The 57185-nt window shown below is 35.4% G+C and carries 64 protein-coding genes and 12 pseudogenes; 38 read left to right on the top strand and 38 right to left on the bottom strand.

The features are described 5' to 3' along the window. The first annotated feature begins 93 nt into the window (after nt 1-93). From M44_RS08935 to M44_RS08910, 6 genes and pseudogenes are all read left to right on the top strand, one after another. Nucleotides 94-471, top strand: a complete 378-nt coding sequence (locus tag M44_RS08935) for a CidA/LrgA family protein (RefSeq protein ID WP_237705246.1) — start codon at nt 94-96, stop codon at nt 469-471. Further along, nucleotides 464-1141, top strand: a complete 678-nt coding sequence (locus tag M44_RS08930) for an LrgB family protein (protein WP_010172799.1) — start codon at nt 464-466, stop codon at nt 1139-1141. The genes M44_RS08935 and M44_RS08930 overlap by 8 nt, the downstream gene beginning before the upstream one ends. Before the next feature lie 28 nt (nt 1142-1169). Beyond that, a complete protein-coding gene (gene map, locus M44_RS08925) occupies nt 1170-1910 on the top strand; it encodes a type I methionyl aminopeptidase (RefSeq protein ID WP_010172797.1) in 741 nt (246 codons plus the stop codon). A gap of 765 nt (nt 1911-2675) precedes the next feature. Further along, nucleotides 2676-4264, top strand: a pseudogene (locus tag M44_RS21790) (glycine betaine uptake BCCT transporter). Nucleotides 4265-4335: 71 nt separating this feature from the next. Further along, nucleotides 4336-4473 carry a YjcZ family sporulation protein gene (locus M44_RS26150; RefSeq protein WP_010172794.1) on the top strand — a complete coding sequence of 46 codons (138 nt, stop codon included), beginning with the start codon at nt 4336-4338 and terminating at the stop codon, nt 4471-4473. 120 nt (nt 4474-4593) lie between these two features. Continuing rightward, nucleotides 4594-5193: a lytic transglycosylase domain-containing protein gene (locus tag M44_RS08910; protein WP_010172793.1), complete on the top strand. Its 600-nt coding sequence runs from the start codon at nt 4594-4596 to the stop codon at nt 5191-5193. Between the two features lie 30 nt (nt 5194-5223). Here the strand turns inward: M44_RS08910 and M44_RS08905 are convergent, their stop codons facing one another. Continuing rightward, a complete protein-coding gene (locus tag M44_RS08905; RefSeq protein ID WP_010172792.1) occupies nt 5224-5481 on the bottom strand; it encodes a GlsB/YeaQ/YmgE family stress response membrane protein in 258 nt (85 codons plus the stop codon). 169 nt (nt 5482-5650) lie between these two features. Here M44_RS08905 and M44_RS26925 point away from each other — a divergent pair, with 169 nt between their 5' ends. The 5 genes from M44_RS26925 to M44_RS28105 all read left to right on the top strand — a co-directional run bounded on the left by M44_RS26925 (nt 5651) and on the right by M44_RS28105 (nt 8234). Next, nucleotides 5651-5797, top strand: a complete 147-nt coding sequence (locus M44_RS26925) for a hypothetical protein (RefSeq protein ID WP_010172791.1) — start codon at nt 5651-5653, stop codon at nt 5795-5797. A gap of 205 nt (nt 5798-6002) precedes the next feature. Next, nucleotides 6003-6641 carry an AAA domain-containing protein gene (locus tag M44_RS28115; protein ID WP_029326811.1) on the top strand — a complete coding sequence of 213 codons (639 nt, stop codon included), beginning with the start codon at nt 6003-6005 and terminating at the stop codon, nt 6639-6641. A gap of 27 nt (nt 6642-6668) precedes the next feature. Beyond that, nucleotides 6669-7397: an AAA domain-containing protein gene (locus M44_RS28900; RefSeq protein ID WP_029326810.1), complete on the top strand. Its 729-nt coding sequence runs from the start codon at nt 6669-6671 to the stop codon at nt 7395-7397. Then, nucleotides 7378-7989: an AAA domain-containing protein gene (locus M44_RS28895; RefSeq protein ID WP_029326809.1), complete on the top strand. Its 612-nt coding sequence runs from the start codon at nt 7378-7380 to the stop codon at nt 7987-7989. Before M44_RS28900 ends, M44_RS28895 begins: the two co-directional genes overlap by 20 nt. After that, complete coding sequence (locus tag M44_RS28105; RefSeq protein ID WP_010172790.1) at nt 7989-8234, top strand: phospholipase D-like domain-containing protein; 246 nt, start codon at nt 7989-7991, stop codon at nt 8232-8234. The genes M44_RS28895 and M44_RS28105 overlap by 1 nt, the downstream gene beginning before the upstream one ends. A 60-nt stretch (nt 8235-8294) precedes the next feature. On the opposite strand, the gene M44_RS21780 is transcribed toward M44_RS28105, so the two are convergent. Continuing rightward, the gene (locus M44_RS21780) at nt 8295-8681 is read right to left on the bottom strand and encodes a hypothetical protein (protein ID WP_010172789.1); all 387 of its coding nucleotides are present in this window, start codon (nt 8679-8681) and stop codon (nt 8295-8297) included. A 142-nt stretch (nt 8682-8823) separates the two neighbouring features. Between M44_RS21780 and M44_RS08870 the strand changes: the two genes are divergently transcribed. Next, nucleotides 8824-9444, top strand: a complete 621-nt coding sequence (locus M44_RS08870; protein ID WP_010172788.1) for a hypothetical protein — start codon at nt 8824-8826, stop codon at nt 9442-9444. Between the two features lie 345 nt (nt 9445-9789). Here M44_RS08870 and M44_RS08865 read toward each other — a convergent pair whose 3' ends face one another. Beyond that, nucleotides 9790-9930 carry a small acid-soluble spore protein P gene (locus M44_RS08865; RefSeq protein WP_272941187.1) on the bottom strand — a complete coding sequence of 47 codons (141 nt, stop codon included), beginning with the start codon at nt 9928-9930 and terminating at the stop codon, nt 9790-9792. 111 nt (nt 9931-10041) lie between these two features. Here M44_RS08865 and M44_RS08860 point away from each other — a divergent pair, with 111 nt between their 5' ends. Beyond that, nucleotides 10042-10296 (top strand): hypothetical protein, encoded by a 255-nt coding sequence (locus tag M44_RS08860; protein ID WP_010172786.1) that lies wholly within the window; start codon nt 10042-10044, stop codon nt 10294-10296. Between the two features lie 32 nt (nt 10297-10328). On the opposite strand, the gene sspO is transcribed toward M44_RS08860, so the two are convergent. Beyond that, on the bottom strand, nt 10329-10496 hold the full coding sequence (sspO, locus tag M44_RS08855; protein WP_010172785.1) for a small acid-soluble spore protein O: 168 nt from the start codon (nt 10494-10496) through the stop codon (nt 10329-10331). Nucleotides 10497-10793: 297 nt separating this feature from the next. On the opposite strand from sspO, the pseudogene acnA reads away from it, so the two are divergent. From acnA to tlp, 5 genes and pseudogenes are all read left to right on the top strand, one after another. After that, nucleotides 10794-13509 (top strand): annotated as a pseudogene (gene acnA, locus M44_RS21775) (aconitate hydratase AcnA). Between the two features lie 126 nt (nt 13510-13635). Next, complete coding sequence (locus tag M44_RS08845) at nt 13636-14187, top strand: TlpA family protein disulfide reductase (RefSeq protein ID WP_010172784.1); 552 nt, start codon at nt 13636-13638, stop codon at nt 14185-14187. A gap of 96 nt (nt 14188-14283) precedes the next feature. Beyond that, on the top strand, nt 14284-14415 hold the full coding sequence (locus M44_RS26145; protein ID WP_010172782.1) for an FbpB family small basic protein: 132 nt from the start codon (nt 14284-14286) through the stop codon (nt 14413-14415). Between the two features lie 80 nt (nt 14416-14495). Then, entirely contained in the window at nt 14496-14639 is a 144-nt protein-coding gene (locus M44_RS08835; RefSeq protein WP_010172780.1) for an acid-soluble spore protein N, read from the top strand. A 26-nt stretch (nt 14640-14665) separates the two neighbouring features. Beyond that, nucleotides 14666-14899: a small acid-soluble spore protein Tlp gene (gene tlp / locus M44_RS08830; RefSeq protein ID WP_010172778.1), complete on the top strand. Its 234-nt coding sequence runs from the start codon at nt 14666-14668 to the stop codon at nt 14897-14899. 44 nt (nt 14900-14943) lie between these two features. Here tlp and M44_RS28890 read toward each other — a convergent pair. From M44_RS28890 to M44_RS26920, 3 genes and pseudogenes are all read right to left on the bottom strand, one after another. Next, a pseudogene (locus tag M44_RS28890) lies at nt 14944-15384 on the bottom strand (CapA family protein); the annotation flags it as partial. A gap of 38 nt (nt 15385-15422) precedes the next feature. Further along, nucleotides 15423-15803 carry a CapA family protein gene (locus M44_RS28885; RefSeq protein ID WP_081447474.1) on the bottom strand — a complete coding sequence of 127 codons (381 nt, stop codon included), beginning with the start codon at nt 15801-15803 and terminating at the stop codon, nt 15423-15425. A gap of 17 nt (nt 15804-15820) precedes the next feature. After that, complete coding sequence (locus M44_RS26920; RefSeq protein ID WP_155814933.1) at nt 15821-15964, bottom strand: hypothetical protein; 144 nt, start codon at nt 15962-15964, stop codon at nt 15821-15823. Between the two features lie 173 nt (nt 15965-16137). Here M44_RS26920 and M44_RS08815 point away from each other — a divergent pair, with 173 nt between their 5' ends. Continuing rightward, the gene (locus tag M44_RS08815) at nt 16138-16554 is read left to right on the top strand and encodes an acyl-CoA thioesterase (RefSeq protein WP_010172776.1); all 417 of its coding nucleotides are present in this window, start codon (nt 16138-16140) and stop codon (nt 16552-16554) included. 71 nt (nt 16555-16625) lie between these two features. Here the strand turns inward: M44_RS08815 and M44_RS08810 are convergent, their stop codons facing one another. The 5 genes from M44_RS08810 to plsY form a co-directional block, all read right to left on the bottom strand. Beyond that, nucleotides 16626-16916, bottom strand: a complete 291-nt coding sequence (locus M44_RS08810) for a HesB/YadR/YfhF family protein (protein WP_010172774.1) — start codon at nt 16914-16916, stop codon at nt 16626-16628. Nucleotides 16917-17317: 401 nt separating this feature from the next. Further along, nucleotides 17318-18058 (bottom strand): CapA family protein, encoded by a 741-nt coding sequence (locus M44_RS21765; protein WP_010172772.1) that lies wholly within the window; start codon nt 18056-18058, stop codon nt 17318-17320. Beyond that, complete coding sequence (locus M44_RS25145; RefSeq protein WP_010172771.1) at nt 18027-18260, bottom strand: CapA family protein; 234 nt, start codon at nt 18258-18260, stop codon at nt 18027-18029. Before M44_RS25145 ends, M44_RS21765 begins: the two co-directional genes overlap by 32 nt. 254 nt (nt 18261-18514) lie before the next feature. Then, nucleotides 18515-19099 (bottom strand): methyl-accepting chemotaxis protein, encoded by a 585-nt coding sequence (locus tag M44_RS29910; protein ID WP_420167104.1) that lies wholly within the window; start codon nt 19097-19099, stop codon nt 18515-18517. Nucleotides 19100-20298: 1199 nt separating this feature from the next. Further along, entirely contained in the window at nt 20299-20865 is a 567-nt protein-coding gene (plsY, locus tag M44_RS08790) for a glycerol-3-phosphate 1-O-acyltransferase PlsY (RefSeq protein ID WP_010172769.1), read from the bottom strand. Nucleotides 20866-21112: 247 nt separating this feature from the next. Between plsY and M44_RS28095 the strand changes: the two genes are divergently transcribed. The 10 genes and pseudogenes from M44_RS28095 (at nt 21113) to M44_RS25135 (ending at nt 31353) form a co-directional block, all read left to right on the top strand. Beyond that, complete coding sequence (locus M44_RS28095; RefSeq protein ID WP_237705249.1) at nt 21113-21532, top strand: purine/pyrimidine permease; 420 nt, start codon at nt 21113-21115, stop codon at nt 21530-21532. A 20-nt stretch (nt 21533-21552) separates the two neighbouring features. Next, complete coding sequence (locus M44_RS21760; RefSeq protein ID WP_010172766.1) at nt 21553-22392, top strand: purine/pyrimidine permease; 840 nt, start codon at nt 21553-21555, stop codon at nt 22390-22392. A 71-nt stretch (nt 22393-22463) separates the two neighbouring features. Next, nucleotides 22464-23441 carry an ABC transporter ATP-binding protein gene (locus M44_RS21755; protein WP_010172764.1) on the top strand — a complete coding sequence of 326 codons (978 nt, stop codon included), beginning with the start codon at nt 22464-22466 and terminating at the stop codon, nt 23439-23441. Between the two features lie 84 nt (nt 23442-23525). Beyond that, nucleotides 23526-24089, top strand: a complete 564-nt coding sequence (locus tag M44_RS21750; protein ID WP_337444067.1) for an ABC transporter permease — start codon at nt 23526-23528, stop codon at nt 24087-24089. Between the two features lie 19 nt (nt 24090-24108). After that, nucleotides 24109-24999 (top strand): glycine betaine ABC transporter substrate-binding protein, encoded by an 891-nt coding sequence (locus tag M44_RS08770; protein ID WP_010172760.1) that lies wholly within the window; start codon nt 24109-24111, stop codon nt 24997-24999. A gap of 20 nt (nt 25000-25019) precedes the next feature. Beyond that, the gene (locus M44_RS08765) at nt 25020-25436 is read left to right on the top strand and encodes a CoA-binding protein (protein ID WP_010172758.1); all 417 of its coding nucleotides are present in this window, start codon (nt 25020-25022) and stop codon (nt 25434-25436) included. Nucleotides 25437-26034: 598 nt separating this feature from the next. Next, nucleotides 26035-28008, top strand: coding sequence for a DNA topoisomerase IV subunit B (gene parE, locus M44_RS08760; protein ID WP_010172757.1), 1974 nt, complete (start codon nt 26035-26037; stop codon nt 28006-28008). After that, a pseudogene (gene parC / locus M44_RS21745) lies at nt 28008-30421 on the top strand (DNA topoisomerase IV subunit A). Before parE ends, parC begins: the two are co-directional and overlap by 1 nt. Before the next feature lie 190 nt (nt 30422-30611). Beyond that, nucleotides 30612-31034 (top strand): hypothetical protein, encoded by a 423-nt coding sequence (locus M44_RS25140; protein ID WP_010172756.1) that lies wholly within the window; start codon nt 30612-30614, stop codon nt 31032-31034. Next, nucleotides 31018-31353 carry a hypothetical protein gene (locus tag M44_RS25135; RefSeq protein WP_010172755.1) on the top strand — a complete coding sequence of 112 codons (336 nt, stop codon included), beginning with the start codon at nt 31018-31020 and terminating at the stop codon, nt 31351-31353. Before M44_RS25140 ends, M44_RS25135 begins: the two co-directional genes overlap by 17 nt. 457 nt (nt 31354-31810) lie before the next feature. Here the strand turns inward: M44_RS25135 and M44_RS21735 are convergent. Continuing rightward, nucleotides 31811-32478: pseudogene (locus tag M44_RS21735) on the bottom strand (Type 1 glutamine amidotransferase-like domain-containing protein). A 668-nt stretch (nt 32479-33146) separates the two neighbouring features. On the opposite strand from M44_RS21735, the gene M44_RS29905 reads away from it, so the two are divergent. Beyond that, nucleotides 33147-33233 (top strand): putative holin-like toxin, encoded by an 87-nt coding sequence (locus tag M44_RS29905; RefSeq protein WP_420167103.1) that lies wholly within the window; start codon nt 33147-33149, stop codon nt 33231-33233. A gap of 195 nt (nt 33234-33428) precedes the next feature. On the opposite strand, the gene M44_RS08735 is transcribed toward M44_RS29905, so the two are convergent. From M44_RS08735 to M44_RS08665, 16 genes and pseudogenes are all read right to left on the bottom strand, one after another. Beyond that, complete coding sequence (locus tag M44_RS08735) at nt 33429-33740, bottom strand: hypothetical protein (protein WP_237705245.1); 312 nt, start codon at nt 33738-33740, stop codon at nt 33429-33431. A gap of 280 nt (nt 33741-34020) precedes the next feature. Next, nucleotides 34021-35510: pseudogene (glpK, locus tag M44_RS21730) on the bottom strand (glycerol kinase GlpK). A 287-nt stretch (nt 35511-35797) separates the two neighbouring features. Then, nucleotides 35798-36097, bottom strand: a complete 300-nt coding sequence (locus M44_RS26135) for a DUF454 family protein (protein WP_237705244.1) — start codon at nt 36095-36097, stop codon at nt 35798-35800. Continuing rightward, the gene (locus M44_RS28090; protein WP_010172747.1) at nt 36004-36207 is read right to left on the bottom strand and encodes a YbaN family protein; all 204 of its coding nucleotides are present in this window, start codon (nt 36205-36207) and stop codon (nt 36004-36006) included. The genes M44_RS26135 and M44_RS28090 overlap by 94 nt, the downstream gene beginning before the upstream one ends. Before the next feature lie 361 nt (nt 36208-36568). Continuing rightward, nucleotides 36569-37639: pseudogene (locus M44_RS28880) on the bottom strand (glycoside hydrolase family 66 protein). Continuing rightward, nucleotides 37636-38328 (bottom strand): glycoside hydrolase family 66 protein, encoded by a 693-nt coding sequence (locus M44_RS28875; RefSeq protein ID WP_050770947.1) that lies wholly within the window; start codon nt 38326-38328, stop codon nt 37636-37638. Before M44_RS28875 ends, M44_RS28880 begins: the two are co-directional and overlap by 4 nt. Nucleotides 38329-38394: 66 nt before the next feature. Continuing rightward, nucleotides 38395-39003, bottom strand: coding sequence for a DUF5110 domain-containing protein (locus M44_RS28080; protein ID WP_010172745.1), 609 nt, complete (start codon nt 39001-39003; stop codon nt 38395-38397). Further along, nucleotides 38985-40613, bottom strand: a pseudogene (locus M44_RS21715) (TIM-barrel domain-containing protein). Before M44_RS21715 ends, M44_RS28080 begins: the two are co-directional and overlap by 19 nt. After that, nucleotides 40610-40942 (bottom strand): hypothetical protein, encoded by a 333-nt coding sequence (locus tag M44_RS28075; RefSeq protein ID WP_010172741.1) that lies wholly within the window; start codon nt 40940-40942, stop codon nt 40610-40612. The pseudogene M44_RS21715 and the gene M44_RS28075 overlap by 4 nt, the downstream one beginning before the upstream one ends. A gap of 358 nt (nt 40943-41300) precedes the next feature. Then, on the bottom strand, nt 41301-41879 hold the full coding sequence (locus tag M44_RS08690; RefSeq protein ID WP_010172740.1) for a TerD family protein: 579 nt from the start codon (nt 41877-41879) through the stop codon (nt 41301-41303). Between the two features lie 234 nt (nt 41880-42113). Beyond that, nucleotides 42114-42425 carry an FAD-dependent oxidoreductase gene (locus M44_RS28070; protein WP_237705243.1) on the bottom strand — a complete coding sequence of 104 codons (312 nt, stop codon included), beginning with the start codon at nt 42423-42425 and terminating at the stop codon, nt 42114-42116. 10 nt (nt 42426-42435) lie between these two features. After that, complete coding sequence (locus M44_RS28065) at nt 42436-43152, bottom strand: NAD(P)/FAD-dependent oxidoreductase (RefSeq protein WP_237705242.1); 717 nt, start codon at nt 43150-43152, stop codon at nt 42436-42438. A 114-nt stretch (nt 43153-43266) separates the two neighbouring features. Then, complete coding sequence (locus M44_RS08680) at nt 43267-44718, bottom strand: alanine/glycine:cation symporter family protein (protein ID WP_029326806.1); 1452 nt, start codon at nt 44716-44718, stop codon at nt 43267-43269. A 262-nt stretch (nt 44719-44980) separates the two neighbouring features. Next, the gene (locus M44_RS08675; protein ID WP_010172737.1) at nt 44981-45262 is read right to left on the bottom strand and encodes a DUF1292 domain-containing protein; all 282 of its coding nucleotides are present in this window, start codon (nt 45260-45262) and stop codon (nt 44981-44983) included. A gap of 73 nt (nt 45263-45335) precedes the next feature. Next, nucleotides 45336-45917, bottom strand: a complete 582-nt coding sequence (locus M44_RS08670; protein WP_010172736.1) for an LOG family protein — start codon at nt 45915-45917, stop codon at nt 45336-45338. A gap of 9 nt (nt 45918-45926) precedes the next feature. After that, nucleotides 45927-46214 (bottom strand): DUF6509 family protein, encoded by a 288-nt coding sequence (locus M44_RS08665; protein ID WP_010172735.1) that lies wholly within the window; start codon nt 46212-46214, stop codon nt 45927-45929. A 93-nt stretch (nt 46215-46307) separates the two neighbouring features. Here M44_RS08665 and M44_RS21705 point away from each other — a divergent pair. Next, a pseudogene (locus M44_RS21705) lies at nt 46308-46597 on the top strand (hypothetical protein). Between the two features lie 18 nt (nt 46598-46615). Here M44_RS21705 and M44_RS08655 read toward each other — a convergent pair. Beyond that, entirely contained in the window at nt 46616-46927 is a 312-nt protein-coding gene (locus tag M44_RS08655) for a hypothetical protein (protein WP_010172733.1), read from the bottom strand. 117 nt (nt 46928-47044) lie between these two features. Next, nucleotides 47045-47798: pseudogene (locus M44_RS21700) on the bottom strand (exodeoxyribonuclease III). A 172-nt stretch (nt 47799-47970) separates the two neighbouring features. Here M44_RS21700 and M44_RS28870 point away from each other — a divergent pair. Next, on the top strand, nt 47971-48102 hold the full coding sequence (locus M44_RS28870) for a hypothetical protein (RefSeq protein ID WP_010172729.1): 132 nt from the start codon (nt 47971-47973) through the stop codon (nt 48100-48102). A 42-nt stretch (nt 48103-48144) separates the two neighbouring features. Here M44_RS28870 and M44_RS21695 read toward each other — a convergent pair. After that, a pseudogene (locus M44_RS21695) lies at nt 48145-48980 on the bottom strand (CAP domain-containing protein). A gap of 190 nt (nt 48981-49170) precedes the next feature. On the opposite strand from M44_RS21695, the gene M44_RS21690 reads away from it, so the two are divergent. From M44_RS21690 to M44_RS08620, 3 genes are read left to right on the top strand one after another with little or no spacing between them, the layout of a single operon-like run. Then, entirely contained in the window at nt 49171-50229 is a 1059-nt protein-coding gene (locus M44_RS21690; RefSeq protein WP_010172726.1) for a DUF3900 domain-containing protein, read from the top strand. Nucleotides 50230-50241: 12 nt separating this feature from the next. Further along, nucleotides 50242-50889 (top strand): MtnX-like HAD-IB family phosphatase, encoded by a 648-nt coding sequence (locus M44_RS08625; RefSeq protein ID WP_010172725.1) that lies wholly within the window; start codon nt 50242-50244, stop codon nt 50887-50889. After that, nucleotides 50889-51929 carry an iron-containing alcohol dehydrogenase family protein gene (locus M44_RS08620; protein ID WP_010172724.1) on the top strand — a complete coding sequence of 347 codons (1041 nt, stop codon included), beginning with the start codon at nt 50889-50891 and terminating at the stop codon, nt 51927-51929. The genes M44_RS08625 and M44_RS08620 overlap by 1 nt, the downstream gene beginning before the upstream one ends. A gap of 221 nt (nt 51930-52150) precedes the next feature. Here the strand turns inward: M44_RS08620 and M44_RS27630 are convergent, their stop codons facing one another. The 6 genes and pseudogenes from M44_RS27630 to M44_RS08595 all read right to left on the bottom strand — a co-directional run bounded on the left by M44_RS27630 (nt 52151) and on the right by M44_RS08595 (nt 55070). Then, the gene (locus M44_RS27630; protein WP_010172723.1) at nt 52151-52438 is read right to left on the bottom strand and encodes a glycosyltransferase; all 288 of its coding nucleotides are present in this window, start codon (nt 52436-52438) and stop codon (nt 52151-52153) included. Then, complete coding sequence (locus tag M44_RS29900) at nt 52338-52625, bottom strand: glycosyltransferase (RefSeq protein WP_420167102.1); 288 nt, start codon at nt 52623-52625, stop codon at nt 52338-52340. The genes M44_RS27630 and M44_RS29900 overlap by 101 nt, the downstream gene beginning before the upstream one ends. Then, nucleotides 52607-52996 carry a glycosyltransferase gene (locus tag M44_RS27620; protein WP_010172722.1) on the bottom strand — a complete coding sequence of 130 codons (390 nt, stop codon included), beginning with the start codon at nt 52994-52996 and terminating at the stop codon, nt 52607-52609. Before M44_RS27620 ends, M44_RS29900 begins: the two co-directional genes overlap by 19 nt. Before the next feature lie 20 nt (nt 52997-53016). Further along, entirely contained in the window at nt 53017-53232 is a 216-nt protein-coding gene (locus M44_RS27615; protein WP_010172720.1) for a hypothetical protein, read from the bottom strand. Between the two features lie 3 nt (nt 53233-53235). Next, nucleotides 53236-54383, bottom strand: a pseudogene (locus tag M44_RS21680) (NAD-dependent epimerase/dehydratase family protein). 249 nt (nt 54384-54632) lie between these two features. Beyond that, a complete protein-coding gene (locus M44_RS08595; protein WP_010172716.1) occupies nt 54633-55070 on the bottom strand; it encodes a peptidylprolyl isomerase in 438 nt (145 codons plus the stop codon). 408 nt (nt 55071-55478) lie between these two features. Between M44_RS08595 and M44_RS08590 the strand changes: the two genes are divergently transcribed. The 3 genes from M44_RS08590 (at nt 55479) to M44_RS08580 (ending at nt 57131) form a co-directional block, all read left to right on the top strand. Then, entirely contained in the window at nt 55479-56222 is a 744-nt protein-coding gene (locus M44_RS08590) for an HD-GYP domain-containing protein (protein ID WP_010172714.1), read from the top strand. Between the two features lie 154 nt (nt 56223-56376). Next, nucleotides 56377-56511, top strand: coding sequence for a hypothetical protein (locus tag M44_RS28865; protein ID WP_010172713.1), 135 nt, complete (start codon nt 56377-56379; stop codon nt 56509-56511). A 77-nt stretch (nt 56512-56588) separates the two neighbouring features. Next, nucleotides 56589-57131: a thioredoxin family protein gene (locus tag M44_RS08580; protein WP_010172711.1), complete on the top strand. Its 543-nt coding sequence runs from the start codon at nt 56589-56591 to the stop codon at nt 57129-57131. The last annotated feature ends 54 nt before the right edge of the window (nt 57132-57185 follow it).

The raw sequence follows: 57185 nt of genomic DNA, 5'->3' as shown, positions 1-57185 counted from the left end.
CAGCGTTAAAAGAAATATACTCATTCTACTTCTCAATTAATATACATTCTGATAAACTGTTTTTTATGTATTTTACAAACGATGGAGATAAGAATGATGAAGAAAATCTTATTAGTTCTTATTCAGCTTCTCATTTTATGTTTTATTTTTGAAATGGGGACTTGGATTACGTATAGCTATCATTTACCTATTCCTGGTAATGTTGTAGGTCTTGTTATTTTATTCATGTTATTATGGTCAGGGATCGTAAAATTACATTGGATTGAAGAGGCAAGCCGATTATTGTTAAAGCATATGGCTTTCTTTTTTGTACCCATATCTGTTGGATTGATAACGCTCGGACATATCATTCAATCTAAAGGAGTTATCTTATTCTTGATCATTACAATCAGTACAATCATGGGGTTAGTCGTAACAGGAATCACCTCACAAAAAATGATTGTTAAGAAGGATTTGAAAACCAATGAATAGTTATGTCATGACGATTGTCCTTATGATTGTAACGATAATGTCTTATGCCCTAAGTCTCGAAATAGCGAAGAAATTTCGTTATTCATTTACTACTCCGCTATTTGTTGCTACTTTGATTATTATAGGTATATTTCTATTATTTAATATATCGTATCAAGATTACATGATAGCAAGTGACATTATTACCTATTTATTAGGTCCAGCTACAGTTGCAATCGCTGTTCCTATTTATAAAAATCGCCAGCTTTTTTCAAAGTACTTTATTTCTGCATTTGTTGGAATTGGAATTGGTAGCATAGTGACGATTGGAAGTGCTGTTATTTTTGCAAAAGTAATTGGTTTAGATCAGTCTATTGAATTATCATTAACATTAAAATCTATGACAACTCCTGTTGCAGTTGAAGTAGCTAAAATTATTGGTGCCAATATACCATTATCAGCTGCCTTTGTAGTGGTGACAGGAATTATTGGAGCAATGTTTGGTCCTTGGATCATGACAATAGCCAAAATTAGTCATCCTATTTCAAGGGGACTTGCATTAGGGGTTATTTCCCATGGGATAGGTACGTCAGAAGCAATTAAAGAAGGTGAGGTAGAAGGAGCTGTAGCCGGAAGTGCAATGGGAGTTACAGCTTTAATCCTTGCCATAGCAATCCCTTTAATTTTATAAAAAATATGTTAAGAAACTAGGTGAAATAATGATTATTAAAACAGACGAAGAATTGGTCGCTTTAAAAGAAATTGGTAAAATCGTCGCTAGCATTCGTGATGAAATGAGAAGAGCAACAAAACCCGGTATAACAACTAGGGAGTTAGATGAAATAGGAAGAGATTTATTTGAAAAATTTGAAGCTATATCTGGACCTAAATCAGAATATGATTTTCCTGGGTATACTTGTATATCCGTTAATGAAGAGGTCGCACATGGTATCCCAGGTAATCGAGTGATTAAAGATGGAGATTTGGTGAATATAGATGTTTCTGGTTCAAAGAATGGATACTTTGCAGATACTGGTATTTCTTTTGTTGTAGGTGACTCTCCTGAACTGACGGGATTATGTGATGCCGCAGAAGTTGTTTTTAAAGAAGCGATTAAAAAGGCTAAAGCAGGCTCCAAGCAAAATAGAATTGGAAAAACAGTGGAATCGACAGCGAATCGATTAGGGTATCGAGTTATATTAAATTTAACGGGTCATGGAATAGGGAGAGCCCTTCATGAGTCACCTGATCATATCTTAAACTATTTTGACCCACGTGATACGAACCTTTTAAGAGAAGGGATGGTTTTGGCTGTAGAACCATTTGTATCAACGAAAGCAGAAGAGATTGTGAAAGGAAACGATGAGTGGACCTTAATAACTGAAGACAATAGCTTTGTTGCTCAAGTTGAGCATACTATTGTCGTTACGAAGGGTGAACCAATCATTCTAACTAAATAATAATGGTTTTGAGGGGATATCCTAATTACATCTTAGGAATATCCTCTCTTTTTATATTAGATTGAGGAAAAACTTAAGAATAATACATTACTATCTGGTGTTGGGCATAAAAAAATTAGTTCTTCTCTTGACTTTAATGTTGTGGGAGCCTATCCATTAGGTCAGGATTGGGATTTAAGAAGGCCCAATAATTATTGTGTTGAAATAATACAACAGATTGATAGGGTTTGCTTACCGGAGCAGGATCCAGTTTTTGGTGATGAAGGTCTAATTCACGAAAAATGGTGGGGGCTTATGGGTGTGAAAAAAGTTCAATAACTTGAGGATAATAGTAATGAATTGTGGCCGCAATTAGCGGTCACTTTTGAATTGTATAGGAGATACTCATTTGACATTCAAATGATATGAATAACTAGTATGGATTTAGGGTTAAATATAGAGTAGCCTTTGTTTATTTGTATCAATTAATAGAGAGCAAACTTCGATTCAATCAAAAAAATAAATTTTTTTGGCAACATTTTTATTAATTTTTGGAGAATATATAAAGCAGAGGAAAACACAACTACAACAAGGAAGAAAACGGTTACCAATCCTAGAAGTTTACATAATAAATTGTCTTTCATCCTCTCATATAATTGATGTTCATTCCTTCTTTTTCCTTGATTAGGTTGTTTTAAATTGTTATGGTTAACAAGGTAGTTTTCTGAACGGAGAAATATATAACATGAGTTAAGGGTATGTACATAGAAGAAAGGGTGTTATTTTTTGAAGAAAATTTCAAGTGTATTTTGGATTACGCTAGCTTTAGTAGCTATAGCGGTTATATTTGGTGTTGCAGCACCAGAAAACTTTAAAATCATTACGGAAGAAGTACAATCTTGGATTACAAACACGTTTGGATGGTACTATTTAATTGTCGTTTCTGTCTTTGTTATCTTTTGTATTTTCTTAATTGCAAGTCCAATAGGAAGTATTCGATTAGGAAAGCCTGAGGATCGACCAGAGTTTTCTACTTCTACCTGGTTTGCCATGTTGTTTAGTGCGGGCATGGGGATTGGTTTAGTATTCTGGGGAGCAGCAGAACCTATGTATCACTTTATGTCTCCCCAATTGTTGAGCCTGGAACGAATCAAGCCTTTAAGGATGCAATGAGGTACACTTACTTCCACTGGGGTATTCATGCATGGTCAATTTATGCCGTTGTTGCTCTGGCACTTGCCTACTTTAAATTTAGAAAAGGAACACCAGGGTTAATTTCAGCTACATTAGAGCCCATCCTAGGGGATAAAGTAAAGGGACCACTCGGTACTATCATTGATGTTTTAGCCGTTTTTGCTACAGTCGTCGGTGTAGCAACAACTCTAGGATTCGGTGCTACACAAATTAACGGTGGACTTTCTTATTTATTCGGAATTGAAGTGAACTTTACTGTTCAATTAATTATTATTGCCATTGTAACTGTGCTCTTTATGATTTCAGCTTGGAGTGGGTTAGGAAAAGGAATTAAGATTTTAAGTAATACCAATATGGTTTTAGCCATTGCATTATTCATTTTAATGTTTATTCTAGGACCTACTTTATTAATTCTCAACATATTTACAGATACTTTAGGAATGTACATTCAACGTATCATTCAAATGAGTTTTACTATCGCACCACTTAACCCAGAGCATCGCTCTTGGATCAATGGCTGGACGATTTTCTACTGGGCATGGTGGATCTCATGGTCACCATTTGTAGGAATTTTTATTGCTCGTGTTTCGAAAGGAAGAACGATTAGAGAATTTTTGATAGGTGTTCTTTTAATGCCTGCTATTGTGAGTTTCCTTTGGTTTAGTGTTTTTGGTACGTCGGCCATTAATGTACAGACATCAGGAGCTATTGATTTAATGTCTTTAGGTACAGAACAAATGTTGTTTGCTGTTTTTAGTGAATATAACTTCTCCATTATTTTAACTGTTGTAGCGATTATATTAATTAGTACGTTCTTTATTACATCAGCTGATTCAGCGACATTTGTATTAGGAATGCAAACAACTTATGGATCGTTAACACCGCCATCTAGAGTAAAATTAACTTGGGGTGTTGCTCAATCTACGGTTGCAGTCATTCTTCTTTACAGTGGTGGATTGCAAGGATTACAGAATGCTTTGATTATCGCAGCATTTCCTTTCTCCATTATCATGCTATTGATGGTATTGTCGCTTTATAAATCATTAACGAAAGAACAAAAAGAGCTAGGACTAATGATTTTACCTAAACCTAGAAAGAAACCAAGAAAAAAAGCTAGAGAAAAAATAATCTTAAAAACGTCCGTGGTAACGGACGTTTTTTCTTATTTCTATAGAGAATAGGCATTTGTTGTGTCGGAATGTTCATATCTGCATATTGTAACTAGTGAACAACCTAATGGAGGTGAATGTTCATGGCATACGGATTCGGAGGATGCGGATACGGTTATGGCGGCGGCTATAACTACGGCGGAGGATACGGAAGCACTTTCGTATTAATCGTTGTATTATTCATTCTATTAATCATCGTAGGTGCAGCTTACGTATATTAATGAGAAGAAGAGGAGTAGATTTTTCTGCTCCTCTTTTAAATGAAATGTAATACAATTGTAATTGTTATCGGGATCATACGAGCTTACAATAAAGAAAAACAACAGTAGGGGAATACACAATTGAGTACTAGTAAGAATAAGAAGAGTAAAAGTAAATCCTTTTCCATTACAACGATCTTAGCACTACCTTTTATACTGCTAGGAGTATATTTTGTTCTAGACGAAAATGTAACAGACACTATGCGGCTAGCCCAATCAGAATATGTTCCAGATGAATATATCCCAATTTACCAACAAGCAGAGGAAATGTACGGAGTGCCTTGGGAGTTACTCGCTGCACATCATCGTGTAGAAACCAGATTTTCAACAATGTCATCAATGGTCTCTCCAGTAGGAGCGGTTGGGCACTTACAATTTATGCCTTGTACATTTGTTGGTTGGACACACCCGACCTGCGGTGGACTGGGAGAGGGCAGTATCTCTTCTGAAGAGCTAACGGATTTGAAAACGATTGAGAAATATGGTGGATACGGAGTAGATGGAAATGGTGATGGCTATGCTGATCCGTGGAACTTAGAAGATGCAGTGTTCAGTGCTGCCAATTATTTAGCAAACAACGGAGCCGATAGTGGAAAAATAGAGGAAGCGATTTTTGCTTATAACCATAGTCATGAATATGTAGATGAAGTAATGTATTATATGAATTTATACACAAATTAATATAGACCCTATAAAGGGCCTATATCTGTATTATGCAGTTCGTTTATTCATACTCTTCATGATTAGACTTAATAAGAATACGAAAATGATCGCTCCAATTAATGCAGGAACTATTGCCATATCTGCGATCGATGGGCCAAAGTCTCCAAATATCATTCCGCCTAACCAGGCACCAACAATACCCGCTATAATGTTTCCGATAATTCCACCTGGTACATTTTTACCTAGAATTAGGCCTGCAAACCATCCAATTAATCCACCTACGATTAGATACAAAATAAATTCCATGTTATTTCCTCCTTTTAATGTCAATTATTAATGTGCTTCTAGTATATACATTATCCCTTTTACTAGATTCATAAACCATTGAAGGAATTATTTTGTACTGGTAATTGAAGTTAAATTTATAAAGGGTTATAATAAAAAATAACAATCCGAATTGAGGGAGAATGTGTCTATGGTTCAAACCAAAACAAATAGTATTCCAAAGATTGTTGAAAAGCTTAAGAATATAGGTGTTAAAGTTGAATTAAGCATACCTCGTAGTAAGCTTAGTGAATATTTACATACTAAACCATATCAAAATCAATCTCATTTGTATTAAGATAATTTAATCTTATAGGTATAACTCGATCATAACTGATTGAGTTATTTTATTTTAGGGGTCTGTTGAACAGCACCGTTTAATTCTGTATAATGTCTTCGCTTTTCGTGGGGTGAGGATTGAAGGAAATATATTTAAATTCATCTGCAAGCGTGCGGGGTCATCACCATCTCTTTAACAAAGCTTATTCCAAAAGGCGGTTACTATGTTATCATCAAAGAAATATATCAGCATATGGCAAAAATCAATAGCTATTGAAATATCTCAATTAAAAAAATTCGGCAGTAACCAATATGTCTTACTTAATGGGAGATTGTATGCTTCCAACGAAGATGGTTACACTTATTATTTTGATACATTGTACTCACTATTTATTCCTATAGGGTCTTCTGTTAAAGTGCATTGGGGTCATAATGAAATGGATGGAAGGGTACTTTCTTCTGAAGGAACCAGTTTGATCCTTATTGTGGATGATTTTATTGGAGATTCCGTAAGTGAGGCGAAATTACAGCATGCTCCTTGGGAGCTATTAGAACAATTATCAGAAAGACTTGAAGATATTAAAGAAGTAAAGAAAAAACGGTTAAGAATTAAACATCTAATGAATCCAGATTTCCCCCAAACGCACCCTACTAACTTTACTTCCACTATTCATGAATTAGTTTTGAGATCCAAATATAACCCTATCACATTTGTGTGGGGGCCTCCAGGTACCGGGAAAACTTATACATTAGCAAGAACAGCAGCAAATCATTATTTTAAAGGCAAATCTGTATTGGTTCTTTCACATAGTAATCAGGCAGTAGATGTGCTAATGGCAGAGATAAGTGGATTTGTTCGGTGAAAGAAAAGATGGAAGTCTGGAGATATATTGCGATACGGAAATAAAGTAAGCGAAGATGTAAGTAAGCAAGAGGAGTTAAGTACTCATCAGTATTTAAGAAATAAATTTCCTTCTGACTTGATGAAAAAAGAGCAATTACTTTCTGAGAGAATAGGGTTAAAAAAAGATTTGCAAAACTCCTTTTCCCACAAGGATATGAGTCAATTGCTTGAGATTGAAAAACAAATTACCACTTTGTTAGAGAAAATTAAAAGAAAAGAATTAGAGGCGATCTCTGAAGCCAAAATAGTTGGTGTTACGATTGCGAAGGCAACTACAGATTCCAGTATTTATGATAGAGAGTACGACATTGTGATTGTAGATGAATCTAGTATGGCTTATATTCCACAAATCGCTTTTGGAGTTACATTAGGAAGACGATCCATCATTAGCGGCGACTTTAAGCAACTTCCTCCAATTGCGGCTTCTAGACACGAATTAGTTAATGAATGGTTAAAAGATGATATTTATCATAAAACTGGAGTCACTTTTGTTGAAAATGGTCAGCTTCATCCTCATCTCTTGTTACTAAACGAACAAAGAAGGATGCACCCTGATATTTCTAGCTTCACTAATCAATTTATTTATGGAAATAGAGTGAAAGATCATAAAAGCGTGGTAAGCAATCGAAATGAATTAGTGACGATTGCTCCTTTTCCAAATAGAGCTTCTATCATGATTAATACGACCAATGCTTATGACTTTACTTTTTATTGATAAAGCTAGTAAATCAAAAATCAATCTTTGGAATTTACTTCACAGTCTACAATTATTAATTGAAGCGAATGAGGCCGGACATCGCTCAATTGGATATATTTCACCATACCGTGCCCAAGCTTATTATATGGACCTTTTATTAAATGAATTTTTCAGAAATGAAAAACAAAATGGTGAAATGATGTCTGCAACGGTTCACAGGTTTCAAGGCAGTGAGCGGGATGTCATTATTTTTGATTCTGTGGATAGTTATCCAAATAAACGACCTGGAATCTTACTAACAGGAAACGAAAGTGAACGATTATTGAATGTTGCAATGACTAGAGCGCGAGCCAAGTTTATTCATGTAACAGATTACAATTTCTTTAAGAAGGTGAATGTTAGGGGGATTTATCAAAATTTATTAGATCATCAACTCTTTCATCATCAACAAGTAGATCCTTCTGAAATTGGTAGATGGATCCATTCTCAAAAACCAAATTTACAATGGATGCATGCAAAAAAGATGACTTTAGTACAACAGGATATCCAGCAAGCTAAACACAACATTACGGTTGCATTACCTTCAAAACGATTTATAGTACAGATTTAATGGCTAACTTAACATTACGAAATGTTCCTTTAGAATTATTCTCTAAAACGAATATAGAATGGTTACGTTCTAATCATTTTTTGGAAAAAGACGTCTCTTTTCCTTTTATACTAATTGATCAAACTATTTTATGGCTGGGAATCCCCATTGAAGCAAAAACTAGAAATTCTCCTCCATTTGTCGCCATTCGATTAGTATCTCCTGGCATTTCAAACATGTTATATAAGCAGTTTAAAGATGCATAAAAAATTTACACAAAAAGAGAATGTTGTTGAAAGTCTCTACTTAAAGAGAGTTTTTCTGCATCATTCTCCTTGAATTCTAATGATCGACTGGTTCACGTTTGATTTAATTGCTTCTTTATTAATAGAAATTTCAAACCAGTGCCTATACTTAATTGCTTCCACCTGATGAAACTTTAAGTCAAACGGGAAAGGAACTTTTCTGAGTCTATGCGTTCCTTCCCCTTGAATCATAAGTTGTATAGCTAGTAATTTACCTTCTTTTGTGATTTCTATTTCATCAATATCTAGATTTTCAGTTAGGACTTCAATAATATATTTATCTGTAGTATCATATAAATCGATTCGAAATAACTGTTCATCTAGATAATTAGTGAATGGATCTAGTAATAAACCTTTTAACACACTCTCCCATCGACCTAAATGATTTTGATCTTCAGGAACATTCATATTAGGTGACCCCCTTGAAATTCTAATGTTAGTGTATGACGAACGTAAAGATTCGTGAGGGTGTTAATGTACTTTATGATTTAAGTCTAAATGATAGAATATGTCCATATCGGATTAAACTAAATGTAATGTGGTGAAAACAATGTATTATTCAATATGGGGATGGATTGTTCCTCTCTTGCAAATACTGTTTGTGGTGGGGGTTGTCATTATTTTTAGCCCACTACTCATTCGGCTTAGAGTGAAAACGAATCGAGTCATAAATATGGTGGTTATTGGCTTTTTGTTGATTTTCTTATTAACCTTAACCAATCAATTTATATCTCGATTTATCGGTACCATTTCAGAGGATCAAATAATTGTTACGGATAGAGGAAACGTTATTGAAGGGAGCGGGACATACATAATTCAAGACCCGTTTATTAAAACATCTTTAGATTACCTTACGGACTTCTCAATAGAAGAGAAGTATGTACAGCCGATAATCGAAAATGGAATATCTGATTTATTAGAGACAGATTATACCATTAGAGGTCAACTTACTCCAAGTCAGATCTTTCTACTATCCAATGAATATGGGGATTCTATGATTGAAAATTATTTTTACCTTGAACAAACAATTGAATTGGAACTCGAAAAAAAATTGTCAGAGGTTTCTAAAGAAGATATAACAGAGGAATTTGTCGAGGAAACATTCACAAGACAAATTAATGAATTAAACCACATTCTAGGGAGAAATATAATATCTCTAACTATAGAATGACAAAGAGGCTCACTTAAGAATTTGGTTTTCTCCAATTTTTAAGGGGCTTCTTTTTGTGAAGCTGACAGAAAAGGTCGTTAAATGACGATTCTTTTATGTCGCCTATTTTCTTTTTAATATAGTAGAATTTTCACATCTGTTCATTATAATTAGGTTGATTCTCGCCGCAGGTGCGAGAATCCAAAGGGAAATAGAGGAAAAGGTGAGACCCCACAGGGCTTGCCCAAGGGCTCTGAATAGTGAGGAGGCTCACCTCCGCCCCTTAGAAAGCCAGTACCTTTAGCGGAAATCAGCCGAGCTAAATTAATTTTGATCATTTGTTGAGAAAAGAAGAGTTATTTTCTTTTACATATCATGATGGGAATTATGCTTTTGTCTTGAATGTCGTGCATTTTTTGCTTTATGTGACCCACTTAACGGGGCAGGTTGTCCAGGGTTATCACCCTTTGGTGCATTTTTTCGCATATCTTTGCTGTCATTTTTTATTCATCATCATCCCTCCTAAGTGTAGTATGGTCGTTTGAACCCTAGTTCATTCTGTATAAAAAACTGCAGGATGGAAACACTAGAGGTACGAACTTTTAAGGGGTGACATCAATGCCATATCATAAAGATAAACAACAAGCTTTTCAAAGCGCTCAACAAGGGTATACAGAAGCGGTTAACGCTCATAATGAATTAGTGATAGATGCGAGTAATTACGGCCACCAACTTTCTCACTTACAAAATGAAGTGTTGGAGGCATACCAGCAAATCGAAAATGCTCTTGAGGTGGCATCTGAACATCAACGAGCTCAACTAGAAAGGTTTCAACACGATCTTGGGCAAATCATGTCTCAAATGAATGAGTAATTAGTAAAGATAAACGGTAAGTTGGCCAACGCCTAACTTACCGTTTTTATTATTGTATTTTTTTTCTTTTTCTTGTTATTTTGCCTCTGTGCTGCTGAAAGGGGTTCATTTGAAAACTCCTCATTGTATCCTGCACCTGTTCCTTGTGCGGAAGCCGCATTCATTCCTTCAATAAGGTGGTTTGCTTTATTCTTTGCCATATATTATCACCTCCCATAAGTATCATCTGTCATAATGACAAATTTTATATGGTTAAATAATTTATTCCTATAATATTTCTACAAATTATGATATCCGATATAGGGTATATCCAACGGACAAAAGCCTATGTATACATTATTTAGATGCAATCTAAGAAATAACATAAGAAAAACTTATACTAAACGATAACATTATTGTTATTTACTTATAAATATAGTTGTATTAAGATGGAAGAGTGAGAAAAGTAGAAGATTCTAACTTTTCAGGGAAATTTGTAAGAATAAGGGGGAACTATTATGGCAAATGTAAAAGATATTTACAATGCTAAAGCTTCATTTGAACAGAATGGGAAACGCTATCATTACTATCGTCTAAAAGCATTAAAAGATGCAGGCGTAGCAGATGTGACTCGTTTACCTTATTCCATTAAAGTACTATTAGAATCAGTACTGAGACAATACGATGGGCATACGATTACAAAAGAACATGTTGAAAATCTAGCAAATTGGGGTTCTGAATCAGTAAAAGACGGAGAAGTACCGTTTAAACCTTCTCGTGTAATTTTACAAGACTTCACAGGTGTTCCAGCAGTGGTAGATTTAGCTTCATTACGAGATGCAATGAGCGCAGTAGGTGGAGACCCTCAAAAAAATTAATCCAGAAATTCCTGTCGACTTAGTTATCGACCATTCTGTACAAGTAGATAAATACGGTACGAATCAAGCATTAAACGCAAATATGGAGCTAGAATTTGAGCGAAATGCGGAGCGTTATCAATTTTTAAGCTGGGCACAAAAAGCATTCGATAATTATCGTGCTGTTCCACCAGCAACAGGAATTGTTCACCAAGTTAACTTAGAGTATTTAGCCAATGTAGTACATGCTATTGAGAATGCTGAAGGTGAGTACGAGACGTATCCAGATACATTAGTTGGGACAGATTCTCATACTACAATGATTAACGGTATCGGTGTACTTGGTTGGGGTGTTGGCGGAATTGAAGCTGAAGCAGGTATGTTAGGTCAACCTTCCTATTTCCCAATTCCAGAAGTAATTGGAGTTAAATTAATGGGTGCACTACCGAATGGTGCCACTGCAACAGATTTAGCTCTTAAAGTGACTCAAGTATTACGTCAAAAAGGAGTAGTTGGAAAGTTTGTCGAGTTCTTCGGTGCAGGCGTTACAACTCTACCTCTTGCAGATCGCGCTACTATTGCCAACATGGCACCTGAATATGGTGCAACATGCGGGTTCTTCCCAGTTGATACTGAGTCTTTAGACTATTTGCGATTAACTGGTAGAGAAGAAGAGCATATTGAAATTGTAAGTAAATACCTAAAAGAAAATGATATGTTCTTTACTGCGGATAATGAAGACCCTATTTATACGGACATAGTAGAAATTGATCTTTCAATAATTGAAGCAAACCTATCTGGCCCTAAACGCCCACAAGATTTAATACCACTATCTGATATGCAAAAGAACTTCTTAGATGCAATTGAAGCACCGGCTGGAAACCAAGGGTTTGGGTTAAAGAAAGAAGAGTTGGATAAAGAAGTAGTAGTTAAGTTTAATGATGGTCGTGAAGTGACAATGACAACCGGGTCTATTGCCATCGCCGCTATTACAAGTTGTACGAACACTTCTAATCCTTATGTAATGCTAGGAGCAGGATTAGTAGCCAAGAAAGCTGTTGAATTAGGTTTAAATGTACCTGACTTCGTTAAAACTTCTCTTGCACCTGGATCTAAGGTAGTTACCGGTTATTTAAGAGATTCAGGGTTACAAACTTATTTAGACCAACTAGGATTTAATATAGTTGGATACGGTTGTACTACATGTATAGGTAACTCTGGGCCACTAACAGATGAAATAGAAAAAGCCATTTTTGAAAACGACTTACTTGTAACATCTGTTCTTTCAGGTAACCGTAACTTTGAAGGACGTATCCATCCATTAGTACGCGGTAACTACTTAGCATCACCTCCTTTAGTAGTAGCCTACGCACTCGCTGGAACAGTCAATATTGACCTTCAGAATGATCCAATTGGAATTGGGAAAGATGGAAAAGAAGTGTATTTCAAAGATATATGGCCATCTTCAGAAGAAGTGAAACAGGCAGTTCAAAGCTCTGTAACACCAGAGCTATTCAGAAAAGAATATGAAAATGTATTCTCTGACAATGAAAAATGGAATGCAATTCAGACATCTAATGATGCATTGTACAAATTTAATGATGATTCAACCTATATTCAAAATCCAACATTCTTCCAAGGGTTATCAACGACGCCAGAAGATATTCAACCATTATCTGGGCTTCGTGTAGTAGGTAAATTTGGAGATTCGGTTACAACAGATCATATTTCTCCAGCGGGCGCGATAGGTAAAGATACTCCAGCTGGTAAATACCTGCGTTCTAAAGGAGTAGAACCACGTGATTTTAACTCTTATGGCTCTCGTCGTGGTAACCATGAGGTTATGATGCGCGGTACATTTGCAAATATACGTATTCGTAACCAAATTGCTCCTGGAACTGAAGGTGGATTTACGACTCATTGGCCAACAGAAGAAGTAATGGCTATATATGATGCTTGTATGAAATATAAAGAGGATCAAACTGGATTAGTTGTTTTAGCGGGGAAAGATTATGGAATGGGATCTTCTCGTGACTGGGCAGCAAAAGGTACAAACTTACTAGGAATTCAAACGGTAATTGCTGAAAGCTATGAGCGTATTCACCGTTCAAACCTAGTGATGATGGGTGTGTTACCTCTTCAATTTATAGAAGGAGAAAGCGCAGACACACTTGGATTATCTGGTCGTGAAACGATCTCTGTAGATATTCAAGAAGGCATTAAACCTAGAGATATTGTAACCGTTAAAGCAGTAGCAGAAGATGGTACTGTTACGGAATTTGAAGCATTAGCTCGGTTTGATAGTGATGTAGAAGTGGATTATTACCGACACGGTGGTATTCTACAGCTTGTTTTACGTAAAAAGCTACATGGATAATACTTAAATTATAGAAAGTAAGGAGTACACATGTACTTCTTGTCTTTTTTTTTGCAAGAAGAATGTGTGATATCTACTCTACATACAGATATACAGTAGAGGACAACATTCCTGAGGAGGTATTTAATGAAGAATATCATTATATCTGTCATGATTATTTTGAGTTTTAGTTACATCGTGTATCAACATCTGTTTGCGAATAAGGATATGTTAAACGTGTCAAATGCTACTGTTCATCAAGTAGAGATAGAAGAACCACATGATATTACTTCTTTAAAAGAACCCAAAATAGATACACCTAATTTCATCCTTGAGAATCTACAGGGAGACATTGTAGAATGGAACGACTATAGAGGAGAAAAAGTGTTACTTCATTTTTGGGCAACATGGTGCGAGCCTTGTGTAGACGAGCTACCTCTAATTCAACAGTACCATGAGAATCAAGATCATATAAGAGTAGTATCAATAAATGTTGATCCATACAATGATGTAAAATCATTTGCTGTTAATTACAAGCTAACGTTCCCAATATTGTTCGATTTAGGTCAGAATATAAGCAATATGTATGGAGTGTTTACAATTCCAACTTCCATTTTAGTTGATGAAGAAGGATTTATGCTTTCTCAACAACTTGGTCCTTACTCAAAAGAAGGATTAGAAGACTTAAAACAATACTAACGTTTTGTTACTTTGAAAAATGTGAAAATTCCATTATAACTGCTAGTTGTTTTGTCCATACTAATGGTGTAAACACTAGTAGAAAGAGGGATTTTTATGAGAAAGCCAAGAAAGAAATCGTTTGCTGATTTGGTTAATGAAAATAGACAAGCATTACTAAAAGACACAGACGCGTTGCTCCGAATAGAGGAAGAATTGATGAGCGCTACGAAATTAAACGTAACGTAAAGCAGGCAGAATAAACCACTCTAATATTGCTCATATTCCTCTCTCTCTTGGTGATACTGTATGTAGAGGGGGGATAAGTTATGAGTAATCCAAAAGGTAGCAGAAAACACTTTGTTCCTAACCATATGGGCACTCAATCACGAGGTTTTGGTGGGAATAAAGGGAAACAAATGCAAGATCAATCGGGACAGCATGCTCAAGTAATTCAAACAAAAGGTGAATAATTTATACATCTAAGGAGGAATAAAAGATGGCATGGGAAAAACCAAATCCAGATGATCGCAGTGATAATGTAGAAAAGTTACAAGGAATGGTATTCAACACGATACAAAACATGGAAAAAGCAGAAGAATCCATGGCTTATACGGATAGTGCTGAACAAAAAGCAGCAATTGAAGAAAAAAATGAACATAGAAGAGAGAGCATAGATGCATTCCGAAATGAAATAAAAGATGAATATGCACAATCTCACAAAGAAAAATAACCATAACAAAACAGGAAGAAGCCCAATGGCTATTTCCTGTTTTGTTATGGTGATCTATTCGCTAACCAATTTTCAAAATGAGGATGGTTTGCTTTTATTATTTTATTATCCTTAATTTCTAATGGAATAAATTGATGTGTAAGACCAATTCTTGGAGATATTTTAAGTTGTAAAATGGTACTTAAAGCCGATTCACCAGTCACGTAATCAGGAAATAAAAAATTTCCTAGTGAATAGGCAATAAACGTATCTTGATGATGTTCAAATCCTTGTAGAACGTGGGGGTGTGAACCAATGATGATATCTGCGCCTGCTGCTGATAACGCTTGTGCCGTTTGAATTTGCCATGGATTAGGCAAGGTCTGTTTTTCTGTGCCCCAATGCATATAAACTAGTATAAAGTCCACTTCTTTTCGGTAGCTCTTAACAATTGACTCCATTCGTTCAACATGATATCCACTTGCAATTCCTGGTTGATTCTCACTCGCATACCAAGAGACTGATGGTAAGACTTGCGAGAAGCCTAGAAATGCGAATTTTTTTCCTTTTTATTTGTTTTTTTAACAGCCATATACGCTTCCTTCTCACTTCTCCCCGCACCAATATAACGAAGCCCTGATTCTTCTAAATGGCTCATTGTGTCAAGTAAACCTTCTGTTCCAAAATCCATAGTGTGATTATTCGCTAGTGAAACCATGTCTACACCACTATTTTTAAGACCGGATAGTGAAATAGGATCAGATTTAAAGGTGTACTGCTTTTCTTCTTTCTCTAAAGAATTTGTAACAGCCGTTTCCAAGTTAATAAGTGTATAGTCGTCCTCCCTAAAGAAGGTAGCGACTTCTTCAAATGGATAACTAACTCCATGTTGATTAATGGCTTCCTTCACGGACCAATCCATCATCGTGTCACCTGCAAAACTTAACGTAATAACAGGAAACCTCGTTCGAAAGTTTGTGCTAGATCCCTTTGACTATGAGCATGTACAGTATGATGATCTTTTCCACAACCAGCTACCAAAACAACCGTAAAAAGTAAGCTAAATCCTAAAGATTTACATGGCATTTACACACCTCATTCTCATTCTTTATTCTCTTATTTGTATGAGAGGGCAGAAAATTTAGAACTATTAGTCATGTTATATTATACCAATTCATAAAATTTATGTCAAAATATACCAATTGATGAAATGTGATAAGATAGCAATAGTTAAACGTATAAAATGAAGGAGAGTCTACATGTATATTGCTGAAAGAACGATAGAAGTTAGATATGCTGAAACGGATCAAATGGGTGTGGTCTACCATGCAAATTATATAGTGTGGTTAGAACTAGGAAGAACAAAATTAATTGAGACCATTGGATTTCGATATGCGGATATGGAAAAAGTGGGGTTTGTTTCTCCGGTAGTGGATTTATCTATTTCATATAAACGGCCAATAACATATGGTCAAGTAGCCTTAATAAAAACGTGGGTAGAAGAATATAACGGTGTTCGAGTCGTGTATGGGTATGATATTTATAATGATGTAGGTGAACTTAGCGTGAAGGCATACAGTACCCATATTTGTGCGAAAAAAGAAGGATTCAAACCAGTCAAAATGGCAAAATATTTTCCAGAATGGGATGAAGCTTATAAAAGATTTCTAAAATAATAAGTAAGCTATTCGATAAAAATCATAAACAAATGGTTAGATAAATTATCTAACCATTTGTCATGTCGTGTTTATTTTTTATATTCATAATAGAGTTCATTTCGATCTTGATCAAATTCTACATATAAATCATGACCATCAAAATACCAAATATCTTTCTCCTCAATAAAATACGTTACATCGTTTTCTAGATGAGTAACCCCTGGGTCTTCAGGTGTATCTTTGGTCACTCCTAATGAAAAGCCTTCGTGAAGAGCGCTTGAACCACCATAGCGCGCAAAAAAACGAACAGTATCTCCGTTTTCGGCTTCCATTTCATGTTGAAACCAATGTGATGCTTCCTGACTAATATAAATATTCATCTATCCTCACTCCTATAATAGGCTAATTTTAGTATACTCTTTACTATGCTAAGATAAAAATCATTTGTTTTTGTCTTTTTTTATTAGTATTAAGTATCTTAGAAGTGAAGGAGTTGAGAATGAATGAATCTTGAAAAATTATTGTATCACATAGGATTTTTTATTTTTGGGAGTTTGTTGGTTTTAACGTTTCTTCAATTGCACTCACATCAAGGAGAAGCACTTCTATTTATATTTGTCGGAGCGTTACTATATGGTGGGTTAGTGTTTACTTTTTATAGAAAGAAGGCTTTTTGGTTTGATAGGGATGATTATAGTAAGTCTTTTCACATTTGCAAGCTTTCTATATATCATCTTATTTCAAAGTGGACAACATTAAGAGACCAGTTTTTTATGGTCTCTTATTCTGTATAAGAAGGTAACACATGCTCCATCGTAGCTTCAAAAGAATAAGGAATATCGTGTTGGTCCTCTGTAAAAGGAAGTACTGTAAAAGAACCTTTAACCTTTCTTACATATGTAGGATAAAAGTGTACAGAGTGTATGGAGTTTGATTTTCTACCAGCTAATTGCGTTTTATGACATTCTAGGGAGATCAATCCTCCTAAGTCCTTTTGACCTCCTCTTTGACCAGAAATAAAATTACCTAATGAATAAGCAATCACAGCTTTTCTATCATCCTGTGTGTTTCTTATATAGATAGGTTGAAGTACATGAGGGTGATGACCAAATATAATGTCTGCTCCTGCTTCAGTTAAAGAGATAGCCATATCCACTTGATTATTCGAAGGATGTATCTCATATTCATTTCCCCAATGTAAGTTGACTATCACAAAATCAACGTTCAATTCTTCTTTTGCTCTTGTAATTTCCAATATCATTTTATCTACATCTAACAAGTTAACTAAATATTCTTTTCCTACTGGTGTCAAAAGTCCATTTGTTCCGTACGTATAAGAAAGGGTGGCGAAGGTGATAGAATTCATGGAAAACGTTCTTATCCTTTTCTGATCCTCTTCATGTAAGTAGGTTCCCGTATAAGTCATATCATATGAATTAAACGCTTCAATCGATGCGTAAACACCTTCTTCTCCTTTATCTAACGAATGATTATTCGGTTGATAAAAAATCAACGCCAGCATATTGTAGATCTCTAATAATTTCAACTGGACTATTGAACCTAGGATAAGAGGACAACCCAAGATCTCCGCCAGCAGGGAGGGATTCTTGGTTTGCTACCAAGAAATCAGGTTTTAGTAAAATAGGACGAACTTCATTAAATATAGGCTTGAAATCAAACTCGTTTAAAGAAATTCTTGCTGATTCATATACATCTTTGTGCAACAATATATCGCCAATTGCTGCAACAGAAATGGTGTTAGTGATAGTAAATTTTTTAACAACATAGTAGTCTCTCTGTACTTGATAAGTGACTTTTTTTTCTATTCATCTCAAACCTATATATCAATAACAAAAAATAAAAGTGAATAGCATTATTAAAAACATCATGAAAATCAATTGAACCAACAATTTAGAGTGACTCATAGGTATCAATCCTTTCATTTGTCCTTTTTTACTTATTTTACATATTATTTTTCTTAATATTTCAAAAATATTTTTTTATTAAAACAAAAAAGCAAATGCGCTAGGCATTTGCTTTTTATTTTTATTAGGTTTTTTTTCACTTCATGAACCATATTTGTTAACTGCTCAGATAAATCACTTAACGATTCAGTAATTTCATTTAACGTCTGAACTGTGTCAAGTTGTTGTGTTGCTGCAGAGCTAATGGACTGACTTCTTGATAAGGCTGTATTAGATATAATTGATACATCTTCCATGGCACATGCCATTTCATACCCTGTTCCTGATAGTAAATCAGTTGATTCATTAACCATTTGTACCTTCTGTTGGATTTGAGTAGAGTATTGTTTAATTGAGTTAAATGTTTCATTCGTTAGGTTCATTAAGTGAGTTCCTGATGTAATCTCCTTATGATTTTGGTTTACTCTTTCAACTACTTCTTCAGACTTACCATTAATTAAAGACATGAGTGATGTAATGTTTTTCGTTGCCTCTTCCGATTGAGATGCTAATTTTCGAACTTCTTCTGCTACAACGGCAAATCCTTTACCTGCTTCACCAGCTCTAGCTGCTTCAATGGATGCATTTAATGCAAGCATATTCGTTTGATCAGCAATATCCCCAATAATAGTGGTGAATTGTTCAATTTGCTTTGTATTTAATTTAAATTCTGCAAATACTTGAGCTATTTTTTCAGCGGTTTCTTGTATTTTTTCGAATTGTAGAAGACTTGATTCAACGGACTTCCCGCCATTATTAATTTCTTCTAAGCTATTTTGAATAAAATGAAGGACAGAATCCGAGTTCGTCTTTAACTCATCGACCATTTTTGTAAACGAAGATAGCAGTCTTGCATTTTCTTCAAGCTTTATAACTTGTGAATGAGCACCAGTATTCATAAGTTGAATAGATGAAGCGATCTCTTGTGCACCATTATTTGTTTCTTTTGCACCAAATGCAATCGATGTGCTAACTTTTGTCACTTGATCAGAAGTTCTTTGTAATTGCAAAAGTAATTTATGTATATTTTCAATATGCTCATCTTCACTTTGCTTCATAGCATCTTCATTTTTTATTTTCGATAAAATTAATAAAATGGTCGCACCACTAGTTAAAAGTAAAAATATCGCATGAATCAAAAGGAGTGAAAAAGAGTATTCATCTGTGCCGCAAATTAATTCTGGAAATGCAAAATACCCAATGAAATGTTGAAGAGCAAAAATAATGGTACTCAACAGGATTAACTGAACAGAATTGAAAGAAGCGATAATCGCAATAACCATGAATATGGAGAAATGATATTCCACTAATCCGCTACCATTTGCGATGATCGAAATAGATGAAAAGGTTAAAGTAAGGGTTAAAAGTATAGGTAAGAAGGATTTTGTTCTTCCTATTAATGCAAGAATATACAGTGCGATAGGTATGATAAATAGAATGTTTTTTAAAAGCTCTAGATTAGGTGTTAAAGGTGAAAGATTTAACAACGTTACATATTGTTGCAAAAAACCAAATTCATGAAGGATGCGTACAATAATAGAAATAATGACCGTTAATGCAGAGAGAAATAAAATAGCATGACTCGATTGATTTATTCTCCAATTATTCATTTAACATGTTCCTTTCCCTAAGTGTTACAAGCGGATTTTTACCCTCTTCGACAAAATTTGATAAATTCAGAAATAAAAAAAAGACCTGATTATTCATCAGACATTTAGTATACAGTACAAACTTACTAGTGAATAGAATAAACACTCTGCCATTACTAGTAATATACATAATTACTAGTGATACACTCTCATATCCAATTCACTTTAGGCTCCGTACCTTTTTGAATACGTTTAATATTGGCTCTGTGACGATACAATACAAAAACCATTAAAACCCCTATAAAGGATATAAATACCCAGTCTCCACTAAATAAAGTATAAATAAAAGCAACGACTGCACCTATCATAGAAGATAAAGATACATATTTTGTTGTATAAAGAGACAGAAAGAATACGGCTAAAAGCATTAAAAATAGTATGGGTGAAAACGCGAGTAAGACACCTGCTGATGTAGCGACCGCCTTTCCACCTCTAAAACTAGCAAATAGAGGGAACATATGTCCTATAACAGCTACAACACCGAAAAGTAGAGGGTGGTAAGAAGTATCCACAAAGTATAATGGAATCCAAGTGGCAACAGACCCTTTTAGAATATCCATCGCGGTAACAATTAACCCAGCTTTTACGCCTAGTGTTCTAAATGTATTGGTTCCTCCTAAATTTCCACTGCCATGTTCTCTAATATCTGTATTATAAAATCCTTTACCGATCCAAAGCCCAGAAGGAATAGATCCCACTAAATAAGACGAAAACAATAAGTGCGAAAGTTATCATTATAAAACTCCTTTTAAATACATGATTAAATAATAAGGACTCTCTATCATTTTACACACGTTTGTCTATTTTAGCATGAAAATTTTTAATTTTGTTGTAGCATTCTTTTAAAACGCTTATAGATATAGTTAAAATAACCCTAGTTAATGATGTAATCAAATTAATAGGGTACGTAAGTTTTTCCAGTATACTAAAGAGAAGATTAGAGGAATAGGGTGAGTGAGTGGTATGAAATATTTAATTTTGGGGATTCAATGGTTAGTCTTTATGCTAGCGAGTGCCTTAGTGGCACCCATAGCTATTGCTGATCTTTTTGGATTAGATACCTTAGAGAGAGCGGCCTTTGTACAACGAACGATGTTTGTATTAGGGGGAGCAGGACTTTTACAAGTGCTGTTTGGTCACAAGTTTCCAATTAATGAAGGTCCAGCAGGTTTGTGGTGGGGCGTGTTTGTTATTTATGGAGGATTTATTGGAAGCATCTATTCTTCCTCTTCTGAAGTACTTCAATTACTTCAAGGTGGGATGATTATTAGTGGGTTTATCTTTTTACTATTATCCTTTCTTGGACTAATAAATAAGTTAAAAAACCTTTTCACTCCAACTGTTACATTTGTTTTATTTTATTTTTGCTTATTCTACAGTTAAGTGGTCCATTTCTAAATGGAATGTTAGGAATTAAAGGAGAAAATGGAACGGTTGATCTCGTCATTGTTAGTTGTAGCATCATAATTGTCGGCTTCACTTTCTATTTGGTTCATCATAAAGTTGGCTTAATAAAGCGTTACTCTGTTTTGATTGGAATGAGTGTAGGATGGTTGCTTTTCTACTTTGTAGATAAAACAGAAAAGGTAGCTACATCTAAATCTCTTATTGAATTTCCTGACATATTCGTTTGGGGTTTACCGAAATATGACAGTGGAATAATTGTAACCTCCTTGTTCATTACCTTATTATTGATAACGAATATGGTAGCTTCTATTAGAATTATGGAAGATACAATCAAGGGTAAAAATGACTCTAAAAGATATACAAGAGGAGGATTTGTATCTGGAATTAATCAACTACTAGGTGGGCTATTTTCAGCTGTTGGATCTGTTCCTATATCAGGTGCTGCTGGATTTGTATCAGCTACAAGAATAGTTAGTAAGATCCCTTTTCTTATTGGAGCGATTCTTATTATTATATTTAGTTGCATTCCTTTCATTATGAATTTCTTAGCGAGCTTACCACCTGCTGTAGGGTATAGTGTTACATTTGTAATATTTACTCAAATGTTGACGATGGCTTTCACGGAATGGTCGAAAGAAGAGAATAGAACCCTAGCATACCGGGTAGCTGGTCCTGCGCTTTTAGCAGGAATGGGTGTTATGTTTGTTTCTCCACAAGCAACCTCTGGGCTTCCAATCGTTGTATCTGCTATGATAAATAACGGGTTGATTATTGGGACGTTTATTGCCATTGGGGTCGAACAATTTAGTTTAAAGAAAAAAAGTATAAGTTCTTAAGAAAGTTACATGGTTTAAACTAAACACATTTAGGGAATAAGAATTTTATCGTTTTAGTTAGGGTGATGATATTGATACTATTTGAAAACGTTTCAAAGCAGTTCGAAGATGGAACCAAAGCAGTAGATAAGTTGAATTTATCTATAAATGAAGGAGAGCTTATTGCGTTAATAGGACCTTCCGGGTGCGGAAAGACCACTACAATGAAAATGATCAATAAGCTTTTACTACCAACTGAAGGCTCTATTTACATAAATGGAGAAGATATTTCTAAAGTTGATGAAGTTAAGTTAAGAAGAAACATCGGCTATGTTATACAAAGAATTGGTTTATTACCGCATATGACGATTGAGGAGAACATCGCACTTATTCCTAAATTAAACGGTTGGACAAGTGAAAAATGGAAACCTAGGGTAGATGAATTGTTGAACCTTGTAGGTTTAGACCCTAACACTTTCCGTCACAGGTATCCGTTAGAGCTTAGTGGCGGCCAACAACAGCGGGTTGGGGTCATACGAGCACTTGCTGCAGAGCCACCCATTATACTGATGGATGAACCATTTAGTGCGTTGGATCCGATTAGTAGAGAACAATTACAAGATGAATTAAAAAGAATTCAAGAACAAATACATAAGACTATTATTTTTGTTACTCATGATATGGACGAAGCCCTAAAAATTGCAGATCGTATCGTTTTAATGAGAGAGGGTAGAATCGAACAAATTGCAACACCTGATGAATTGTTGCAATCTCCAGCCAATACTTTTGTAGAAGATTTTATCGGTGTTCATAGACGAGGGGTTTCAGAGAACAAAGAGATGAAAACCATTGAATCCCTTGATCTACTACCAATAAGTGACACTAACCACAAGACTCTATTGATCGACAGTAAAAGCACCATCAAAGAAGCCATTGAGCTATTACTTACGCATCGAGCTGAGACTGCTGTTATTCATAAGAACGATCAACCAATAGGAACTATTTCAAAAGATTTATTACTAACAGAGTTAGCAAACCTTTCAATGAAAGGTGGAACAATAAATGATTAATGTTATTACTACTTTTATAGACACAGTTTCATCTAGATCGGATATTTTACTTGAAATTTATCAGAGCATTTATTTCTTTCGCTAATATCTGTCCTCTTTGCTATCGTAATATCTTTACCGTTAGGTGTATACATATCTAGGAAGCAAAAGACGGCAGAGTGGTTTATCGGCGTTACAGCGGTTTTTCAAACTATCCCAAGTCTTGCCCTGTTTGGATTTCTTGTACCTTTACTAGGAACAGGAAGCTTAACAGCTATTATCGCTCTAATTATTTATGCACTATTACCCATTTTAAGAAATACATATACAGGGATCATTAGTGTTGATCAAGCGGTCATTGAGGCAGGTAAAGGAATGGGCATGACAGACCGGCAATTACTAACAAAAATCGAACTTCCACTTGCCTTACCATTTATTATGGCAGGTATACGAACTGCAACTGTATTAACAGTAGGGATTGCAACGCTTGCAACATTTGTTGGTGCCGGTGGATTAGGTGATTTAATTTATCGAGGATTAACATCATGGAACAATTATTTAGTTCTTGCAGGTGCAATTCCAGCTGCTTTACTTGCAATTCTGTTTGATTTAATCCTTCGTTGGGTTGAAAAAGAGCTACGCCAAAAGGTGTTTCTCATAAATAAATAATTTCCAGGGGGAAAATACAGTGAAAAAGAGCTTATTGGTAGTCGCGCTTATCCTTTCTTTTATTATTAGTGCATGTTCAAACAATGAAGGAAAAGATCCCATTGTTGTGTCAGGTAAAAACTGGACAGAACAATACATTCTTACTTACGTGATTGCAGAATACTTAGAAGAGAATACAGATTATGAAATTGAATTAAAAGAAGGGTTAGGAGAAGTAGCTGTTTTAACTCCGGCTCTTGAGAAAGGTGAAATTGACGTTTACGTTGAGTACACGGGTACAGGCTTAGAAGCTGTATTAAAAGATCCTGCTAAAGAAGGAGAATCGGCTGAGGAAGTATTTGACAGAGTCAATAAAGGGTATCAGGAACAGTATAACGCTAAATGGTTAGAGCCACTTGGCTTTCAAAATACGTATACACTAGCGCTAAGAGCTGACGAAGGAATTGAAGCTAAAACATATAGTGATCTAGTTCCAGTTGCAAATGAATTAGTATTTGGCGCACCTCATCCTTTTTATGAACGTACAGACGGATTTGATGCCTTAAAAGATAAATATGGGTTTGAATTTAAAGGTACTGAAAGCTTTGATCCTAATATTATGTATGAAGCCGTAAAAAATGGAGAAGTGGATGTTATTACTGGTTTTACTACTGATGCACGAATTGATCAATATAATCTAATAGCGACAGAAGATGATCTTGGATTATTTCCTCCATACTACGCAGCTCCTATCGTAAGAATGGAAGTTTTAGAAGAATATCCAGATTTGGAAGATACACTAAATAAGCTTGCTGGACAAATTACCGAAGAAGATATGAGAGCCATGAATGGAAGAGTAGATATTGATAAAGAGGATTATCGTACGGTTGCTAGAGATTTCTTACTTTCAAAAGGCTTAATTGAAGAATAATCTTAAGAAAGGCTGGTGTAATGATGATTGAAAATCCATCACGCGATGAAATCGGAAAGATCTTAGAAGATTCGAAAAGGATTGCTGTTGTTGGACTAAGTGATAACAAGGAACGCACCTCCTATATGATAGCTGAAGCATTGCAATCAGCTGGTTACGAAATTATCCCTGTTAATCCAACAGTAGATGAAGTACTTGGAGTGAAAGCGGTTCGTTCCATTCGTGATATAGAAGGACATATCGATATTGTTAATATTTTTAGAAGATCAGAATATTTACCACAATTGGCTGAAGAATTTAATGAAGTAGATGCAGATGTCTTTTGGGCTCAATTAGGTGTTGAAAATCAAGAAGCGTATGACTTTCTAAAAGAAAAAGGTCATACAGTTATTATGGACCGTTGTATTAAAGTAGAACATAGTTTAACAAGAAAATGATAATCCTATTTACACAAGGCTATCTGGTTGGAAACCAACTAGCCTTGTTTTTTTTTGGTTGACTCTGCTAAAGAGAATGATTGATTATTGCAAATCTCCAGCTGTTGATTGGAGAAGATTGGCGAAGACTCCTCAATAGTGCTAAAGCACTTTCTTCGTGCAGGGCCTATCTGTAAAGCGTATTCAATGTCTTTGGGGGAATAGCTGAGCGAAAAAGCGAAATCATTTTACAAAAATGAGCAGCGTTGTTGAACAATCCATGGGATAAAAATAAGACGAGTAGTATAACACCACCCAACAATGTGGTAGTTAATCCACCATAATATTTTATTAATAAAGGTACTAAATTGTATCGTAATTAGATATTTTGGTAAAATATGAGCTCGAAAATTCAAAATGGATTTGCCAAATCTCAAGAAACAAGTAAAATAAGCAATAGACGATTGCAGAAATAATGCTAAAATTAACCTAGCGAACATCCGTTCTCGGCATGAAAATATCTAAATAATTCACGTGATTATTGATATGATAGAGAGTAACAGATCATTCGAAAGTGTTTATTGTTCTGCTGACTAGTAGTTTTGAAAGGGGAATATTCGTGGCAAAAGAGAAAAAGACCATCGAGTATAATGATGATGCGATACAGGTACTAGAAGGCCTGGAAGCTGTCAGAAAAAGACCGGGAATGTATATTGGTTCAACCGATTCTAGAGGTCTTCATCATTTAGTGTATGAAATTGTAGATAATTCTGTCGACGAAGCCTTAGCTGGTTACGGAGACCACATAAAAGTAACAATCCACAAAGATAACAGCATTAGTGTAGAAGATAAGGGGAGAGGTATGCCGACTGGTATGCATAAGCTCGGGAAACCAACTCCAGAAGTAATTTTAACTGTATTACATGCTGGTGGTAAATTTGGACAAGGTGGGTACAAAACAAGCGGAGGATTACACGGTGTAGGTGCTTCTGTTGTAAATGCTTTGTCTGAATGGTTAGTTGTCACGATTAAACGTGATGGTATTGTATATGAACAACGATTTGAAAATGGAGGAAAACCTGCATCTTCTCTAGAGAGAATGGGTTCTACTAAAAGTACAGGTACAACCATTCACTTTAAACCAGACACAACCATGTTTAGTACCACTACGTTTAATTATGACACATTATCTGAACGACTAAGGGAATCGGCATTTTTGTTAAAAGGAATGAAAATTGAAATAATAGATGAACGCTTTGATCAACGTGACGTATTTCATTTCGAAACAGGTATTGAAGCTTTTGTTGAATATTTAAATGAAGATAAAGATTCTTTACATAAAGTAGTTTCTTTAGAGGGAGAACAAAACAGCATTGAAGTTGAGTTTGCATTTCAATTTAATGATGGGTTCTCAGAAAATATATTGAGTTTTGTCAATAACGTCCGAACGAAAGACGGGGGAACCCATGAGGCTGGGGCGAAGACGGCAATGACACGTGTGTTCAATGAATACGCCAGAAAGGTTTCTATTTTAAAAGAGCGTGATAAAAATTTAGAAGGAACCGATATACGCGAAGGATTAACTGCTATTATCTCTGTTCGAATTCCTGAAGAATTACTTCAATTTGAAGGACAAACAAAAGGAAAGTTAGGGACCAGCGAAGCCCGTTCAGGAGTAGATCAAGTAGTTAGCGAACATTTACAGTACTTTTTAGAAGAGAATCCAGATACGAGTGCATTACTAATAAAGAAAGCGATAAAAGCAGCACAGGCAAGAGAAGCAGCCAGAAAAGCTAGAGAAGACGCTAGAAGCGGTAAGAAAAGAAAAAAATCAGAGACTGTCTTATCTGGAAAGTTAACACCTGCACAATCTAGAAATCCAGAACGGAATGAATTATATCTTGTCGAGGGTGACTCTGCTGGTGGATCTGCTAAGCAAGGAAGAGACCGCAAATTCCAAGCGATATTGCCTTTACGTGGTAAAGTTATCAATACAGAGAAAGCAAAGTTACAAGACATATTTAAGAACGAAGAAATTAATACGATCATACATGCTATTGGAGCGGGAGTAGGGCCAGAATTTAATGTGGAAGATGTTAATTATGATAAGATCGTGATTATGACGGATGCCGATACAGATGGTGCTCACATTCAAGTGCTACTTTTAACCTTCTTTTATCGCTATATGAAGCCGTTAATAGAGGCAGGTAAAGTGTTCATTGCATTACCTCCACTATATAAAGTAAGCAAAGGCACTGGTAAAAAAGAAGTGATCGAATATGCTTGGACTGATGAAGAATTAAAGGATGCAATCAAGAAAATAGGTCGCGGGTATATTATTCAGCGATACAAAGGTCTTGGTGAAATGAATGCAGATCAGCTATGGGAAACGACCATGGATCCTTCAACAAGAACACTAATCCGTGTACGAATTGATGATGCAGCACGAGCAGAAAGACGTGTTACAACATTAATGGGAGACAAAGTAGAGCCTCGTCGAAAATGGATTGAAAATAACGTTGCGTTTGGCCTAGAGGAAGACGGCAGCATTTTAGAAAATGAAAATGTGACAGTCGGCAAGGAGGAAGAATAATGTCAACGGAAAAATTTCAAGACTTACCATTAGAAGAGGTATTAGGTGACCGGTTTGGTCGATACAGTAAATACATTATTCAGGACCGTGCTCTTCCTGATGCACGTGATGGCTTAAAGCCAGTTCAAAGAAGAATTCTATACGCTATGCATGTAGAAGGAAACACATTTGAAAAGGGATTTAGAAAATCAGCAAAAACAGTCGGGAACGTTATTGGTAATTATCATCCACACGGTGATACTTCTGTCTATGACGCCATGGTTAGAATGAGTCAAGACTGGAAAGTCCGAAATTATTTAGTTGAAATGCATGGCAATAATGGGAGTATAGACGGTGACCCTCCAGCTGCTATGCGTTATACAGAAGCAAGACTATCGTCAATATCCTCTCAACTATTAAGAGATATAGAAAAAGAAACCGTTGAATTTGTCCCAAATTTCGACGATACCTCTAGTGAACCAACTGTTCTACCAGCAAGATTTCCAAATTTATTAGTAAACGGCTCAACGGGCATATCTGCTGGTTATGCAACAGAAATCCCTCCACATCAACTAGGAGAGGTCATTGATGCAGCCATATTACGTATGGATAATCCATCTTGCTCAGTTGATGATATCATGACAGTCATGAAGGGGCCTGACTTTCCAACGGGCGGAATCATTCAAGGAATTGAAGGAATTAAAAAAGCTTATGAAACGGGTAAAGGCAAATTTGTCGTTCGTGGAAAAGCTGATATTGAAGGATTACGTGGTGGTCGTGAACAGATCGTGATTACTGAGATACCATATGAAATCAATAAGGCGAATTTAAGTAAAAAAAATGGACGAGTTCCGTGTTGATCGTAAAGTAGAAGGAATTTCTGAAATACGAGATGAAACAGACCGAACTGGTTTACGTATCGTCATAGAATTGAAAAAAGAAGCAGATGCAAAAGGAGTTTTAAACTACCTTTATAAAAATTCTGATCTTCAAATAACATATAATTTCAATATGGTAGCAATTCACAATCGACGTCCTCGATTAATGGGAGTGAAAGAACTCCTAGATGCCTATATTTCTCATCAAAAAGAAGTGGTAACAAACCGAGCTTCTTATGATCTTCGAAAGGCAAAAGAACGCGCTCATATTGTAGACGGAATAATAAAAGCCATCAGTATTTTAGATGAAGTGATCACTGCAATACGAGCTTCTAAAGATAAACGAGATGCTAAAGATAATATTATAAGACTGTATGCATTTTCTGAAATTCAAGCTGAAGCCATTGTATCATTACAGCTTTATCGCTTAACAAATACAGATATCACAGCTTTACAAGCTGAAGCAGATGAATTAAAACAAAAGATAGAAGAACTTAGCAGTATCCTATCAAGTGATAGCAAATTGCTATCAGTAATAAAAAAAGAAATTAAAAGCTATAAAAAAGACATACAACGATACACGTAGAACAGTTATTGAGGACGAAATTGAGGAAATTAAAATTAATTTAGAAGTTCTTGTAGCCTCAGAAGACGTCATGGTAACCGTCACAAAGGGTGGGTACATAAAACGTACAAGTATGAGATCGTTTAATGCTTCTAACGGGAAAGACCTTGCAATGAAAGATACGGATCGTTGTTTATTCCAGCAAGAGATTAATACCACAGATAACCTTCTAGTATTTACGAACAAAGGAAATTATTTATTTTTCCCCGTTCATGAACTACCAGACATTCGTTGGAAAGACTTAGGACAACATGTTGCAAGTCTAGTCCCAATCAATAAAGAAGAACAAGTAGTTGAAGTTATTCCTGTAAAAGAGTTTAAAGAAAATACGTTTCTTTTATTTGTTACCAAGAATGGAATGGTTAAAAGATCTGAATTGCTACAATATAAAGCACAACGATACTCGAGACCACTCGTTGCCATTAACTTAAAAGGTGATGACGAGGTAGTAAATGTCCATGTCACAGACGGTAGAAAACAATTATTTTTAGCAACTTCTAACGGTTATTCGTTACTATATAACGAGGAGGAAGTAAATATTGTTGGACCTAGAGCAGCCGGTGTGAAAGGGATTAATTTGAAAGAAGATGACGCAGTTATAAATGGTGTGATGGTTGAAGAAAATCAATCTCTTTTCCTCGTGACTCAACGTGGAGCCGTAAAGAAAATGAAAGTAAGTGAGTTTGAGGTATCGACTAGAGCCAAAAGAGGAAATGTCATGCTAAGAGAGCTTAAGAACAATCCTCATAGAATCGTCTTTGTTTCCTTTGTCGCAACCGATGATACCATTTGGATTCAAACAGATAAAGGGATTGTCGAACGAATCACTAGTGCTACTATACGTAATAATGATCGTTATTCAAACGGGTCATTTGTTCTTGATGAAGCATCAGCTGGAAAAGTAATCGATGCCTGGTTAGAAGTTAAATAATCTAAAAAAAGCATGGTAGAATGAATACCATGCTTTTTGCGCTAAATTCATTGCTACTGTATTCTAAGTTTTAAAATAAGTAGGATTACATGATTTTTCATTCTCTGGATAATATAAGAATACTATCTAAAAAGAGGAGTATGGGCATGAAAAAAGAACTAACATCAGCTTTTTTTAGTCTTTTTCTTTTTTGTCATTATTAGCAGTAACGGGAGCTTTAGCAAATGAATCAGCTCAACAGGATAATGAGGAAGATGTATATGAGTCAGGACTAGTTATTCAAGAATGGAATAAAGATATTACAGGAGATAATTATCCAGATTCTATCAAACTTACGGGAGTTCTCTTTCCCGATAGCTCCTTATTTTATCAAACGGTTTGGGCAGATATTAAATCCTACAATGGTGAAGAATTTCGAATTGTATACGAATCAGGATATAGTCCAACCCTTACATTTGAAGATCTAAATCATGATGGTATCGTGGATTTATTTTATTCTAGTGCTACAGGAGGTAGTGGAGGGTTATATCATTATGATCTTCATACTTTAGCCAATCAAAAACTAGAAAAATTTACAAGTTCCACCACCAGTAAAAGTGGAAGCAAGGTTTGAGAATGATTATAAAGCGTTAATTATCTTAGAAGATTCTGAAAAATCCTACACAATAGATTTAAGCTCGAGAAAAAAAGATTATGAACGAATTGGTTTGTATAATGATGGGAAATTAGTAAAGCCAACCAAACTTATGGTAAAGCCGTATGGATTACTAGAACCGTCTAACGTTAATGGGAAAAAAGGACTTGGGTTACATGGAATCCAAGGAGTTAGTGGTGCTTATAATGCAGACGGTATAGGTTCAATCGAATCCTATTGGTATTATGAAGATCATAAGTGGAAATTAATAGACGCTCAATTTTCAACAAATCCATAACTAATGTATAGAAAAAAGAATTTCAGTTGTAGATTACTGAAATTCTTTTTTTGTCTCAATGTTAAGAGTATACTTTTGTTTTGAGACAATTTAACATCTCAATCATTAACTTCCTATAATTTATATTATGTAAACTAAAATAAATGTTCACCTCTTCTTCGATACATCCTTCACTTACAATATTTAATATGGAAAAAAGCCTAACCCAGCTGAATAAAAATTTATATCTGCTCTTCAATATATATTTTAAAAATAAAAGGTCTAAACAACATCATTTCATCTCATGATGTTGTTCTTAATTAATCCTTCGACATTTGCTACTGACCGGATAACAATCATTATCTATGGACAATAAACTGCTCCAATGATTGTAAAAGTTATTGAGTGCTATTCTCAAGCCGTCGATACATCCATTAGTTTCTGATCTATTTTTTTATTCCTTACAGTAAATGGAATGTTAAGTTTGGAAGAGTTTCCAATACCCTTCGGAAATTACTTCTGCCGTATCGTCGATGACTTTAATGGCAGTTTGATCGTCCATTGCATAGCCAGGTCCTTTTAAAGAAGCTGCCCATTTTTCAGCAGCTTTTAAAGTGTTTCCCGGCAACGATTCGTGATTCAAATGGGGAAAAATTGAAAATTCTACTAGTCCTAGGGCCTCATCACTATCATCTGGTGGAGTCCAACCAATAAAGTATTCACCTACTGTTGGTGCCATCACCATGCTTCCAGCACTCATTCCTATATAGACTGCTTTCAGCGAAGGTAAAAGTTCTGCCAGCCCGGATTGTTTCATCCAATAGGACAGGTAAAGAGCATCTCCCCCTGAGACCAGAAGAACATCTATCTCTTGAACCAAAGGTACCCATCTATCCTTATCTATGGTTGGAAGCGCTGTAAGCTCTAACACACCGACTGATTTCCAACCAAGATTGACCATAGGATTCTCTTCTTTCCCGCTAATGAACTTCCAAGCTTTAACTCCAGGGCCTACCCATGGATGACCGTACATCGCAGTCGGAATACATAAGACGTTAGAGTCGGTATCGGCTTATCCAACATGTCAACCAGCTCATTGTATATGCTATTGTTAGTAATTCCTCCAGATGTAAGTAGAAGTTTCATACTATCACTCCTTGTTTTAGTATTCTCCTTTCGACATGTCTTTATAAAACAAGAAAATAACCTTATCTTCATAAATGATGAGAATACTTTAATCCAAATAGCTTCAAAACAAATATAATCATGTATTAGCTTTTAGAGTTATTCGACATTTGGAAAGTGTATCCTTCTTTATGATTTAATTTCTAAACTTTAAGTTAGCTTAACTTTTCTTAAGAAACCTTCTATTCCTCGAACCCTTAAAAGCATTTTTAGTTATTAAAATTTAATGACTCAGATACATTACGCTATTCATTTTTTTTAAAAATTAGCAAGCTTCATGTTAAGGGGGTTTATGAAAGTAAAAAAAGACCTGACAGGAACTGATCAGATCTCTTAGTATTGGATAAATATTTTGAAAGCCTTTTACATTTCGCAAGGAACAACCTCTGTGTTGAAAAACAAAGAAATAAAAAAATAAAATGGAATATTTAGGAGGTTCACCGAGTACAAATGAAATATGACAACTTTATCCCTGTACACATGGGAATTTAGATGTGTTGGTTCCTACACTTTATATGTATGAATCAAAAGTAACGAATATTCTAAAATATAGATGCTTTTTGAGTCTTTAGCAGTAGATTCTACATTTTACCAGGCTGCCCATCTTTTGTATAGAAGGAGGGAAAGCCATGATGACCGTATATGAAGCGTTGTCGTTAATGATCATTTTTGCAACATTAGTGATCTCACTTCAAGGAAATAGTAAAGATAAATAGATTTCCCTCTTACTCTAATCCTAAGGGAAATCTTAGTTAAGAAGAAGCCTGAAAAAAATGTATGTCTATTGCCAATTTACTAAGATCATGGCCGTGATCTTAGTTCTTTTTTATTTTATGTCACTCTCTTTCTTGTGATGACAAAAATTCTTAAGTTTAACGATATTGATACAATTATAGATTTATAGAATTTGTCTATTTTATTATGTAAAAGCTTTCTTGTCGTGGATTTAAATAAACCGCGCCATCTTCTAACACCGCAATAGGTTGCTCTAAATAGATAAAGGTTTCTTCTCCCCATTCTGGTATATACTTCTTTATATTATATTCTAAAGCGTAAGCAGAATTTGGAACAATTTTTATGTCACCCCTAAACGGAACGGCACATTGAGAGTCATATAAGCCAATGATAGGACCTGCTTCGTGACAATGTGCTCCAATAGGATGTGAATAAAGCATCGCGTCAATAGACTGTTTTTTAGCCGTTTCTATACTGGCTAAAAACACATCATTACCTGTTTTACCAGGTATCATGAATTTAAAGGCTATATCTTGAAACTCTAATGCCTTTTCTTCCCTTTTTTACTACCTTACCATTTATTGCGTCTTTTATCACAAAATTTTCTGACTATAGAATTTGAAGAAGCTAATTGCCATCATTTAACTTAGAAATTTTTCGTTATTTCAGCAGAATATTCAATAAATTAACGAAAAATTAACAAAGAAGCGTCAAATTAATTTTTGGACGCTTCTTTGTTTAGATAATTTAAGTAGGGAATTTCCCTTTTTATTTGAAAGATTGAGCTGCGTTCACTGCTTTTTCCCAACCACTATAGAGAGTGTTACGTATTTCATCTTTCATACTTGGTTTAAACCGTTTTTCAAGAAGCCACTGCTTACTAATGTCTGCTTTGCTTTCCCAAAACCCGACGGCAAGTCCAGCTAAATAAGCTGCTCCGAGTGCGGTCGTTTCATTTACGACAGGTCTTTCTACTGGAACACCTAACATATTGCTCTGAAATTCCATTAAGAAATCATTCTTAACTGCTCCTCCGTCTACTCGAAGTGTCTTCAAAGAAATCCCAGAATCCGCCTCCATCGCTTTTAATACATCCTTGGTTTGATACGCTAAAGACTCTAATGTGGCACGAATAAAATGTTCTTTTGATGTACCGCGCGTCAATCCAAATACTGCTCCTCTTACATCACTATCCCAATAAGGGGTTCCAAGTCCGACAAAAGCAGGTACAACATAAACTCCCTCTGTAGAATCTACACGCCGAGCATATTGTTCACTGTCTTTTGCATCTCTAAACATACGTAGTCCGTCTCGTAACCATTGAATAGCAGAACCTGCAACAAAAATACTTCCTTCTAATGCATATTCCACTTTTCCATCTACACCCCATGCAATAGTAGTAAGTAATCCGTTTTCTGAACGAATAGCCTTTTCGCCCGTGTTCATTAGCATAAAGCATCCAGTGCCGTATGTATTCTTCGCCATTCCTTCTTCAAAGCATGCTTGCCCAAATAGAGCTGCTTGTTGGTCTCCTGCTACACCTGCAATAGGTATGTTTTGTCCAAAGAAATGATAGTCAATGGTATGAGCATAGACTTCAGACGATGCCTTGACTTTTGGTAGCATAGAACTTGGTACCGTTAAGTAATCTAGTAAATCCTGATCCCATTCTAATTTATGAATATTATACATAAGCGTTCTAGATGCATTGGTGTAGTCTGTTACATGCGCCTTTCCACCAGATAACTTCCAAATGAGCCAGGAATCAATAGTTCCAAACAGCAGGTCACCTTTTTCGGCCTTCTCTCTTGCTCCTTTTACATGATCTAATATCCACTTAACTTTAGTACCAGAAAAATATGCATCAATTAGTAAACCCGTTTTTCTCTAAATGTATCATTTAATCCTTTATTTTTTAGTTCTTCACAAATCTCAGCCGTTTGTCTAGATTGCCAAACAATAGCATTATAGATTGGTTGTGAAGTATGTTTATCCCATACTACAGTGGTTTCACGTTGATTTGTAATCCCAATTCCAGCGATTTGTTCAGCTTTAACATTGGCTTCACTTAAACATGTGGCAATGACCGATAGAATAGATCCCCAAATTTCATTCGCATTATGTTCTACCCATCCTGGATTTGGGAAGTATTGAGTAAATTCCTTTTGAGCACTGTGGACAATTTCTCCCTTTTTATTAAAAAGAATGGCTCTTGAACTCGTTGTTCCTTGATCTAATGACAAAATATACGTATTCATAATAATCCCCCTCAGCATCTATACATACTACTAAGTACTTGCTTTCTTCTTTAATTAAACTAAGTATACAGCAATGATTGTAGAAAAGAGACACACGGAAAATAACTCTACAAGAGTAAAGTTATTTCTGTGTGTCTCTGAGTCTCTTACACTATTATCAACTTATTGCCATGTTACAAAATATTGAAAGCGTTGTCAACTACACAGCTTCTTTGTGAAAAGAACAAATTTTTTTGTCTAGCTGATTAGAGAAACCCACTATGATAGACAGGATAGCGGGTTAATCTTTACATAATTTGTTTACTTGATTCTTCATCTTCATAAGAGTCAATGGTTTTGATTTTTTTAATAAAATAATAATGCTTATATAGCCCTAAAGATAGGATCATAATTTGAACGATCAGTATATCTACCATAAACAGAGAAAAAATGATAAAAGAATCAGCTATGAGGTTAATTCTTATTTTCTCCCTTTTGGTTAATCCAGTTTTATTTAAAAAAGCCAATACGTACTTTTTATAGAATACGGTGCTTTTAAACCAACGATCGATTCGCTTTGAACTTTTTGTGAAACAAAAATGCAGCAAATAAAATAAAATGGTCCTCCAGGTAATACGGGGAGCACCGTACCTAAGATTCCTAATCCTAGTGATACAATACCTATTAGAAAAAAAAGGATGCTCTTTATTCGTTTCATGGAAATCACCCTTCTTTAAGACATCTCGTTATTCCCTTATTATTACATGGATAAAGGAGAAACTCAATATAGGATAGTTGGTATAGAGAGTGTCTCAAACAAAAGCATCTTACTTATACTTTTTAATATAAGGACTCCCTTTGTTACTTGTAACGGAAATGAGGTATGGTACTCTACTATGTTAAAAATTTATCATTAGTTTCAACTTAAAGTAGTTTCTGTAGTTCTCATTTTGAATTTGCAAAATAAAAGTAGTCAATCAAAATGAAAAATTCTATACCTGCAGCAATCTTGCTCCGATGATGATGAAGGAGATTAGAAAAAACCTATGATGAAAACATCATAGTTTTTTCTATGTATCTTATTCTACGACAATCATATTCCAATAGTTTAAACTTGGAATCCTTACAGTTACGTTTCCTTCTTCTTGATGAAATTCGAGAACTTCTGGTTCTCCTAAATTTCTATCGGGAGAAGCCATCCATACCTTTTTGATCGGTTTGTCAACACTAATCTTTATTTAAAATGAATCCCTCGTTTGAGGCTCGGGTTGTTGAGCTTCTGTATCTCTCCACTCAAGTGAAGTGGCATCATAAAAATTTATCAAATGAATGATTTTTTTCGTTTCTTTCTTTTTAGCAAAAGACCATATCTTCCCTAATTCAGGTGAAGATGAAAAGGAAGCCCAATCAGGAGAAGATAAGACCATATCTTCTTCTTCCACATCGTCACGTAATAAATTCTCGTACGCCACTAAAAAATCATAGTAGGCTATCAGTTGTTTGTTAAGTTCTTTAGTTGTATCTAATTTATTGTGAGGAAAATATTCTTTACTTAACATATGTTCACCTAGCTCTAAGTGAGCCCCACCTGATGCAAATATAACACTATTAGTCAGAAGGATTCCGCTAGTATTAAAGTTTCCCGTTTCATTTGAATGTTCATAGTTCATATATGCCGCTAGTACGGTAGACAGGGAGCCATTCGAATATTCCATGTTCTCTTGAATGATTTCGTTTAAATCTAGATATGTTTTATATTCATCCCATACTTCAGTATATAAGAAGTCAACAGGTGCATTAGTGATTTGGGATTGTCCATACTGATTGACACTATTCATTACGATTCCTTTTTCAGGAGTAGCGTTTTTAATTTTCGAAAGGAACCGTTCAAAGGAAGACGCTATATCAACGAGTTCCCCGTTATAATTATATACCGTTCCTCTATCCCCTAATTGGTCAATATGCCATCCATCAAAGGGTAATGATTCGTATAGTTCCTTCTGTCGATTCATCATATAATTTTGCCATGATTCATCATGAGGGTTAACTAAATACACATCGCTTTTCCAATCACTTGGTAGAGGGTGTACATCATGTTGATCGTGTTGAGAATCTTTAAATAATCTCCAATGACTTTCTACTCCTTCTATTTCTGTTCTGCTTCTTTAAAGGCTCCGTACAATAGGTTATAAGACATCGTTTTCATGTTTTTTTCATGAGCTAGCGCTATATATTGTTTTACCGTATCCAAAGAAATTTGGCGATTGGCTATGTCTTGCCATTCTTTTCGACCGTCCATGGGAATGGGCTCATGATGTTTATAGTGCCAATCGTAAAATTGCAATCCATTTAGGTGAAATCGATTTAATTTATCCATCGTTTCTTGCATTTCATCAAATGGTATAGAATCAAATTTGGATAAAAAGCCGTACCTAGGAAATTTACTCCAGTCGCTAGAAACATCAACGGCAATTGTTTTAGTGTCCATAAGGTTCGTTGATTCATATGAAACCTTTACAAGATAGCCTTTGTAATCCTCTTGGGGAGGTACCCAATTCCATTGTATGTTGCTATCAGTTATGGGAATCTCTTTTTCTAGTAATATCTCATCTAAATGATAATAGGTTATGAATAGTGCCCCATTAGTTATAGATGGGTCTAGTGTAACAGAAAGATTCACTCTTTCCCCTGGGGAATAGGCTGCTTGGTCGGTGACTATTTCTTGTATGATGGTTTGGTTGTTTTGTTTTAACGTCTCTGTGTGATCTCTTTGAAAATAAAAGAATACGCCTACTATTGATAAGACTAGAGAAAGTGTTACCAGTATTCGCCCTTTCATGTTGTTCTCCTTTAACTAGCAAGTTATAAAACAAGGACTACCCATAAGATAGTCCTTGTTTTCACATTATTTCATTCTTACTTTTTTCGTCTCGTCTATTGATACGCCTACATATAAAGTTTTTGATTCTTTGTCATAGAAATATGTGTTAGTAGAGTCGTTCACATGTTCAATTGAATCTACTTGTTTGAATTTAGTACTTGCAGCTTTTACTTTCTTTGGCTCTTCAGCATTGTGAACTTTTAACGTTACTTGGTTCAGCTTAGAATCCTTAAAGCCTTCATTCTTTTTATCGATATTGAATACTATGGCGTTCTTTTTACGTTTAACGGTAAAGTTTGTTTCATTGTATTCACCGTCTTTGTATTCCTCTGTAGAAGCATCGTCTTCATAGAACGTATAATCTACTTTATCATCAACATACGTATCTAATATAAGAGTTTCAAGTGGCTGTTCACCTGTATACTGTTGTACGTCACGTGTTGGAATAATAGAATCACCTTTTACAAAAATAGGCAGATGATCAAGTGGTGCATCCACTGTCATCGTTTGTCCACCTTCAAATTTTTCTCCAGTCCAGTAATCTGTCCATGTTGTGCCTTCAGGGAGATAGACGTCACGTTGGGTTTGTCCTTCTTCCACTACTGGCGCTAACATCATCGAGGCACCGAACATATATTGATCACTAATATTATGTGTTTTTCATCTTCTTGGAATTGATACACAAGAGGTTGCTGAACAGGCTTACCTGTATCTGCAGCTTCTTTAAATTCGTTATAAAGATATGGTAAAAGCTGATATCTCATTTCGATATACTTTTTACTAATTTCTTCTACCTCTTCACCAAATGCCCAAGGCTCTTGACCTTGTTTTACTTCTGCTTTCGCATCACTATCATAGTGGATACGTGAGAATGGTAAGAATGCACCAACCTCAATCCAACGTGCAAACAATTCTGCATTAGGTCTTTCGGCAAATCCACCAATATCATTCCCTACAAATGCTACACCCGACATTCCCACATTCATATTCATAGGAAGACTCATGGCTAAGTGTTCCCAATTACTTACATTGTCTCCTGTCAAAAGAGCTGCATAGCGCTGTGTCCCTGCGTACATATCGCGGGTTAAGACGAATGGACGGCTATTTTCATCATCCATTTTTAATCCATCATACGTAGCTTCCGCTTCATCATGTCCATACAAATTGTGATACTCTGTGTGCATGATTTTATTGTCTTCTGTACCGAAGTACGTATCAAGGGGCATCGTATGATTTTACTTCCCACCATCGATAAATACAGCTGGTTCGTTCATATCATTCCATATTCCATCAATGCCTTTATCTAATAATACATGATGATTTTTTGCCCACCAGTCTCTTACTTCTTCTTTAGAAAAGTCTGGGAAAGCAGAGTCTCCAGGCCAAACTGGTCCAATAAACGGCGTTCCGTCTGGATTTTTACCCCAATAATCGTTTTGTGTTCCTTCATTATAGATTGAGTAATTTTCGTCTTGCTTAACAGCTGGGTCGTTTATGGCTATAGCATGGAAACCTGGCATTGACTTTAATTCCTTAAGCGCTTCTTTATATTTTTCATCCCAAGTAAACACTCGGTACTCATCCATATAATCGATATCAAAATGCATGGTATCTAGTGGGATCTCTTTCTCTCTATAAGTCTTTGCAACATCTACTATTTCTTCTGCTGTGTACCCCCATTTACTTTGATGTAGTCCAAGCGTCCATTCTGCTGGCACATCCATTTTCCCTGTCAACTCTGTATATCGGTCGATAACGTCGCCAACTTCAGGACCATAGGCAAAATAATAGGTTAGTTGTCCACCATTAGCATAGAAATAGTAATAATCATCTGATTCACTTGCCATTTCATAATAAGAACGATGAGTGTTATCAAAGAAGATTCCATAAGCCTTTTCGTTTTTAAGTCCTATAAAGAATGGAATCGAGGTATAAAGGTATTTAGTATCTTTGTTATAGGCATAAGCATCTGTATTCCACAATCCTATACTATCTCCATGCTTATTTACATCTAATCTAGACTGTTCTCCAAAACCATAGAAGTTTTCATCTTCATCTGTCTTTTTGAAAACATACGGCTTTCCATCCTCATACCCAGATGTTTTATCATCCTTGATATAGTCCTCATTTATGACATTACCTTCTTTATCTAGAAACTTTACACCGAACGGCTCTTTTTTAATTTCAACTGAAATTTCTTCTATTTTTAACGTGTATGTACCATCTGAATCCTTAAATTTTATTTTAGGAGTAGACCATTCATCCTCGTTTTTTCAATTCCACGAGACTCGTATTCTGACTCCCCTTTTTTTACAACAGATACCTTTGCTAAGTCTTTGTCAAATAAACGAATATAGGCTTCATTGGAACCAAGATCCAATTTCACTCCATTATCAAGCTTTTGTACACTTTTTACACTAAGTTTTTGTAAATTTTCTTTTTTCAATGGTGTATCAGCTTCCAGTTGAGTTACGTTTGCGGACACCGTTGCAGTACTAACTCCTGTCAATCCTACAGTGGCAGCAAGAGATAAACTTGCTAATACACGGAGTTTATTTTTTTCATAGTGCACCTCTTTCTATTTATTGTGAACACCAAATGTGAATCACAAGGCAACTATAATAGAGGGCATAATTTATTGTCAAAAGCCATTTGGCAGGAAATAACTATACTGATATATTACCTAAATGTCGCTGATTACTAGATATGTAAGCGGATGATAATCAGCTGAAAGCGTTTCAATACCTTTATCAGAAATGTTCTTATTTTCATAGTTCTACCATATGGTGTATAGTTCATTCGGTAGATGTAGTATTAAAACTATTACACAGCCGCTTTAAAAGATGACAGTAATGTCACAGGATTGGTATGTACAACTTAATCATTATGTGGTAGAGAAAAACCAGAAAGCATCTGCTTTCTTGGTTTTTTTATACTTCTAACCCATAGGATTGGACAAGTGCATGCAATCCACCTTGATATCCTGCACCCACAGCATTAAATTTCCAATCTCCACGGTGGCGGTAAATTTCACAAAAGACTACAGCAGTTTCAATGCTAAAATCTTCTCCTAAGTCATACCGAACAATTTCATTTCCGGTCTCAGCGTTTTCCAAACGAACAAAAGCGTTAGAAACTTGACCAAAATTTTGTCTTCGTTGTGCTGCATCATGTATGGTGACCGTAAAGGCAACTTTATCTACATCTTGAGGCACTTTACTTAAGTCTATCTTTACTTGTTCATCATCTCCGTCTCCCGCCCCGGTTCGATTATCACCTGTATGAGTCACGGAACCGTCTGGACTTTGAAGGTTATTGTAGAAGATAAAATCTAAATCATTTCTGCACTTTCCTTGAGAATCCAATAAAAATGCGGAAGCATCAAGATCAAAATCAATAGCGCCGTCAAATTGTTTTACATCCCATCCTAATCCAATCAAAATATGTTTTAATCCAGGATCATGCTTTGTTAAATCAATTCTTTGTCCCTTGCTTAATTGAATGGCCATTAGTCTCTCTCCCTTTGTCTCAATTTCTATCCTAATATACGGTATAAATAGACAATGGTTTCAATTGTTGACAAGAATTTCTATCTGTTACAATAGAGATCATACGCTTCATGATACCCATTAGTGATGAGTTCTTTTACTATTTTTGCAAATACCATGCTATATACAATTCCATTATCACCATACGCATATAAGTAGTACCAATTTTTATTCTCCTTTATCATAGGGAGTCCGTCATGAGATCCACCATAAAAAAGCTGCAACTTCAAAATCAGGCTCTGTTTTAATTGATGGAAATCGTTTATTAATTTCTTCTCTAAGTAATTCCATTTTATGTTTCATTTTACTATCTCTCTCTAGAGGATTGGATGTTTCTTCATCAAGTCCACCGATAATGATTCTGTTATCATTAGTGGTTCTCATGTAGATATAAGGCCTTGCCGTTTCCCAAATTAATTCTCTTTGATCCCAGGTGTTAAGGTTTTCTATTGGTTTAGTCGTTAACGTATAAGTAGTAGAAATAGTGGCGTTTTTTTCATTTCTCATTTCCACTCCTTCATATCCGCCGGCCACAATTACTTTTTTCGTCTTTTATAGAGTGTTTTGTTTTTGTATGTAAAATAGTTCTCTCATTAGAGCATTCTTTCCCATTCAGTTCCGTCTGCTCAAATACTTTAACTCCACTTTCTACGCATTTTTCTATCAGGGCAAGTGTATATTTTAATGGATTTATCTCTCCATCGTCATAACAATATAAAGCCATATGAGTAGGAAGGCTATATAAATTAAGTTGATTCTGATCTTCAACTAATTGAACATTAAAATCATGTTTACTAAGAAAATGAAAATCAGCTCGTAACAAATCTTCATCCTTCTTTTCAGAGGCATAGTAAATGCTATTTCTCGTACAATGTTCCACATTGGTGGTTAAGGATTGACATATCGTACGAATAGTTGAAATAGCATCCCTACAAAGCTTCGTATGTTGAATGGCCAAATCTTCACCAAATGAGTTGACCAATTCATGAAGCATTTTATCCCCTAAGTACTGAAGGAGAGCTGTGTTTACGCTAGTACTTCCAGCTCCAATTTTCCTCTTATCAATTAAAACAACAGATAATCCACTATCTTTTAAAAGATACGCACATTGAGCACCTGTTACCCCACCTCCAATGATACAAATATCACATTCTATATCTTCCGATAATAGTGGGTAGTTAGGTTTCTGCTTAACTGTAGATGACCAATAGCTCTCACCAGTGTATAAATCCATAAATATCGTACTCCTATTTGTTATTGTCTAGTTTCCTTTCTAGTTTTTCCTAACAGAGTATGAATAACCACCACAACATAACAAAAAAGCCCAACCGAAGTTGGACTCAAAAGGTTATGAAACATTTTCTTTTTGATCTTTATATTCACTTTCCCAATAGTCTGCATTTTTAATGCCTAATGAAACGGGATCAAATACTGGATCTTTACCTTCTTTTTTCTGTCGCTCATAATCTTTTAGAGCCGTTAGAGCTGGTTTAGCTAATAGTAAGATTGCCACCAAGTTTAACCAAACCATCACACCTAAACCAACATCCCCTAATGCCCAGGCTAGTTTTGCTTCATTAGTTGCTCCGTAAAACGTAGCTGCGAGCAATACCAATTTTAAACCAAACATAGCCCATTTATTTCCTTTACGTACCAAGTAAGCAATGTTTGTTTCAGCAATATAGTAGTACGCCATAATTGTCGTAAAGGCAAAGAAGAACAATGAAACAGCTACAAAACTAGCCCCGAATCCAGGGAAAACACTTTCGACAGCTGCTTGTGTATAACCAGGACCAGCTTCAACCCCTGATAAATTTTCAACCATCATGTTCCCCTCAGGAACCTCAACATTGTACATGCCTGTAAATAAAATCATAAAGGCAGTAGCTGAACATACAAGAAGAGTATCAATATACACAGAAAAGGCTTGAACTAACCCTTGTTTAGCCGGGTGGGATACTTCCGCTGCCGCAGCGGCATGAGGTCCAGTCCCTTGTCCTGCTTCGTTAGAGTATATCCCTCGTTTTACACCCCAAGCAATCGCAGCCCCAACAATACCACCAAAAGCAGAATCAAATGCAAATGCACTTCGAATAATTAGACCAAAAACTGCTGGTAACTCTGTAATATTAAAAGCAATAATCAATAGTGAAACTAGGATATAACCTAATGCCATAAACGGAACGACATATGAAGCAACCGTTGCAATACGCTTAATACCACCAAAAATGATGATACCAATTAGTGCAACTAAGATAATACCAGTAACTGTCGTGCTTAAATTAAAGGCATTCTCAAGACCTATTGCAATGGAGTTTGACTGGATACCAGGCATTAATAAGCTCATGGCCACAACTGCTGCAATGGCGAATAGAACAGCAAACCACTTCCAACCTATACCTTTCTCTATGTAGTAGGCTGGCCCCCCTCGATATTGCCCATCTTGTTTCACTTTGTAGATTTGTGCCAATGTCGATTCAATAAAGGCACTGGATGCCCCTATAAAAGCAATCGTCCACATCCAGAATACAGCTCCAGGACCTCCAAATGCGATCGCCGTTGCCGTACCCGCAATATTCCCTGTCCCAACACGTCCAGAAAGCGAAACGGCTAATGCCTGAAATGAAGAAACTCCTGCACTGGAACTTTTTCCTTGAAATGTTAACGTGAACATATCCTTAAACAATCGTACCTGTAAAAAGCGTGTTAATACGGTAAATAAAAGACCTATTGCTAAAATAATGTAAATCACTGGTGTGCTCCATAGCACGTCGTTTATATTTCCTATAAACTTTCCAATCGTTTTCCCCCTCTTTTGCTTGTTTACTTTCTTTTTTAAAAGTATATACAATAAATGTAGAATATTCAAAATAATTATAAAATAATTTTTCAATAATAAATAGACGCTGTTAAACAGGGCTCCTAGATTTAGGAAAAAGACTACCAGTTAAGAGGGAATCTTTATCATTTTACATAAAATAGTAGCTAGGAGTTAACAGAAATCAACCATACTCTTAAAAAAGCCGAGAAAAAAAGCCGTCTTTTTGACGACTTTTTTTCAGCTACTCTTGAACTTTCTGCTCTTCCTTAAAGTATTCATCAAATGCTTGAGAAACTTGATCAAACTCTTCGTCTGTCTCAATCATTGAGAGATCTCCTTCTTCATCTAACTTTAGAATAAACATGTCAATGTCTTCTTCTGTATCTTCTTCAAGATCTTCAACAAAACTTACAGCTGCGTAATGTTCTCCATTTAGTTCTAATAATCCCATTACTTCTACTTCTTGTTCTTGACCTTCATCGTCACTAATTGTAAACACTTCGCCAATTTGGATTTCTTCCATTTTTACGTCCTCCTTGTAAATCTTCTTTACACACAAGCTCATTATGACAGTAAATACTCGTGTGTTCAACTTCCTACGTTTGATCAAGATCTAACACTTTTTCTGTGCTTGGTGTTGAAGAAGACAGCAATTGCTCTAATAGAGGATATGGTGATTGATCTACTTTAACAAACTCTCTCATTTGGGCATCTAAGAAGCCTGTATCTACCATCTGATTAAATAATTGAATTAGCGGGTCATAATATTGTTCAACATTTAATAATCCAAATGGACAATGATGAATTCCTAATTGTGACCATGTAAAAACTTCAACAAACTCTTCAAGTGTTCCAGGTCCTCCAGGAAGAGCAATGAACCCATCTGCTAACTCAACCATCTTTGCTTTACGCTCATGCATGGAATCTACAACTATTAACTCAGTTAGCGCAGGATGTGCTATTTCTCTATCATTTAATAGATGGGGAATCACCCCAATAACCTTACCCCCATTCGTTAAAACAGAATTTGCTACTTCTCCCATTAATCCAACGGATGCACCCCCGTATACTAGAGAAATCTTTCTTCTTGCTAACTCTTTACCTAACTCAATAGCCGCTTCCTTATAGGCAGGATTTAAGCCAGAGCGAGAACCGCAAAAAACTGCTACGTGCTTCATCTAAGGCCTCTATTCATTTGGTAGATTTTCTACACAATAGTGAAGTATCTGTTCCACTTCTTCCTCTTCTAGATCAAAATCTAGATATCTATTTGTAGATTCCTCAATAAAATGAGATTGAACGATTCTATTAGAGACCCCATCTACTAATAGAATGGCTTTAATATACACGCCATTTTCAGTATAGAGTTCATCCTCTTCTGGTACATCTATTGAAAGAATATATTCATATCGGTCGCCAGTTAAAATTCCTGTCGGATCCGTTAATTTTTCTACAGTATGTTTTATTATTTCCACGTTTATCAATCCTTTACTCTTAAATTTATTCTTGTGTTATAGTAGAAGTTGCATTGGAAAAGGAGTTGCATTGGAAAAGGAGCTGTATTAGAAATGAACTCGAAAGAATTGGAACAAAAGATTATAGAAAATTATCAAAAAGATGAGACCATGATGATTTTTAATTTTTTGCACAGTGGTGCACAAATCATTCTCTTAATCCTACCAAATTATACAAATTGGCTTATCCTTTTCAAGAAACGCATAGTTTAAATCAAGCGATTTCCCTTACGGTACCGAAAGAAGAAGCAGGACACATCGCCACGGATACGGTGATTAATGTATTGTCGTTATTTGGTAACGATGAATTAGCAGAAATTGTTTCATCATATGGTCATCTATAAGAGAAGCTTAGGTAGATCCTACGCTTCTTTCGTAACCGTCATTAACTGATCTATATAATTAGTCACGATTTCTGATACTTGTCGAATAGTCATCTCTTCTTTAATGGTATGTAAAGATGCTATTGAAACATTCACATCTAAAAATCCTTCTCCATCATCGTACATAACGTTAAAATTACCTTGTACCGTATTTTGTAAATAGTCTTTAACGTTTTGTGTATGCTTTTTCTTTACTGGAAGTCCAACTAAAATAGTATAAGTACTAAACACTTCATCCCATTCCAAAACAAAGCCTTTTATCTCATTCTCCTGATCACTTTCAAGATACACATACTCATCTTTTCTTTTTTTTAAAATTAGATAAGGTTTCTGCTATATTTATCCCATTTATTATCTCTTCATCATTTTCTTTTAAATAAGTAAATATTTTCATCTTGTTCATCCTTTCTACTTGGAAAGCTCTAATACTATTGGACAGTGATCACTACCATATACATGATCATGAATATCAGAATTGGATATAGTATTCATGAAACTAGTTGATACGATAAAGTAATCAATTCTCCAGCCAATATTTCGTTCTCGGACACCTTTCATATAGGACCACCACGTGAACTGATCATCTCTTGCAGGATTAAAATAGCGATAAGTATCTGTAAACCCAAGATCAAGTAATCCATTCATCTTCTCTCTCTCTACTTGAGTAAATCCAGAATTCCCTTGATTGGCACGGTCGTTTTTAACATCTAGTTCTGTATGAGCTACATTCAAATCTCCACAAAAAATAACTGGTTTCTTTTGATTCAACTTATCTAAGTAACCTTGGACTAAATCTTCCCATTCCAATCTTTCTTCCAATCGAGATAAATCTCGTTTTGAGTTGGGGGTATACATGGTCACTACATAAAAATCACTAAATTCCAGCGTAATCATTCTTCCCTCGGAATTCCGTTCTTCATCCATTCCATATGTAACCTTTAATGGCTTACTTTTTGTAAATATAGCCGTACCTGAATAGTCCTTTTTTTTCTGCATAGTTCCAATATTGATAATATCCTGGTAAATCTAATTCAATTTGCCCGTATTGTACTTTTGTTTCTTGTAGGCAAAATATATCTGCATCCACATCTTTAAAATAGTTTAAAAAACCTTTGCGTACACACGCTCTAATGCCATTTACGTTCCAAGAAACTATTCTCATTTTCTTTATAAAGATCCTTTCTATTTTGCCTATTTAACCTTACTTACTATACCATAATTATGTACTAATGGCTCCATTGATCGCTTATGATAATGGAAGTTCACGTTCTATTTCACCAATTTACAGTGTTTGCATATTGTATGTTAACAAGTAATGTTAGGATGTGGTTCATTTGAATCAAGATGAAAGAACTCTTCAAACATTAGATGAATTATGCGATGTATTGGAATCCAATTGGATATATTGGCTAGAGGCAAGTATTTTTGGAGGATTAATTGTAGGGTTTTTATGGACCATGTTTTAAACGAATATACCAAAAAAAAGTGGAGTAAGGACTCCACTTTTTCTATTTCCCAATAAACATTTGCGTCCAATAATTCCCAGCTTCATTATACCCTACACCGATATGAGTAAAGTCAGCTTTTAGAATATTGGCACGGTGACCTTCACTATTCATCCAGGCATTCACCACTTCTTCTGCGCTTTTTTGACCCTGAGCAATATTTTCTCCTGCTGTGTTATAGCTCACCCCAAAGTCACGCATCATATCAAAAGGCGAACCATAGGTTGGGCTCGTATGGGAAAAGTAATTCTTTGGTACATATCCTCTGATTTGGTTTGTGCTACATTGCTTAATTTTACATCTGCTTGTAAGTCAGATAAACCATTCTTTCTTCTTTCGGCATTCGTCAGATCGATTACTTGTTGTTCTATAGAGCTAATTCCTTCTTTTGATCCTTCATCAGCTGCTGGTTTTTCTGCTGTTTCTTGTGGTTTTTGCTGTGTCGTTTGGTTGGTTTCCGCTGGAGTTGGTTGCTTAGCTGTTTCAGGCTGCTGTTTGGTTGTAGTTGGTTCTTTTCCTGGTGTCACAGCTTTCTCTCTTCCAGTTTCTTTTGAACGCTGAATAATATTAAAATTGACATTAGGGTCTAAATTATTGATTTGTTCTTGCGTGATCTCTGTGTAATCTCCTGTTCCAGGATCAATTTTATAAAATTTATATTTCGCATTTTGTACTTTAACTGCTTTCGTATGTGGGTAGTGATTACTATCTGTATTTGTGCTTGCATTAGAGATATTATCCATAGGATCGGAGTCATTTTTATAGGCTGTATCATCACCGTTACATGCACTTAGTAATACAAGAATGGATAGGGCAGTTGCTGCTAATTTTATCTTCATGTTTTTCCTCCTGCTTAAATTCTGGTAGTACCTTTGTAGTATTTACAGTGCTACATATTTAATAGCTGGTAAATGAATGAGAATATGGTCAAAAACAGGTAGAAACAAAAATTTGACCCTTTAGGTTGTTAATTCTATACTTGAATAGACTAAATAGAGTGAGGAAATAACATGGACTTTACTATTAATTTTGCTTCATTTTTTGTTTATCTCAGTTGATGGAAAAGGTGAAAATTCCGAGAAAAAATATAAGCACTTTCAAACATTAGATCACAGTGAATATGAGCATAGTGCACTAAAAGAATTTCTTGATGGAGAATTAGTGAAAATTGTCAAGAGAAAAGTGGAGCGTCATCCTAAGAATGAACAGGTACCAACCAAGCTTGGCTATTTTGCAGTTGAGCCTGAATATAACTTAGATTCTAACTCCAATTTCAATATGTTTCAAAAGTCGCGACAGTCCATTTCCAAAGAAGAATTTTTAGAAAATGCTCTTACCTTTGTTCAAGCTTACATTGATGCAAGTGCAGTAAGGGGCGGAGCATTTATTGTTTTAACAGCCACACTCAAAAAGTATTTTGATGAGTCCTTTGTATTTATTTTAAAATGCGACTTTGAACCAAAGGTAGCTTCGATCTCAGATGAGGCTACTATTATTAAGCATGTAGAAATGGCCATAACCACAAAGAATATGAAAAGTATCCAATATCCCTATATGCCTGAAGAAGGAATTATTGAAGTTAGCGAAGTAAAAATACATCAAGCTTCACACGCTAGGTATTTTGAGGACTTTTTGAAATATGTTGAATATGGTGAACCCATGCCCACTATTGTAAAGAATCAATTATTAGAAATGGTGTACGAGCATGTCTCTGAAACAACGGAAGAAAATAGTGAGGAAAGAATTCAATTTGAAAAAGATCTTGAGGTTTGGGAAACGATAAGTGAAGAACGCACAATCCAAGAAAAACTGTCAACAGAACAAGTGAAGGAAGCTAGTAATCGACTGGTTGAACAAACACCAGATCTGGAAATTAATTTAACCATTGGTCAATCTAAGATTAAATCTCTTCTATCGGAATTTGGTGAAACATTACATATTGGAAAATTAATAATCGATATGTGTTACTCATTGATTCAGATCAAATTCAGTTTGAGAAAGGGTATTCACCTATTGAATTTCATAGACCCGACCAACTTCAATCCATTGTCGAAAAAATTAACGGAAAATGCATTTAAAGATGAGTAAAGGAGGAGTACGATGAAGAATTGGGCATTTGTATCCGATTTCGATGGCACGATTTCTCAAAAGGATTTTTACCGATTAGTGATTGAAAAATATTATAAAGAAGGTGACAAGAAATACGAAGACTGGCAGGGTGGACACATAAAAGATATTGATTTTCTATCAGAAGTCTTTCGTAATATTCATCAGCCAGAGGAAATGATCTCACAGGATGTATTGTCTTTACCACTTGACCCTAGTTTTGTACCTCTTGTACAAAAAGTACAACAAGCCGGAGGAGACTTTTTCATATTAAGCGCGGGTACGGATTATTATATTCACAAGATCTTAAATCATTTAGAAATTGAAAATGTAAAAGTATTTTCAAATGAAGGATATTTTGAAGAAAATAATGTAAAAATGAAGATTGATCCGAATGCTTGGCATTATTCAGAGCGCTACGGTATTGATAAATCTCTTGTTATTAAGAAATTAAAAGAACAGTATCAAACGGTGTATTTTGCCGGAGATAGTGAACCGGATTCACATCCCGCGGTTTTCGCAGATGTTACGTTTGCAAAAGATTCCTTGCAAACAATTCTTACTTCTAAACATGTACCATTTGAAGCGATAAACCATTTTGATGACATTATTGCCTATTTAAAAAACAATGAGGTTATATAATGCAAGCACCTATCACAAGTATTCCAATCCCATCTATATTAGAAATACAGTACGATACGATCCTAAAATTAGATGATATTATGAAAAAGCATCCATTCAAGGATATACTCATTTTAATGGATGAGTATTCGTACAAAACATATAGCTCGAGAATACAACATACGATTTCGAGTTTCTCCTATGATATGCTTGAATTATCTCCAGGTATGGATATAAAAGATCTTATCTCAAAGGCATTTGAATTAAAACGATATGATGCGGTTATGTCTATCGGTGGAGGAACGATTATTGATTACGGTAAATACATCGCATTTAGTAGACGAAGTCCATTTATAAGTATACCAACTTCACCTTCAAATGATGGATTTGCTAGTAGTAACTGCTCCTTGCTTATTGATGGAAAGAAAACAACTGTACCTGCACGAGTCCCTTACGGAATCATAGTAGATTTGAATATCATTAAAACGGCTCCATCTTCTTTCATTCTTGCTGGTGTCGGTGACTTGATGAGCAATATTACAGCATTATATGATTGGGAATTCGAAGAAAAGAATGGCAAAGGTCATGTTGATGCGTTTGCTTATATGTTAAGTAAAAAGGCAACCAATAGCTTCACACGTACTCCTATGACTGATTTACAAGATCCAATATTTTTAAAAGAGTTAATAAGTTCACTGACAATGGGTGGAATCTCTACGGCAATTAGTGGAAATAGTGCCCCAATTAGTGGGTCTGAACACTTAGTGTCACATGCCCTAGATAAATTAGGTAGATCTGAGATGATGCATGGTATTCAGGTTGGAATAGCAACCTATTTAATGGCACTCGTTCAAGAACACAGATCCGACAGAATGGTGAAAGTATTTACACGCACTGGTTTTTTTGATTATGTAAAAACCTTACAGATACCTAAGGCCCTTTTTATAGACGCAATAGACCTTGCTCCTAGCATTAAACCAACTAGATATACGTATTTACATGTACCGGAATATCAACAAAAAGACCAAAAACTTGATTGCATCGGATGCTATCTTCAATGAAATTCTTGTTTAACGAATAAGAGAGGGTGTTCAAAGCATACATATGAATGCTTTGAACACCCTCTTATTTTTTGATGGCTACATAGCCCTACAGGAACGGGACTTTGCTAAAAAAAGAGAGACTTCTTAAGATCGTATTCTGACAATTCTTCAAGTAAGTCTCCCTTCCTCTATTAAGTCGACATTTTTCTTTTTTGTTAAAATGAGTTGTTCGTAGTATCCTAAGAGTTGAGCTGCTTGATCACTCCACCGTTCTCTTTTGCTTCGCTTTCCGCATTCATAGAAATACGATTCATTAATTCTTCGTTATACATCTTTTCTAGTAAAGCATCCATACTACTTTCATCACTAGGATTAAACAAGATACCATTCACTCCATCTACTATTTGCTCTTGTGTAGGTCCACTTTTAGCAGCAATAACTGGGGTTCCAGATGCCATGGCTTCTAATATAACGAGTCCTAATGTTTCTGTTGTGGATGGAAAAATAAAAAGCATCAGAAGAAGCATAGGCTATTGCAAGCTCTTCTCCATGGAGAAAGCCTGTAAATACAACAGATTCGTGTTGAAATAATTTTTCTAAATCATTTCGTTCAGGACCATCACCGACAATAACTAAAACGATATTATCTTGCTTTTCAAGTAGCCTCTTGATTTTATGTATTTCTTTTTCAGCAGCTAGTCGACCAACATACAACAAGATTTTTTAGTCGGTGAATGGTTTGTGACGAGCTGACGCCACTTGATATCACGATGATGTCTCCCAAATTGATGTGTATTGACTCCTCTTTTCCAGTAGTGTACATTCTTAAAACGTTGTTCATTCAGTTCTTTTAATACACTTTGTGATGTACATAAATTCAAATCTGCTTGATTGTGCAATAATCTAAAGTACCACCACAGAATAGGTTTTGTCATACCTATCCTATAGTAATCAGCATATTTCGGGACATGTGTATGATAAGATGCAACAACCTTTATCTTTAATTTTTTTGCGTAAAATATACCAGCTGCCCCAATAAATACTGGATTAACGACGTGAACTATATCTGGACCGAAATCTTCCATTTACTTTTTTTATTTTTCTACTAGGCATGGCAAATTTTTTTAGATCGATACCACGGGATCTTTTTGGCGGGTATTCCCACTACTTTAATACCTTCAAAGGTTTCGACCCCTAGCTTCGGGGCAACGATTATTATTTCATGCCCTGCATCTTTTAACCATCTAATACTATGAGTCAACCTGGTCACAATGCCATCTGTAGAAGGTAAAAAGGTTTCTGTTATTACTAAGATTTTCATTGATTATTTCCACTTAACTGTTGGAAGTACATTTTCCGTAATAACTCGTTCCTTATGAGCTAAGACTGATTGTAATATTCCTTTAAGAACTTCGTCTGTTAATAAATTAGGTTCTAGTCCTAATTCTACTAGATTAGTATTAACCGCATGATAATAATGTTCCTCTTTTCAATCCGTGGATTCTCAATATGAGCGACGGTAGGAGTAAGACCTTCTTCAGTGGCGATTTTTCTTACACGTTCAGCTAAATCATTCATAGAGAAATATTCTGTAAATTGATTGAACACCCGGAATTCTCCTTTATCCGCTGGGTTGTTTGCCGCTATTTCAACACATCGAATAGTATCTTTAATGTTGAGAAAAGCCCTTGTTTGTTCTCCTGATCCATAAACGGTAATTTCATGCCCAATAGCTGCTTGAATTAAGAAACGATTAAGTGCTGTTCCAAATACTCCGTCGTAATCTAAACGGTTCACAAGTAACGGGTCCAATTCTGATTCATCTGTATGTAGTCCATAGACGATACCTTGATTTAAATCTGTCGCTCGTATGCCCCAAATTTTACAGGCAAACATGATATTATGACTATCATGTACCTTTGATAAATGATACATAGAGCCAGGTTGTTTTGGATAAGGAAGAATATCTTCTCTCCCGTTATGCTTAATTTTAATATAGCCCTCTTCAATATCAATATTGGGTGTACCGTATTCCCCCATCGTTCCTAGCTTAATTAAATGACATTCAGGTGCGCATTCTTTTATTGCATACAGAACATTTAACGTCCCAATAATATTATTGGACTGAGTGTATACGGCATGTTCACGGTCAATCATACTGTAAGGCGCAGATCTTTGTTCCCCAAAGTGAACGAAGGCCTCGGGCTCAGTTTGTCTAAATACTTCTCGTAAAAAATCATAGTGTGTTAAATCTCCGATGTAGCTTTTCATTTCTATGCCTGTCACTTCTTTAAATCTAGCTATACGGTCTTGTAAGCTCGCAATAGGAGTTAATGAATTAGAATGTAATTCGTCATCATATTTTCTTCTTACCAAATTATCTAGAATTGATACCTCATGACCTTGTTTTGCAAGATACATAGCTGTTGGCCATCCACAAAATCCATCTCCACCGGCAACGATTATTTTCACACTACTACCTCCCAATACAATATGTAAGCATGGACCACATGTCCATAGTATTATCATAATGGATAAGAAGTGGAGAATGCTAATGATAAGGCAAAAGATTACAAAGATTTAAAGTATTTTAAAATAATAACAGTATATTTTCACATTGGAAAAGGCCGTTTCGAATTGATGCTATTTCAGTGCGTTCAAATGTTTACTCGACAAAAAAACCTAGTAAAAGGTTGCCCTTTTTACTAGGTTTTTTAAAATTTATTCTTCGTGAACTTCAACAGTCTCCATAACGTCGCCGTTTTTCATTTCTAATACTGCGTCCATACCAGAAGTAACTTTACCAAATACCGTATGAACTCCATTTAAATGAGGCTGTGGTTCATGTACAATAAAGAACTGACTTCCACCAGTATCTTTACCTGCGTGTGCCATTGAAAGGGAACCTACTTCATGTTTATGAGGATTTCCTTCTGTTTCACATTTAATTGTATAACCTGGTCCACCAGTTCCTGTTCCAGTAGGGCATCCGCCTTGACTAACAAATCCTGGGATTACACGATGAAAAGTTAAACCGTTATAATAACCTTCATTTGCTAATTTTTCAAAGTTTGCTACTGTACCAGGTGCTTCATTTGGATATAATTCAAATTCTACTTTTTCTCCATTTTGTAGTATGATTGAACCTTTTTTCGCCATTACTTTCATCTCCTTATGTAAAATCAACTTTTATCATATCAAAAATCGATTTCTTAGTCCATTTACAGACATATTTTTACGTAAAATAATATTGACTAGTTTAGTTGTAGTATGTTAATCTAGTATAGCGATGAGCTGAATTGTGTAAGTCAATAAACACGCAATTTGCAATGTACTATGTGGAGTACAGTTTATTGCCTCAATTTTTCGTTGAAGCAGATGTCTGGATGACATCTGCTTCTTTATTTATACAACAACTAAGTCTTTATTCCCCCTTTCCTTACTATGTTATATCCTTCTAAATAACTATCTTCTCCTAATTATAAAATTCAAATTGTTCTAAATGAATTGGATAATTATACTATAGATATCCATATATAGTACGATTTTTCGAGAGGAGCAAAAGTCATGGAACAAGTAGAGATAAATTATGAGCTTATAGGACAAAAATTAGGTGAGGATATCTTCTCAAAGCAAGGTACGTTATTATTAAAAGCCGGAACGAAACTAACGGAATATCATATTAGCTTATTAAAAAATCATACCTTGGGTGAAAAGGTCCAAATCTTTACGGATATACCTCAATCAAAGTTTAAAAGTGAGCCCATTACCCTAAAGCCATATGAAGAATTGCTGAAATTAGTAGAGGAAGAATTTAACGAACTTATACATACCAACCGTTCAACCAATTTTCAATCATTGATCAAAAAAGTTTCACAAGTGTTACTAACTAGTATGCAAGATACAAACATCACGACAGTCATAGAGAAAAGAAAGAGTAATAATTATATCATTCAACATAGCTTAAATGTTTCTATACTATCTGCGATGATAGGTAAACTACTAGGTTATTCTAAAGAAGAGTGTATTTTAATTGGAAAAATGGGGTTATTTCATGATATTGGAATGCTTAAATTAAACGAATCTTTATTATCAAAGATAGAACTTACTAGAGAAGATAAGGAGCAGATCAAAACCCATACGGTATTGGGATACGATTTACTTAAAACGATTCCGTATATTCATCCATTAATCCCTCAAGCTTCGCTTTTACATCACGAAAGGATTAATGGTGGCGGATACCCAATGAAGTTTGTAGAATCAAAAATCCCATTTTTTTGTTCAAATTGTCAGTGTAGCGGATACCTTTAATGCTATATGTTCAGATCGCCCTCACACACCAGGAGCACCTTTTTATTATGCCGTACAAGAAGTCGTTAAAGAAGCGGAAGCCAACCAGTTAAACCCTGCTATCGTCGTTCCTTTTGTTCGCTATTTAATGCGTCAACAGTTAAGAGAATCTGTTATGTTAAGTAATAATCAAGAAGCGGAGATTGTCTTTATCCATGATCATGAGCCTCATTTGCCGTTGGTGAAAATTGGTGAGAATTATGTAGATTTACGAAAAGAACCTCATATCCGTCTAAAAACACCCGTTTAAGTCGTATGAAAATAATCGATACTTTCTATTGAACACCTTATACTTTGATTAGTAACTTGGAAAGGAATGGTATTGAAATGGCTAGAATAGAATCTACAATGGTACCACTAGGTACGAGAGCTCCTCAATTCGAATTAGTTGATTGTTTAACAGATCAACTCATTTCATTCTCTACCATTGCAGGTGAAAAAGGTACTGTCGTCATGTTCATCTGTAACCATTGCCCTTTTGTACTTCACACGATAGCAGGGATTGTTTCTTTAGCAAAGGAATATCGTTCAAAAGGAATTGGATTTATCGCTATTAATTCAAATGACATTGAACAATATCCTGCTGATTCTCCTGATAACATGAAAAACTTTGCTTCAAGCGAAGGATTTACCTTTCCATACGTATTTGATGAAACACAAGAAGTAGCTCATTCATATTCTGCTGCCTGTACTCCTGATTTCTTTGTATTTGATCATCATCATCATTTAGTGTACAGAGGTCAACTAGATGATTCTAGGCCAGGTAATGATCTACCTGTAAATGGACACTCTTTAAAGTCAGCATTGGAATGTATTATTCGTAACGAAGAAATTACGTTGGATCAAAACCAAGCATCGGATGTAATATAAAATGGAAGCCTGAAATTGCTCATTAAAAAGGAAGGGACCTCACCAAAGTGAGGC

The organism is Bacillus coahuilensis m4-4 (genome assembly GCF_000171615.1).
In the GTDB taxonomy this organism is placed as follows: Bacteria; Bacillota; Bacilli; order Bacillales; family Bacillaceae_K; genus Bacillus_T; species Bacillus_T coahuilensis.
This window is presented reverse-complemented; position numbering and strand designations above follow the sequence as displayed.

Excerpts from the sequence above, each read along its gene's own strand:
- M44_RS08935 (WP_237705246.1), top strand. The coding sequence starts at position 94 with ATGATGAAGAAAATCTTATTAGTTCTTATTCAGCTTCTCATTTTATGT.
- M44_RS08930 (WP_010172799.1), top strand. The coding sequence starts at position 464 with ATGAATAGTTATGTCATGACGATTGTCCTTATGATTGTAACGATAATG.
- map (WP_010172797.1), top strand. The coding sequence starts at position 1,170 with ATGATTATTAAAACAGACGAAGAATTGGTCGCTTTAAAAGAAATTGGT.
- M44_RS26150 (WP_010172794.1), top strand. The coding sequence starts at position 4,336 with ATGGCATACGGATTCGGAGGATGCGGATACGGTTATGGCGGCGGCTAT.
- M44_RS08905 (WP_010172792.1), bottom strand. The coding sequence starts at position 5,481 with ATGGAATTTATTTTGTATCTAATCGTAGGTGGATTAATTGGATGGTTT.
- M44_RS26925 (WP_010172791.1), top strand. The coding sequence starts at position 5,651 with ATGGTTCAAACCAAAACAAATAGTATTCCAAAGATTGTTGAAAAGCTT.
- M44_RS28115 (WP_029326811.1), top strand. The coding sequence starts at position 6,003 with ATGTTATCATCAAAGAAATATATCAGCATATGGCAAAAATCAATAGCT.
- M44_RS28895 (WP_029326809.1), top strand. The coding sequence starts at position 7,378 with ATGACTTTACTTTTTATTGATAAAGCTAGTAAATCAAAAATCAATCTT.
- M44_RS28105 (WP_010172790.1), top strand. The coding sequence starts at position 7,989 with ATGGCTAACTTAACATTACGAAATGTTCCTTTAGAATTATTCTCTAAA.
- M44_RS21780 (WP_010172789.1), bottom strand. The coding sequence starts at position 8,681 with ATGAATGTTCCTGAAGATCAAAATCATTTAGGTCGATGGGAGAGTGTG.
- M44_RS08870 (WP_010172788.1), top strand. The coding sequence starts at position 8,824 with ATGTATTATTCAATATGGGGATGGATTGTTCCTCTCTTGCAAATACTG.
- M44_RS08860 (WP_010172786.1), top strand. The coding sequence starts at position 10,042 with ATGCCATATCATAAAGATAAACAACAAGCTTTTCAAAGCGCTCAACAA.
- sspO (WP_010172785.1), bottom strand. The coding sequence starts at position 10,496 with ATGGCAAAGAATAAAGCAAACCACCTTATTGAAGGAATGAATGCGGCT.
- M44_RS08845 (WP_010172784.1), top strand. The coding sequence starts at position 13,636 with ATGAAGAATATCATTATATCTGTCATGATTATTTTGAGTTTTAGTTAC.
- M44_RS26145 (WP_010172782.1), top strand. The coding sequence starts at position 14,284 with ATGAGAAAGCCAAGAAAGAAATCGTTTGCTGATTTGGTTAATGAAAAT.
- M44_RS08835 (WP_010172780.1), top strand. The coding sequence starts at position 14,496 with ATGAGTAATCCAAAAGGTAGCAGAAAACACTTTGTTCCTAACCATATG.
- tlp (WP_010172778.1), top strand. The coding sequence starts at position 14,666 with ATGGCATGGGAAAAACCAAATCCAGATGATCGCAGTGATAATGTAGAA.
- M44_RS28885 (WP_081447474.1), bottom strand. The coding sequence starts at position 15,803 with ATGATGGATTGGTCCGTGAAGGAAGCCATTAATCAACATGGAGTTAGT.
- M44_RS26920 (WP_155814933.1), bottom strand. The coding sequence starts at position 15,964 with ATGCCATGTAAATCTTTAGGATTTAGCTTACTTTTTACGGTTGTTTTG.
- M44_RS08815 (WP_010172776.1), top strand. The coding sequence starts at position 16,138 with ATGTATATTGCTGAAAGAACGATAGAAGTTAGATATGCTGAAACGGAT.
- M44_RS08810 (WP_010172774.1), bottom strand. The coding sequence starts at position 16,916 with ATGAATATTTATATTAGTCAGGAAGCATCACATTGGTTTCAACATGAA.
- M44_RS21765 (WP_010172772.1), bottom strand. The coding sequence starts at position 18,058 with ATGCTGGCGTTGATTTTTTATCAACCGAATAATCATTCGTTAGATAAA.
- M44_RS29910 (WP_420167104.1), bottom strand. The coding sequence starts at position 19,099 with ATGCTTGCATTAAATGCATCCATTGAAGCAGCTAGAGCTGGTGAAGCA.
- M44_RS28095 (WP_237705249.1), top strand. The coding sequence starts at position 21,113 with ATGAAATATTTAATTTTGGGGATTCAATGGTTAGTCTTTATGCTAGCG.
- M44_RS21760 (WP_010172766.1), top strand. The coding sequence starts at position 21,553 with ATGTTAGGAATTAAAGGAGAAAATGGAACGGTTGATCTCGTCATTGTT.
- M44_RS08765 (WP_010172758.1), top strand. The coding sequence starts at position 25,020 with ATGATGATTGAAAATCCATCACGCGATGAAATCGGAAAGATCTTAGAA.
- M44_RS29905 (WP_420167103.1), top strand. The coding sequence starts at position 33,147 with ATGATGACCGTATATGAAGCGTTGTCGTTAATGATCATTTTTGCAACA.
- M44_RS28090 (WP_010172747.1), bottom strand. The coding sequence starts at position 36,207 with ATGAAACGAATAAAGAGCATCCTTTTTTTTCTAATAGGTATTGTATCA.
- M44_RS28875 (WP_050770947.1), bottom strand. The coding sequence starts at position 38,328 with ATGAAAGGGCGAATACTGGTAACACTTTCTCTAGTCTTATCAATAGTA.
- M44_RS28080 (WP_010172745.1), bottom strand. The coding sequence starts at position 39,003 with ATGTTCGGTGCCTCGATGATGTTAGCGCCAGTAGTGGAAGAAGGACAA.
- M44_RS08690 (WP_010172740.1), bottom strand. The coding sequence starts at position 41,879 with ATGGCCATTCAATTAAGCAAGGGACAAAGAATTGATTTAACAAAGCAT.
- M44_RS28070 (WP_237705243.1), bottom strand. The coding sequence starts at position 42,425 with ATGAGAAATGAAAAAAACGCCACTATTTCTACTACTTATACGTTAACG.
- M44_RS28065 (WP_237705242.1), bottom strand. The coding sequence starts at position 43,152 with ATGGATTTATACACTGGTGAGAGCTATTGGTCATCTACAGTTAAGCAG.
- M44_RS08675 (WP_010172737.1), bottom strand. The coding sequence starts at position 45,262 with ATGGAAGAAATCCAAATTGGCGAAGTGTTTACAATTAGTGACGATGAA.
- M44_RS08670 (WP_010172736.1), bottom strand. The coding sequence starts at position 45,917 with ATGAAGCACGTAGCAGTTTTTTGCGGTTCTCGCTCTGGCTTAAATCCT.
- M44_RS08625 (WP_010172725.1), top strand. The coding sequence starts at position 50,242 with ATGAAGAATTGGGCATTTGTATCCGATTTCGATGGCACGATTTCTCAA.
- M44_RS08620 (WP_010172724.1), top strand. The coding sequence starts at position 50,889 with ATGCAAGCACCTATCACAAGTATTCCAATCCCATCTATATTAGAAATA.
- M44_RS27630 (WP_010172723.1), bottom strand. The coding sequence starts at position 52,438 with ATGCTTCTTCTGATGCTTTTTATTTTTCCATCCACAACAGAAACATTA.
- M44_RS27620 (WP_010172722.1), bottom strand. The coding sequence starts at position 52,996 with ATGGAAGATTTCGGTCCAGATATAGTTCACGTCGTTAATCCAGTATTT.
- M44_RS27615 (WP_010172720.1), bottom strand. The coding sequence starts at position 53,232 with ATGAAAATCTTAGTAATAACAGAAACCTTTTTACCTTCTACAGATGGC.
- M44_RS08595 (WP_010172716.1), bottom strand. The coding sequence starts at position 55,070 with ATGGCGAAAAAAGGTTCAATCATACTACAAAATGGAGAAAAAGTAGAA.
- M44_RS08590 (WP_010172714.1), top strand. The coding sequence starts at position 55,479 with ATGGAACAAGTAGAGATAAATTATGAGCTTATAGGACAAAAATTAGGT.
- M44_RS28865 (WP_010172713.1), top strand. The coding sequence starts at position 56,377 with ATGTTAAGTAATAATCAAGAAGCGGAGATTGTCTTTATCCATGATCAT.
- M44_RS08580 (WP_010172711.1), top strand. The coding sequence starts at position 56,589 with ATGGCTAGAATAGAATCTACAATGGTACCACTAGGTACGAGAGCTCCT.